The following is a 57,671-nucleotide window of genomic DNA, read 5'->3' on the forward strand; positions in this document are numbered from 1 at the left end:
CTATCAAATGAGATAAGAGATTCAGCGAATGATAGACAGGTCAGAATAAAATCAATTACGATTTTATTCGGAGATGTTGCGGGTACATGGTTGTACGTCGCAATGTTTGCTTTTCAATTCATTCTGTTGTTTTACATGATCCTGATTCAAAAAATTTCTTTGCTGGGATTGGTTTCTTTACTTTCGATACCTTTTTATTCGATGATTATAGTGAAACTTTTCTCAAAATCTTATGGTAAAATAGACGGTAAAGCGATCATGAATATAGATATTTCAAGTTCTAATGCAATGCTCATCTTTGGAATCGGTTTGATAATCGGGCTTATAGGCAGAACTTAGAGATTGGGGAAAAAATAGTGACGCGTGATCGGTGATCGGCAAATAGCACATGGCAAATAGCATATGGCAAATAGCATATGGCAAAAACAAAACAGTGACGCGTTGAAAAAGACGGACGGAGGCGGAGAGTACAGGATGCCCTCTCGATGATTAGGAATTTAAAGTTGATGTGGAGGTGTTTTATGGCCAAAAGCGTAATAGTCGTTGGAGGCGGGTTTGCGGGAGTTGAATTTGTCCAAAGATTGTCTAAAAAACTATCTTCGAAAGATGTTGAAATTAGACTCTTTGAAAAAGAAGGCGATCAAACTTTCAGAACTGAAATACATAAATTTGCCTGCGAAAGGATAACTTTAGATGCTATCAAAATACCTTTGAAACGGATATTACCCTCTACCGTAAAATTTGAAAATGCCGAAGTTAAGAAAATCGATTTGCAAAACAAGAAAGTTTTCACGGATAAATCATACGATTACGATTTTTTGGTCGTTGCCGTTGGCAGCGATCCCAATTTCTTCGGAATTCCTGGCATGAAAGAAAATGCCCTATCTTTCTGGACTTTAGAGGATGCACAAAGGATAAACGATCATGTGAAAAAAATCTTTGAAAATGTCAAAAACATCAAAGATCCAAATGAAAGGCAAAAGATGCTAACGTTTGTCGTCGGCGGTGGCGGGTTTACAGGTGTTGAACTCATGGGAGAATTGATGGAGTGGATCGACAAACTTTCCAAAATAAACGGAGTTGACAGAAAATCCGTGAAATTAATGATAGTCGAAGCCTTGCCGAGAATTCTTCCAAACATAGAAAAAGTTGAAGTTGTGAATAAGGCCATCGAATATATGAAAGAATATGGTGTTGATGTTAGAACGAATTCAATGATAACAAACGTTTCGGCGGATGGACTGACTCTTAAAGCCGGTGAATTTATACCGACGAAAACGCTTATATGGTCAGGTGGAGTTCAAGGCTGTGCCTTTACCAACCAACTTGATCTCAAAAAGGATAAAAGGGGAAGAATCATCGTAAACGAATATATGGAAACATCTGATCCAAATGTTTACGCGATAGGCGATGTGGCTTCTTACGTCGATAAATCTAACAAGCCTATGCCAGGACTCGTTGAATCTGCCATGCAATCTGCCGATGTTGCCGCAAACAACATCATCGTTTCGATAAAAGGCGGAGCAAAGCAAGCACTTGACCTGAAATTGCACGGGAACATAGTTTACGTTGGGAAAAGATACGGGGTTGCAAACATAAAATCTCTTGGGACTTTTGCCGGATATAGAGCCATCCCGATGAAACATCTTGTGAACATGCAGCACATGTTTCATGTCGGAGGTTTTGGCCTTGTCATGAAATATCTTAAGGATCAGGTTTTTTGAATTTGTGGTATGATCTTTCCGTCTGACAACGGGAGGTAAATATAACTTGAAAAAAATTATTGTGCCGGTGATTTTTTTGGTTGTTTTTTCGATTTCGATTTCTTTTGCGTCTTCTACAACTTCTACTGCCACTTTCATGAATGTACTTGCCGGGAAAATCATAGTTCTTGACCCCGGTCATGGAGGGGTAGATACGGGAGCCATAGGGCCAACCGGATTGCTTGAAAAAACCATAAATCTCCAGGTTGCCCTCGATCTTGCAAGCATACTAAAGGTTCAGGGTGCAAGTGTTTACCTTACAAGGGCAACTGACGTGTACGTTTCTCTTCAAGCAAGAATAGCGCTTGCCAACAACCTTCATGCTGATCTTTTCTTATGCATGCACCACAATTCGATAGAAGGTGCTCCCGATATAGACAGGCCTCAGGCTTTTTACTGGAGCACAACGGACACTTCCGAACTTGCGGCAAAAATTTTTCTTGAAGCATTTGAGAATTTCACCGGAGTTCAGGGTGATCTTATTCAGGAAGAATATTACGTGCTCCAATATGCACAGGTACCCGCCGTTTTGATAGAACCGTTCTTTATGTCAAACCCCGCAAGAGAAAAATGGCTTGAGAATCCGATCAACATATGGAAAGAAGCGCTTGTATACGATAACGGCGTTTTGAAATATTTCAAAACGATATCGAATGGCTCATGATATGATATAATATCGAAAAACGATCTAAGAAGGTGGATCTTTTGGCGAAGTTGATTTTTGAAGGAAAATCTTACGATGTAAATGAAGGGGTATTAAAAGAACTTTTAAGAGAAAATCATCTTGATTCAAAGATAGTCGGAGGTTCTGTCGGGAAAACACTTGTGGATCTTTTTCATACGGTTGAAAAAGATGAAGTGATCGATCTTTTCACGATGGAAGATCCGAAATCTGCTGAACTTTACAGGCACACTATGAGCCACATAATGGCTCAGGCGATAAAACGCCTTTACAAAGATGCGAAATTTGCCATAGGCCCAACGATAGAGAACGGTTTTTACTACGATATCGATGTTGATGTGCCTTTAAACGAAGAGGAACTAAAAAAAATAGAGACAGAGATGAAGCAAATCATCAAAGAAAACCTTCCTCTCGAAAAAATTACCATGAGTTCGGATGAGGCTATCAAATATTTCGAGTCTCAAAAGCAACCTTACAAAGTTGAGATAATAAAAGACATCGGTGATTCTTCCGTTACACTTTACAAACAGGGAGAATTTGTGGATCTTTGTCGCGGTCCTCATATTCCGTCCACCGGAATGGTTAAAAACTTCAAATTGCTCAACGTTGCAGGTGCATACTGGCGCGGAGACGAAAAGAACAAGATGCTTCAAAGGATCTATGGAACGGCCTTTTACAAAAAAGAAGACCTTGAAGGTTATCTCAAAATGCTTGAAGAGGCCGAAAAACGTGATCACAGAAAGTTGGGACCTCAACTTGACCTTTTCTCGATTCATTCCGATGTTGCACCCGGCATGGTTTTTTTCCATCCAAAGGGCACAACGATAAGGCGCGAACTTGAGAAATATTGGAGAGAGGAACACAAAAAGGCCAATTACGTTGAAGTTGTTACTCCGATGGTCATGAATGAAACGTTGTGGAGACAATCAGGCCACTGGGATCATTACAGAGAAAACATGTATTTCACGGAAAAAGAAAATCAAATGTATGCCATAAAGCCGATGAATTGCCCCGGCCATATAATGATATACAAATCTCAAACGAAAAGTTATAAAGATCTGCCGCTGAGAATGTGCGAACTTGGTACGGTTCATCGTTACGAAAGGAGCGGCGTTGTTCATGGTCTCTTCAGAACGCGTGCTTTTACTCAGGATGATGCGCATATATTTTGTACTCAAGAACAAATTGAAGATGAGATAAAGGGTGTCATATCACTTGTTGATAAAACTTACAAACTTTTCGGATTTCCTTACAAGGTCGAACTTTCAACAAGGCCCGAAAATTCTATGGGTTCAGACGAAATATGGGAGATTTCCACGAGTGCCCTTAAAAACGCGCTTGATCATGTTGGCCTTGATTACCAGATAAACGAAGGAGATGGCGCTTTTTACGGGCCAAAGATAGATTTTCATGTTAGAGATTCGATAGGAAGAACATGGCAATGTGCAACGATACAACTTGATTTTCTGATGCCAGAGAGATTTGAAATTTCTTACGTCGGTCCCGATAATCTTGAGCATAGACCTGTCATGATTCACAGGGTAATATACGGATCGATAGAAAGATTCATAGGAATTCTCATAGAACATTACGCAGGAGCCTTTCCGACGTGGATTGCCCCGATTCAAGTTATGCTTTTACCGATATCTGACAAACACCTCGAATATTCCAGAAACATTTTAAGAATGCTTGACGAAAATGGAATAAGAGTCGAGATTGACGATAAACCGAGAAAGATAAGTTACAAGATAAGAGAGGCACAACTTCAAAAGATACCTTACATGCTCGTTATAGGAGATAAAGAAGTCGAAAATGAAAGTGTGGCTGTAAGACTGAGAAGTGGCAAAGACCTTGGCGATCTTAAAGTTGATGAATTCATATCCAAAATTTCTGAAGAAATAAAAAGCAGAAGTCAAAATTCGATTTATGGGGAATGAAATGGCATACGAGGATTGGGATAAACCTTCTATAAGGATAAGAATCTCTGAATCAGATGTGCATTACGCAGGAGGGCTTGTTGATGGTGCCAAGATGATGCAACTTTTCGGGGATGTTGCAACTGAACTTTTGATAATTTCGGATGGAGACGAAGGACTTTTCAGAGCATACGATGCCGTTGAATTTTTGGCGCCTGTTCATGCCGGAGATTACATAGAAGTTTATGGCAAGATAAAAGAATTGGGAAAGACATCAAGAAAAATGTATTTTGAAGCGTACAAAGTTATTGCACCTGTTGAGGGACAGGCAGGAGCGTGCGATGTGCTTGCAAATCCTTTACTTGTTGCAAAAGCAAGCGGAACATGTGTTGTGCCTTTTGAAAGGCAAAGGAAAAGTCAAAGCGTATGAGTGCCGATAAGTTGATCGTTACCGCAGCCATTTGTGGCGCAGAAGTTACGAGAGAACAAACGCCTTACATTCCTTTAACGCCTGAAGAAATAGCAAATGAGGCTTTTTTGTCTTACAAAGCGGGTGCTTCAATAGTTCATCTTCACGTAAGGGACAAAGCAGGAAAGCCCACGCAAGATGTTGAGGTTTTCAAAAAAGTCGTTGACCTTGTAAGGACTAAATGTCCTGAGTTGATAATTCAGGTTTCGACGGGCGGAGCCGTCGGCATGACACCGGAAGAAAGGCTTCAATCGATATATGCGGGGCCGGAAATGGCATCTTTAGATACAGGAACAACGAATTTTGGAGATGAAATTTTCGTAAACGATATGCCTCTTATACGGCATTTTGCATCCAAAATGGCTGAAATTAACGTGATGCCTGAATTCGAATGTTTTGAATTAGGCCATGTTTCAAATGCGTTAAGAGTCGTGAAAGAAGGTATAATAAAAGGTCATCTGCATTTTGACTTTGTTCTGGGCGTCCCGGGCTCATGTCCCGCAGATGTGAGAAATTTGATACGTATGGTTGATTCAATTCCTGAAGATGCCACATGGACTGTTTCTGGCATTGGCAGGCACGAGTTTGAAATGGCTATGCTTGCCATTTCGATGGGTGGTAATGTCAGGGTTGGACTGGAAGATAACATTTACCTGTCAAAAGGAGTTCTTGCGAAATCGAACGCTGAACTTGTTGAAAAAGTTGTAAGAATCGCAAAAGAATTAGGTCGTGAAATTGCCACTCCAATGGATGCAAGAAAAATTTTGGGTATAAAAGATTCTTAATTGAAAGGAGGAATAATTCAAGTGCTTGACAAAATCGTATTGGCCGCAGCTCCAACTTCATCTGCTCCTCAATCAACTACACCAACAACGGGTGGGGGAGATACAGGGATATTGACAATGATAATTTGGCTTGTGGTTATCGTTGCGATCTTCTATTTTCTGCTGATTTTCCCACAGAGAAGACAGAAAAAGAGTTTTGAGAATTTAATGAACAATCTTAAAAAAGGAGACACAGTTGTTACAGTTGGAGGAGTTATTGGGAAGGTAACGGATATAAAGAACAACACGGTAAAAGTGAGAACCGGAAATACCGAAATGGAAGTCACAAAAAGGGCAATTTCATCCGTTATCAAAAGCGATAGTTCTGACTCTTCTGAAACTAAAAATAACGGAGATTCAAAAGATATCGATCAGTCAGAACCAAAAGATCCAACTGAAAAATGAGTGGAGGTGAATGGGCCTTAGGCCTTTTTGATGAGATACGGTAGAATAAGGGCGGTAGTAGTACTTGGTGTTTTATTCGTTGTAATGTTCTTTCTGTTCTATCCAATGAATCCTTCCAACACAGGCTTATTTGCCAACATACCTCTGGGACTGGACATAAAGGGTGGATCTTTGCTTGAATACACTTTTTCAGGTAATGTTACTCCAGATACCGCAAATCAGGTTGTGACGATTCTCAGACGAAGGCTTGATGATGCCAATTTCACGGAAGCAAATGTTGCCAGTCTTGGAAATAACGGTATAAGGGTTGAAATTCCTGGTATAGACAATCCACAACAGGCTGAATCTTTGATAGGTCAAAGAGGAGAACTTTATTTTGCTCAGGTACTCGACACAGTTCAGTCGTCTGTTCAGCCGGCTCCAAAGATAGGTCTTCAATATGCGGGCGCTCAATGGCTTAAAACATCAGATCCGAGCGCACCTCCAAACACATGGTATCTTGTGAACAAAAACATTCAGGTGGGTGCCGGAACGCTTCAATTAAGCGGAAGTGATGTTTCAAATGCTGCCGCGGCCATGAACACGTCAAATGGCGGATGGGAAATAGACCTTTCTTTTGGTACAAAAGGATCACAGAATTTTTATCAGATAACTCAGGCTCTTGTGGGAAAACCACTTGCCATAGTGCTTGATAATTCTGTTTTAAGCGCCCCAGTCGTCCAGCAGGCAATACAAGGTGGTCATGCCCAGATAACGGGAAATTTCACCTATCAGCAAGCGCAGGAACTTGCTGCTCTTATACGCAGCGGTAATTTACCTGTAACTTTGAATCTAAGTGAGGAACAGACAGTTGGGCCAACCCTTGGTGCAGATGTCGTACGAACGAGCATAATCGTGGGATTGATAGGAATGGCAATAGTCCTTGCATATATGCTTGTGTATTACGGACCGTTGATGGGTATGGTGGCAGATCTTGCACTTGTTTATAACGCATTCTTTGTGCTTGGCATGCTTGCACTTACCCACGGAATTCTCACTCTTCCGGGTATGGCAGGTATCATTCTTACCATAGGAACAACGGTAGATGGTAACGTCATAATTTTTGAGAGAATAAAAGAAGAGATGAGAACAGGCAAAACCTCTAAAGCATCTATAACAGCTGGCTTTACAAGATCAACGGCAGTTATACTTGATGCAAACATAACAACCTTGATAGTTGCCTTTGTGCTTTATTATTTCGGTACAGGATCTATAAGAGGTTTCGCAGTTACCCTTACGATAGGTATAATCGGAACGATCTTCACATCTTTGGTCTTTTCAAGGGTTTTGATGGATCTCATTGCTCCTGTCGTTAAAAACAAATACCTCCCATTAACATCAAATGCCGGACAGGTTAAACCTGTCGAGTCCAATCAAAAAAACATAACTTCTAATAACAAAAATAAAAAGGGAGGTAATCAACGATGAGAAAGATGATAAATTTCGTCGGACCAAGGTATATATTCATCGGTATATCTTTGGCTGCCATAGCGCTTTCTATCGTTTTTATACTCGTAAAGGGATTTGATTTCGGAGTTGATTTTGCAGGTGGCACTATGATAACGGCCTCTTTCAGCAAGCCTGATCTGTCGATTGCCGATGTTAGAAGCATTTTTTCCAAAGCAGATCCTGCCTTTACGAATGCGAGCATAATTAAACTTACGTCTATGACCGCAAATGGCACGACTACCCAAAAATCGCTTTTTGATCTCACGGTAAAACAATTTTACAGTGCAACCGCAAGGGCAAAATTAAACGCAGATGTTCAAAGCGTTGCAAATAAACAAGGGTTGCAAACTAATTTTGAATCTTTTGAAACGGTTAGCGGTTACGCGGCGGCAGGTTTGAGACAGTCGGCGATATGGGCATCTGTGATCGTTATGATAATTTTGCTTATATACATAGCCATAAGATATCAGTTTATCTTCGGTGTCGGTGCACTGGCCTCTCTTGCTCACGATTTGATAATTACGGCCGGACTTTACTCGATGTTCTGGATAACCTTCGATAGCACAGTCGTTGCCGCATTGTTGACCTTACTTGGATATTCGTTGAATGATACAGTCGTTGTCTATTCAAGGATAAGGGAAAATTTGAAAAAGATGCATGGCAAACCAATCGATGAGATAATAAATGTCTCCATAAACGAAACGCTTTCAAGGACTATAAACACATCTTTAACAACTTTCATAGTGGTCTTCACCTTGTTCCTCTTTGCGAGTTCAACTTTGAGACCATTTGCCTTTGGAATGAGTTTTGGAGTCATAACCGGTACATATTCTTCTATATACATAGCAAGTCCTGTTCTGATAGGATGGCTTTCAAGAAGAAGAAAGGCTGTGGCAAAAAGATAAATACAATTTTACAAACAAAAAAAGCCCCTTTCGGGGCTTTTTTGATTTTCAATTCAATCATTGACCAAGCAGATCTTTTGTAACTTCTTGCTGGGCAAGTTGCAAGGCCTCCTGTGGAGTTTTCTTGAAGAACATTGCGTCTGAAACGAGAGTCCCAACATCATTTCTTATCTGGCTCCATGCGGCAATTCCCGGATCAGAGGAACCATAAGGAATTTGAGATACAAGTATGTTGGCCATAGGATTGGATGCCGCGTAATCCTTCCATGCCTGAGTTTCTACCGCGCTCTTGGTAACGGGGAGATATCCGGTCTTTATTGCCCAGAATGCCTGAATTTGAGGACTCAGCAAAAATTTTACGAATTCCCATGCGGCTTGTTGCTCTTCTGTTGTTGCGGTGTTAAAGATGGCGAGGTCTGTTCCTGCAAATGGTGGAGCCTGCGTCTTCCAGGCCGGAACTGGTGCTATAGTCCATGAGAATTTACCTCCGACGCTGTTTGCCGTGTAGGAAAGTCCTGCCGATGTGTCTATGTACATCGCTATTTGACCATTTCCAAATGGACCGTCCAAATATCCACCCTGTCCAAGTACATCACCGCTTTTTATCATGTTTACAAGTGTTTGAAGTGTTTCAAGCGCAACAGGCGTATCCAAAGTGGCTTTTGTGTAATCCGAATTTATAAAATCGGCTCCATTTTGTCTTAAGAAAATTTCGTAGGTATCTACAGTGGTTCTCAGGCCAAGGGCATATTGGATAACCTTTCCGGATGAATCCTTTATAGTCAGGAGCGGAAGATCGTTTATAAGTTCTGGGACGGTTTTCGGAATACTCACGCCCGCAAGGGCCAGAGCATCTTGGTTGACAAACATTATGTATATTGATTTGTTAAAAGGCAAAGTGTAAATTTTTCCGTTCCACGTGTTAGCCTTTAAAAATGGTTCCCAGATATCATTTAATTGACTCTGAGAAAGTCCAATTTGTGGGTTATCTATGAAGGTTTGCATTGGTTGAATGACGTTTGATTTCATCAAAGCAGCGGTCCAGTTTGAGTAAACCTGACTGATGGTGGGTAGTCCGCCACCGACGGCACTTGCAAGCAGTTTTTCCTGTAACGTTGAATAACTTCCAACGTATATGGCCTTTACTTCTATGTTTGCGTGCTGGGAATTGAAGGTATCAACTATCTGAGTTAGCGTTTTACCAAGGTCTCCACCCATTGATTCCCAGAAAGTTACAACCGTCTTTGAAAAGATCATGCCGGTCATCAACACAGATATAGCCAGCATCACTACGAGAACCCTTTTCATCGGTGATCCCTCCTTTTTTGATATGTTCCAGCCTTAGCCTTATATTTTACCACACCAAGGTTTCTTATTCAACATTTCAAAGATCTGATCAAAAGTTCGGTTGATATCACCGGAGGTATCAACAATCAAATCTGCCCTTTTTAAATACTCTTCTCTTTGCATTTGAGAATGTATTCTTTTAAGTGCTTCTTGATAATTAAGGTGATCTCTTAAGATCATTCTTTGAATTCTCATTTCGTCGGGGCAGTCTGCAACTATTACAAAATCGACGCATTTATCCAGTCCCATCTCGAACAAAACTGCAGCCTCTACGAATATTTCGTCATTTACAATTGCGAGTTCTTTAGCCTGATTCAAAATTTCATCTGTTATTTTTTGATGTGTTATTTCATTAAGTTCTCTTAACTTATCTTTATCCGAGAAAACAATTAAACCGAGTTTTTTTCTGTCAACGTTTCCATCTAAATCTAAAACATCGCCAAAATGTGCAATGATTTGCGCTTTAACATCTTCGCGATCAAGTACTTCATGACCAATCACATCTGCGTCTATAACTGGATAGCCAAGACTTCTTAGATACCTTGAAATAACACTCTTACCTGTTGCAATTCCTCCGGTTATCGCTATCAATTTCACATGAAAATTATACCACAAACAAAAATGGCCTTAAAAGGCCATTTTTGTGAATTGCGTTTTAATCAAACTTTTGTTTTTGACTTTACTTTTTCAAATTCACAAACACCGACAGGGCATGCACTTGAACCTATGTGAGCCAAGAATTCATCTTTGAAATTATCGTACAAACTCAAAATTGGCATGTTAACGGATTGACCAAGGCCGCAGAAAGAAGAATCGGATATTTCCTGTGCAAGATTTTTTATCCTGTCAATGTATTCTAACTTTCCCCGTCCTTTGGATATCTCATCCAAAAGTGTGTACAATTCTCTTGTACCCTCGCGACATGGTGTGCATTTTCCGCAAGACTCATGCATGTAAAATCTTGCAACCTTTTTTGCTATATCCACAGCACAATTTCTATCGTCTATGACAAGCACTGCTCCGGATCCAAGTGATATTCCATCTTTTATCGATTCGTAATCAACTGGAATATCAAGTTTGTCGGGAGTAACGAAGGTGCCCGCTGTACCGCCCGTTTGAATCGTCTTGATATTTCTTCCGTTTGCAACTCCGCCGCCAAAACCGTATATCACTTCTCTAAGCGTCGAACCCATCGGAAGTTCGGCAACGCCTTTGCTGTTTATGTTGCCTATCAAAGAGAAAACTTTCGTTCCTTTTGATCTTTGAGTTCCATACGCTTTGAAAGCATCAGATCCGTTCAAAATTATCCATGGAACGTTTGCAAAAGTTTCAACGTTGTTTATAAGAGTCGGCTTGCCGTAAAGTCCGTGTTCTGTTGGATAAGGAGGCTTTAGCCTTGGTCTTCCAACCTTTCCTTCGAGAGATTCCATGAGAGCCGTTTCGTCACCGACGACGTATGCTCCCGCTCCCGGCCTTATACTTATTTTAAATGAAAAATCACTTCCGAAAATGTTTTCTCCGAGTAATCCGGCATTTTCGGCATCATCTATGGCTTTTTGAACTTTTTGAATGGAATTGTAATATTCTCCCCTGATGTAAATATATCCAAGTTGTGATCCTACGGCATATCCCGCTATGGCCATGGCTTCTAAGACGGAATGAGGATCTCCTTCGAGTATAAGCCTATCTTTGAATGTGCCCGGTTCTCCTTCATCCGCATTGCAAAGGATGTATTTTTTATCATTTTGTGATTTTAAAGTCATTTCCCATTTAAGGCCTGTTGGAAATCCGGCACCGCCTCTGCCTCTAAGGCCAGAATCCTTTATGATATCTATTATCTCCGTTTTTTTCATCTTCAATGCACGATAAAGTGCAACGTACCCATCACGACCTATGTATTCCTCAATGCTGTTTGGATCTATCAATCCTACATTTCGAAGTACTATTCTCGTTTCTTTCAATTTAGAAGTATCGGCGGGTGTAAGTTTTTCTCTGTCAACCAAAAATTTTGGCACACTTCTTCCCTTTAAAAGATGTTCTTCAAAGATTTCTTTGAGATCATCAATTGAATTGACGATGTAATAGACATCATCGGGAAGAATTTGAAAAACAGATCCTTTTCCGTAAAATCCGAAACTACCGGTTTCAATTATTTCGATTATATCTGAAAGGTTATACTCGTTAACGAGGTTCTTCATAGCATCTTCGTAAGACTTAGCGCCATTAAGCAAACTGTTTGAATCCATTGAAAAAAGTATCGTCATCGCTTTCATGATTTTTCACCTCTGTATTTTTGCACGATATCTTCTATCTTCTCGACCGTTAAATTGCCATAAGTATCACCGTCGATCATCATGACAGGTCCGACTCCGCATATTCCAAGGCACGAAGTGGTTTCAAGCGTGAAAAGACCGTCTTTTGTCGTTTGCCCAAAATCGATATTCAAAACTTCTTTGAGTTTTTTTGCTATTTTAGGACCCTCAATGACATGACATGGTAAACTTTCACACAGTCTTATAAGATGTTTTCCTCTCGGTTTTGTCGAATACATGCTGTAAAAAGTCGCAAGTTCGTATATTCTTTCAACTTTAACGTCTAATTCGTCAGAGATCACTTTTGCCGCTTCAAGAGGTATTGAATTGTCGAAAAGTTCCTGTGTAGCATGAAGAGAACTCAAGATCATATCGCCTTTTTCAAGTTGATGCGATTCCATCTCTTTAATTCTTTCCTTGAGAATCTGAACTTTGTCCATTTTTCACCCTCCGCTCGTGATTTTTTTAACATGATGATTTTAAGTAATGGCGGAGGTGCTGGGACTCGAACCCAGAAGGCACGTAGTGCCACCGGTTTTCAAGACCGGCCCCTTAGCCGATTCGGGCACACCTCCGTCTTACAAGTAATTTTAACATTTTTTATGGTACTTAATCAAGTTTACGAATAACTTACGATCTTGCCCTCACTCGTATGATATACTAAAATTCTTTTAAAAGTGAAGTACAAAACTCACTTCAGGGCGGAGGGCAGGGTATCCTTGAGGTGGCCGACGCTGTAAAGCGAGGACCAGACACCGAGGAGATACCTGCCGGAGCCCACACTTCACAATCAAAGTTGAATCGTATACATGCAAGTGTGTGATTTTCATTATTTACTTCTGCTCGGCAACCTGATTTTTCCCGTTGTCTACTTTGGCTGCTTTGCTCTGGGTCATTCCGTGTACAAGTTTTTCTTTTGTTATTATGGCTTTTTGTGTTTGTGGATCAAATGCCCTCATCATCGACATGTCAAAGACAAGGTCCATTGATTGATCGATTTGGGCTTCCGTTTTTGGATCTACGGATGCGACTATTAAATCGTTTCCAACTCTTGCGTGGAGCATTGTCTGATTTCCGAGAGGTTCTATTATATCCACTTTGACGCTAACGGTGTTTTCTGGTTTAGCGGCAACGGCAAACATCTTATCGTAAATGTCTTCTGGCCTTATTCCGAAGATGATCTCTTTGTCTTTGTAATCTCCAAGTTCTTCTTCATAAATCGTTGGAACTTTTACAACGGCGTTGTTGGGTAATTTAACCCACATGGCATTGTCTTTCCACAGAACGGTCGCTTTTAAAAAGTTCATCGAAGGAGAACCTATGAAACCGGCAACAAAAACATTGTCCGGATAATGATATATATCAAATGGTGTACCTATTTGCTGAACGACTCCGGTACTCATAACGACTATTTTGTCAGCCATCGTCATGGCTTCTACCTGGTCGTGAGTAACGTAAATCATCGTGGCATTGAGTCTTACGTGAAGTTTTTTAAGTTCGGATCTCATCTGAACTCTAAGTTTAGCATCTAAGTTTGAAAGAGGTTCATCGAACAAGAAAACCTTTGGGTTTCTGACTATGGCACGGCCAACGGCAACACGCTGTCTTTGACCTCCTGAAAGTTGCTTTGGCTTTCTATCGAGGAACTCTTCTATGCCAAGAATTCTGGCGGCTTCTTTGACTCTTCTGTCTATCTCGTCTTTTGGGAAATGTCTTAATTTCAGCCCGAAAGACATATTTTGGTAAACGTTCATGTGAGGATAAAGCGCATAGTTCTGAAAGACCATCGCTATATCTCTATCCTTTGGTTCGACATCGTTTACAACTTTGTCCGCAATTTTAACCGTTCCTTTGGTAATTTCCTCAAGGCCCGCTATCATTCTAAGCGTTGTAGTTTTTCCACAACCTGAAGGACCAACCAAAACACAGAATTCCTTGTCCGCGATGTTCAAATTAGCATCTTTCACCGCTTCAACTTTCTTCTCGTAAACCTTCCAGACGTGCTCAAGAATCACATCTGCCATTTCTACACCTCCTGATCATCTTCAAGCATTTTTTCAACAGGATCTTCAGGTATGCCTTCTCCCACGTCAAGCGTGTATATGTCTTTGACTTGCTCTAAAAAATCCATGATCTTGACATACCTTTCGTAATTCAAAACACTTGCTTCCGGTACTCCGTTTTTCGTTATGATAACATCTTGATGCTTCGCCTCAGAGAGCAATTTCGAAAGTTCTGCTTTTGCTTCCGCAACATTGTAAAATTTGAGTTTGTTAAGCATGATATCACCTTGACTATGATTATAGTCATATTTTGGATCAAAGTCAAGTGCTATTTACTTTCTTTCAAGTTTTAAAATTTCCATTCCACCAAAGAAGATCATTGCAAGACCACCGGCGATAAAAACAGCCGTTAAGATCACAAAATCTTGATAATGCATCGCTTCTATTCCCAGCGTGTATCTAAGGCCTTGAGAAAAATAGGATATCGGAAGCATTTCCGAAATTATCCTCATGTAAGGGGGCATTATAGAGTAAGGGAAAAACACGTCGGAAAAAAGCATCATCGTTATCGAAAGAATCGTCGAGATGTTCAATATGGTCCATAGGTCTCTTGAAAGTAAAGCAAAGATCACGCCTATTCCAAGAGAAAGTATCACACCGCCTGAAATGAAAATAAGAAAAGCGGGCCAATTTATGCTGTACGAAGTTGAAAATATGATTTCAGAAAGCACAACCGTCACGGATGCGGCTATCAAAGATGCTATGAACCTAACAATTGCAAGAGAAAAGAAGAAAAGGCCTCCGTTTAAGGGTGTTACCTCCAATCTTTTTAAAACCATGTTTTGTCTGTAATTGCCTGCAATTATTGCCATACCAAAGATTCCCGCTATGGTTATGGCTATGGCGACAACACCCGGAACTATGAAACCAATCACGGTTAAGTTGCCACTTTTAACGGATAACGATTTTATCTGGATGTAAGGTTTAACATTTGAAAGTGCATTTACAACGCTGCTTGATATCACATCCTGAAGAATTTTCAAATAATTGTTGTACTGTCCAAAAGATTGGTTGTAAACGAAGGTAAAGACGTCTTTGTCAAAAATTATACCCATTTGAACTTTTCCGCTATTCAAAAGATCGTTAAGATCGTCAACGCTTTTTGCAAAAACAAATTCGATTCCCGTACCTGAAGAAGCCTTGGTCATAGCATTCTGAATGGCGGATGAAGAGGAGAAAGCAGCGATTTTAACGTTAACTCCCGTTGTGCTTCCAGACAATCCCTCTATTACGAAACCGAGGATCAACATAAGAAGAATCGGAAGTACGAAAAACATCAAAACAGCCTGGCGATCTCGAATGAACATTCTAAAAGATTTACCGATGAAAGTTTTCAACAAATCACTTTCTTTCGGCTGCCCTTTTTGTAAGGGCAAAACCCATCGATATGATAAACCACAATCCCGGAATAAAGATGTTCATCCACATCGGAGACGGTGATTGAGAAACTCTCAAAAATTCACGCATGGCATTTGTCGCATACCAAAGGGGGTTAGCGTAGACAAATATCTTTATGTACCATGGGAGGTTGAAAAGCGGAAAATATATACCGGCAAGAAATTCAAGTGGTAAATTTATAACGCTTGAAAGCGCACTTACAGCAACTGCACTCGAAACAGCCACCCCAACTGCAAATCCGATTGCCGTGTAAACGGCGCAGGAGAAAAGATAATAAAAGAAAGCATCTAAAGAAAAAATATCAACACTTGCCTGCATAACAAAAATCGCAAAAAGTGCAAGACCTATGTATTGAATCACCATTACCGCTATTCTCGAAAAAGTGAAGCCAAAGAAAAAACTCGCTGGATTCATGGGAGTCGATGAGTATCTTCTCATCACCCTGTTGCTTCTTAAAAAAGACAATTTTGGAGCAACTAAAAGCAATCCCGTTGTAAATGGTGCTATAACAAGGATACCTGGGGTGACAAAATCGGTGTAAGATGGAGCACTCATGATTCCTCCGAGAATTTCATCTTTTACAACAACCGACGAGATTTTTTGTCCAAGTGTGCCTGCAAAGAAAGCGTTTATTTTTCCCGCAAGGCCTTCAATCATTCCTTCCGCAAGGCTTGAAGAGGCCCTATTTGGAACGTAAAAAACATCAAGTGTTGCAGGCGGAAAGTTCATGTTAAGTTTTGAAAGTAAAACAGACCTTGCGATGGAAGAATCGAAGTCTTTGGGTATAACGATCAAAATATCGGCATCCGAATAAAGTACTTTTTTGATCGCCGAATTTTCTTGATCGGGGCTCATTTCTGTGAGTGTGAAGACCGCATTTTTGCTCGGAGATGACATTGACTTTACTATATCCACGATTCTGTTGGAAAAGTCAAAACCAGATGTTCCCGCCTCATTTATAAGTATTATTCTGAAATTAAGCGCCCCATTTGTTCCGAGATTTGAAAAAGCCAGAATAAGTAAGACAAGCAAAAGCACCGGAAATATGACAACCCAGAAGATGGACCTTCTATTTCTTACATCTGAAAGTAGATGAAGTTTGAAAAATTTCCAGAATGCTTTCAATCTCTTAGACCCCTTCCGGTCAAAGATAAAAAAACATCCTCAAGGGTGGGTTCAACGAGCGAAATGTCTGTTATGTTGAGATTGAATTTTTTTGACCATTCTACGATTTCTTCAAGAGTTTTTGTTATGTTATCCGTTTCGATCCTGAAATGATCATCGACGACACCAACGTGTAAATTTAAGTCATCAATTATCGATTGAGATGGACTGTGATCGCATCTGAAATCTATTTCGCTTTTCCCACCGTAATTTTTTACAAGATTTTTGGGTGTGTCCGAAACTATTATTTTTCCTCTGTCTATGATCGATATTCTATCGCAAAGTACCTGTGCTTCTTCCATGTAATGGGTCGTGAGGAAGATCGTTTTTTCTTCTTTTTTAAGCATCTTTATGAGTTCCCAGACAGATTCTCTTGATTGGGGGTCAAGACCAACTGTCGGTTCATCAAGGAATATTATCTCAGGATCGTTTACCAGAGCGGTTGCTATCGCAAGACGCTGACGCTGACCACCTGACAAATTATCCGTGTAGTCATCGGCTTTTTCCTCTATTCGAACCATTTTGATTATTTCTTCCGGAGACTTGGCGTTTTTAAAAAAAGAGGCAAAAAGTTCGATTATTTCTTTAACTTTAAGATGATCGAGAAAGCGCGTTTCTTGAAGCACAACACCTATTTTTTCTTTTACATGAGGTGGAATAGCACCACTTATCTTTTCCGAAAAGAAGGTTATTTCACCTTCGCCCGGCTTTCTAAGCCCTTCCAGTATCTCAACGGTAGTCGTTTTGCCTGCGCCATTAGGCCCTAAAAAACCAAAAACTTCGCCCTTGTAAAGCGTTATGTCTATTCCTTTTAAAGCCTCAAAATGACCGTATTTTTTTCTAAGTCCTTTTACCTCGACTATCTTTTCCATATCCTCACCGCAAAATAAATTATATACTAAATTGTCTTTAAAGTGAAGGGTAAAAAACGGCGTATGGCGAGTAATCGGTAATGATTAAGCAGTCAAAGGCAAAAGGTGATCCTTGACGAACTCGAGGATGACAAGCGGGGCGGAGAGGATGATGCGTGAAAAATGGTATAATTGAATTGTTTCTATCGAAAGGAGCAATGAGTTTGAAGAAGCACCTGCCGGATGTGCAAAGTCAAAAAGACTTAAGGAATGTGTACATAGACAAAGTGGGAATAAGTGACATAGTCTACCCGATAGTCGTTTTGGACAGAGAAAATTCATATCAAAGTACAGTTGGCAAGATAAACATGTATGTCGATCTACCGGAGGATTTTAGGGGCACTCACATGAGCAGATTCGTTGAAGTACTTAACAACCATAAAGGGAAAATGACTATTCAGAATATGGAAAAAATCCTTGACGACATGAGAGAACACCTAAAGTCTGTAACAGCGCATTTCGAAGTCGAATTTGATTACTTTGTCATGCGTAAAGCACCTGTTTCCAAAATAGAGAGTTATACTCCTTACAAAGCCAAGTTTATATGTGAAAAAAATGATAATTTCGATTTTATACTTGAGGTTATTGTGCCTATTCAAACACTCTGTCCTTGTTCAAAGGAGATAAGCGCGCGTGGTGCACATAATCAAAGGGCAAAGGCCGATGTCTCCGTCAGAATGAGGCACATCGTTTGGATAGAAGATCTCATAGATGTGGCTGAAAGTTCGGCATCTACCCCTCTTTTCACGCTTTTAAAACGTGAAGATGAAAAATACGTGACTGAAAATGCTTACGACAATCCTAAATTCGTCGAAGATGTCGTTAGAGATATTTCTTTAAAACTCGAAGATGACGATCGTGTTGTCTGGTACAACGTAAAGGTCACAAGTTACGAGTCGATTCACACGCATAATGCTTATGCATGTCATGAGAAATGGAAGGATCTGAAAAAATGAGGGAAGCCCTTTTTTTCGAGATTCTGAAGGACGATAAAGTAAGATGCGATCTGTGTCCTCACCATTGTGTGCTGAAAAATGGTCAGGTTGGAATATGTGGCGTGAGAAAAAACATAGAAGGAGCACTTTATTCTCTTAATTACGGTCAAATTTCAGCCATTTCGGTAGATCCCATCGAAAAGAAACCCCTTTTTCATTTTCATCCAGGAAGTGAGATACTCTCGGTAGGCAGTTGGGGATGCAACATGTCATGTCCATTTTGTCAAAATTGGGAAATATCTCATGCCATTCCGCATGTCAGAGACTTTTCTCCAGAACAACTGGCTTCTCTGGCCAAAGATCATAACTCTTTTGGAATAGCCTACACCTATTCCGAGCCGGTTGTATGGTTTGAATATGTGCTTGACTGCGCACGTGCCGCCATGAAAGACGGACTTAACAACGTGCTTGTAACAAATGGCTTTATAGAAGAAAAGCCTTTCAAACTTTTGACTCAGTACTTTTCTGCCATGAACATCGATGTCAAATCATTTAATCCTGAATATTACAGAAAGGTGCTCGGAGGTCAGCGTGATGTTGTCATGAAAAATGTTGAAACTGCTCAAAAAGCGGGCATTCATGTTGAGATAACGACATTAGTCGTACCGGAAGATAACGATTCTGAAGAAGAGATAAAAGGTATTGCCGAATGGTTAGGATCGATAGACAGATCAATTCCTCTTCACCTTTCACGGTACTTTCCCAATTACAAATATGATAGGCCACCAACGGATTTGGATGATCTTGAGAAATTGTGGCATGCTGCTAAAGCATATCTTGATTACGTTTATGTTGGTAACGTACTGGGCATGCACGAAGATACGATTTGTCCCAAATGTGGTAAGACCGTTATCGAGAGAAACGGATATAACGTGAATATCGTAGGGCTTGATGAAGAAGGGAGTTGTACAAATTGCGGCTACCCGATAGCGATAAGAAAATGAATTTTTTATCCATAAGAGTTACAATTATAACTCTTTCCATTTTACTCATAATCGCAATCGTGATCTTTGTGGTTTTTTGGAAAAAGCCCCCACAATACTACGTCCAATATGGTGTCGCTTTAGGAACCAACGTTACCATCTCTTACGCAACCGGAAGAGGGAATGCACAGCAGGTAGTCGAAACGATGTTCAAAGAGTTAGACAACATAAACAACATTTTCAATCCATGGCTCCCGAATTCCGAACTTTACAATTTGAATCATTCAAATGGTCAGTGGACTCAGGTTAGTCCTGAACTACTTGATGTTTTGGAATATTCAATTCAGATCGCGCAAAAAACAGACGGCAATTTTGATCCGTCTATAGGAAGACTTGTGAATCTTTGGGGATTTAACTCAACCGATTCTCGAAACTGGCACTTGCCTTCATCGAGCGAGATCGCCAACATTTTACCTCACGTGGGTTATCAAAACGTTCAATTTGACGGGAACAAGGTAAGACTTTTAAACGGCGTATGGATAGATCTTGGGGGCATAGCGAAAGGTTATGCGGTTCAATTGCTTGTTGAAATGGCAAAGGAAAACGATCCGAATTCCACGGGATATGTGGATATAGGCGGGGATATAGGAATAATAGGACCGAAATACGGCAATCAGCCATGGGTCATAGGTGTCAGAAATCCACGCGGAACTTCCAACGATGCCTTAACGTACGTCAATCTTTACAGAGGATACATAGCGACATCGGGAGATTATGAACGCTATATAACCGTCGGTGGAAAGAGATATTATCACATTATCAATCCCAAAACAGGATATTCAGATAATTATTTTCAATCTGTAACAAGCATATCGGATAACGGAATGCTTTCAGATGCTTTTGGAACTGCAGCCATGGTGGCAGGGCCGAATGATATCAGTCAGTGGGCAGAAGAGTTGGGTATTGGTTACTTTTTAATTTACGAAAACGGTCAAATTCAAAACAACACACTCTGGAATGAATATGCGAAATGACGAATACCAAAAGATAAGCAAGAAAATAACAACCTACGGCATGCTCATAGCGGTAGGGGCAGCGATATATATTCTTGAGAGTTATGCTCCTTTTCCTGTACCTATTCCGGGAGCCCGGTGGGGATTTTCTAACATGGTGGTGGTCTATGCCCTGTCAGATACTCCGCTTTCTTGGCTTATCGTGCTTACAATCGGAAAATCGCTTATAGGAAGTTTACTCGGGGGAACTTTTCTTGCGCCCACCTTTTTGATGGGATTTGTCGGATCGATAGGATCGACCTTTGTGATGTATCTTTCTTTTTGGTCATTCAAAAAAGCCGGATTGATTTTTCACAGCACGGTAGGTGCTTTGTTAAACAACCTTATCCAGGTTTTGATAGGAGTTCAAATAGTTGGAACGTGGGCCATCATGTCTTATCTGCCTTACATGGAAATAATAGGAATTTTTTCAGGAATAGCCAACGCAATCGTCGCCGGCGTGCTTATCAAAAGAATAAAGTCTTGAAAATGAAAGGAAGATTCTAATGAGAAAACGCAACATCATAATACTTATTTTCACGGTGGTAATCGTGGGAAGTGTTATAGCATCTATCTTTCTTACGAAAGTTCCGCCAAAATATTACACCCGTTACGGCGTTGAACTTGGTACCAACGTTGAAATATCTTACGCCACGAGAAAAGGAAATGCTAAAGAAATTGTCGATAAAATGTTCAGTGAGTTTGATGAATACGATCGCATTTTCGATCCCTGGATTGCCGGATCCGAACTTTACAACCTCAACCACTCAAATGGAAAATGGGTCAAAGTTTCTCCGGATTTACTTTATGTTATAAAGGCATCGATGAATTTCGCCCAACTTACAGATGGCACCTTCGATCCCACCATAGGAAGGCTTGTTCCTTTATGGGGTTTCAACACAGACAACACAAAATCCTGGCATTTACCGACTTCTGATGAAATACAGGAATCTTTAAAACATGTTGGCTACAAAAACGTTGAGATAAACGGAAATGAAGTAAGACTTTTGAACGGCGTATGGCTTGATCTTAACGGAATGATGGAAGGATACATAGATCAGATGCTGATAGACATGGCTAAACAAAATGATCCAGAATCTTCAGGATTTGTAGATGTTGGCGGTACGGTTGGAATAATAGGGCCAAAATACGGTAATCAACCGTGGATAATTGGAATTCAAAATCCAAGGGGAAATTCGAATGATTCTATAGCTTACGTTAAACTTTACAGCGGCTATGTTGGAACGTCCGGAGACTACGAAAGATACATAATTGTCGATGGCAAAAGATATTACCACATATTCGATCCAAAAACCGGTTATTCCAACGACTATTTTGAATCTGTAACCACCGTCTCGACCAGATCGATATTTTCGGATGGCTTTGGGGTATTTTCCATGGTTGCGGGACAATCCGCGATGGAGAAAATGGCTTCTAAATTGGGAGTCGCGTATTACGCGATAAACGAACAGGGCCAGGTAATTAAAAATGAAGAATGGCAAAAATACGAATACAAACCGTAAAATATTTTCAAAATGGGATCTCATCCTGCTTATTTTCTTAATAGCGGGTTTCGGATTGTGGATTGGCTTCAGACAATTTGCCCCGGCGGCCGCAAAAGCAGTTGTTTTGCTTGATGGAAAACTGTATGAAGTCATACCATTGAATAAAAATGCATACTACAAAGTTTACAGAGGAGATACGTATCTCATGACACTTGAAACAAAGCCGGGATCCATAAGAGCGACCTATTCAACAAACTGGATCTTTCCGGAGACCGAGACAAATCAGGTGAGTGTTGCGACGGGATGGATATCCAAAGAAGGTGAAACTATAATAAGCATTCCAAACAAGATAGTCGTATACACGGAAGGCACGAAAGAAAAAACCACCTACGATGCAATGACTTTCCAAAATTGAAGGTGATAAGATGATAACTTTAGCATCCTCTTCTCCAAGAAGAAAAGCATTGATTCAAAAAATTTTCAAAGAAATCGAAGTTGTACATCCCAACGCAGATGAATCGATTTTAGAAGGTGAATCAGCACGCGAAATGGTGCTAAGACTTTCGAGAATAAAGGCTGATTCAATACAACGTGATAACATCGTGCTTGCGGCAGACACAACCGTCGAAATTGACGGGATTATTCTCGGAAAACCGGAAAATCCGGATGATGCGGTTAGAATGCTTAAAATGCTGTCGGGTAAATGGCACACGGTTTACACAGGCGTTTGCATAAAATACAAAGAAGAAAAAATCAATTTCATCGAATCAACAGATGTGAAGTTTTACGATCTTGACGATGAAACAATAAGAGCATACGTCAAAACAGGTTTGCCTCTTGACAAAGCCGGTGCATATGGCGTTCAGGAAGAAATGGGAATGATACTCGTCGAAAGAATAGAAGGAGATTTTTTCAACGTTGTGGGATTGCCGATTTCAAGGATATGGTGGGAGATGAAGAAAAGAAGGATGTTTGACATTTAAATCCCTCTATGATAGAATCTTATTGAGATTGATTCTCAATAAGGAGATGGTCGGAATAATATCCCTTGATATATGTCCCGAAAATACACGTTGCATTTTGATCGAATCTGATCTTTCTGATTCTTTAAAATCAAAACTCATGAGTTTGGGATGGCTCCCCGGTCGTGAAATAAAAGTTATAAGAAGGGCTCCATTCGGAGATCCAACCATTTATCTTGTTGACTCAACGGAAATATCTCTCAGGCAAGACGAAAGTAAGATGATAAAGGTTGAACCACTTTATCCCGCACCGCTTTCTGTCGTACCGAAAGGCACTTACGTAGTTTTGAATTTCACGGCAGGAAAATTTTTCTCCGATAAGGTTAGAAATTTGGGAATTGAAATCGGAAAAGAAATCCAGGTGCTTTCCGATCCTTCTAATTGTAAAATTTTGATCATGGCAAACGGGAAAAAACTTTTAATAGGTCATGGAATGGGGCAAAAAATCCTGGTGAAGGTGCGATGAAAGAAATAACCATTGCTCTAATGGGAAATCCCAATGTGGGGAAAACATCGCTTTTCAACGCACTTACAGGTGCTCATCAATATGTGGCAAACTGGCCGGGTGTTACGGTTGAAAAAAAGACGGGCATTTTAAAATGGAAGGATTACAACGTGAATGTTGTGGACCTTCCGGGCATATACACGCTGAACGCAAAAAGCATCGATGAACAGGTTGCCCGTGATTACCTCGTTAATGAAAAACCGGATGTCATCTTCAACATCATTGACGGTACGAATTTAAGGAGAAACCTCTATCTTACGATTCAGATAATAGAAACAGGCATAAAGACAGTTCTTATTGTGAACCAAATGGACGAGGTTAAAAATCTTGATATAAAAATAGATACGCGTGAACTTTCAAAAAGGCTTGGCATACAAGTCGTTGAAACGATCGCCACAAAGGGAATAAACGTTGACGATTTAATGAAGTTTGTCTTTGTTCAGAATGAAAAGACAAAATACATGATATATCCCGATGACCTTGAAAATAAGTTTTCATCTATTCAAGATTTGATTTCGAAGAATCAAAATCTGCGATCTTTTCCTTCACGATGGCTTTCAATCGCTTTAGAAGAAAAAGACTCGTACGCGATGTCGATTGCCCAGAAAGCGGGAATAAACTTAGTCAACTTTTCAGATAAAGATATACCTTTGAAAATAGCAAAAGCGAGGTATGACTTCATCGATTCGATAGTAAAACAGATTGAGGTCAGGCCAAAAGAAATGTGGACTCTGACAGATGCGCTTGATCACGTTTTTACGCACAAAGTTCTCGGTATACCCATCTTCATTTCCGTGATGTGGATGATCTTCGAATTCACCTTTTCAGTTTCCATGCCGCTTAGCGATCTTTTAAGCAAAGGGTTCGATACACTTGGGAGTTACGCACATTCTATACCGGGCTGGTTTGGATCTTTCATAGGAGACGGACTTATATCGGGAGTCGGATCTGTGCTTACCTTCGTTCCGTTGATCTTTTTTCTCTTTTTCTCTATGGGAATTCTCGAAGATTCCGGTTACATGTCGAGAGCGGCCTTTTTGATCGACAGGATAATGCACAGGTTCAAGTTAAGCGGAAGAGCCTTTATTCCTTTGCTTTTGGGTTTTGGTTGCAACGCTTCGGCCATAATGACAACCAGAACTCTTGAAGGAGAAAAAGAAAGGCTTGTTTCGGTACTTATAAATCCATTTGCCACGTGCAGCGCGCGTCTTCCGATTTACGTTGTTTTATCGGCGGCCTTTTTCGGATCGCTTGGAGGTTTTGCGATCTTTTCTATTTATTTGATAAGCATATTTGTTGCTCTTACGATGGCAGTTGTGTTCAATTTCATACTTAAAAACAAAGAAAATTCTCCATTCATAATAGAGATGCCGAGATACAAATTGCCAACCGCCAGAGGTCTTGGAATATACACATGGTCAAGAGGAAAACATTTTTTAAAAAAGGCGGGAGGTATAATTCTCGGAGCCACCGCGGTTGTCTGGCTCCTTTCAAATCTCCCTCCGAATTCATCAATTGGAAATTCTTTTGCCGCACAAATAGGAAAAACTATCTCTCCGATTTTAGCACCTCTTGGCTTTGACTGGCACGTGACTTTATCTTTGATCTTTGGAGGCGTTGCAAAGGAGGTCACGGTTACCACTCTTGGAACTTTTGCAAATGGAAATATTGAATCCTTCTTACCGACGATTTTAAATCCGGTTACCGCTTACGCACTTATGCTTTTTGCTTTGCTTTACATCCCGTGTGCCGCAACTCAGGCAACGATGAAAATGGAAACGGGCAGTTACAAATGGCCTATTTTTTCGGTCATTTGGAGTCTTTCCCTTGCTTACGCCACCGCTTTTGTCTTTGAAAAAATAGCCTATCTGGTGATTTGATATGTTCAAATTGATGATTTTAGCATCCTTCGGATATGCGGTCTTGACCATTTTTATGGTACTTTCTCGGGATTACATGGATGCTTTTGTCGCTTTAACGATAACCCTCATCTTCATTTTCGGGCTTTCCGATGTGCTTAACAACAAAAAAAGTGGAACCGCCCATGCGATAACAGGCAGCATCATAGGACTTATTTTTGAAACTTACTACGTAATAGCACTTTTGGCAGCGGCCTTTGATGACCTTATAAACAACGGCACTTTTGAATTCAAACCGTTGTCGAATTTTTTTATAGCCATGGTGCTTTTCGTTTTTAATTTGTACCTTTTCTTTCATCTGAGAGTTGAATTTAAAAATAAAAAGTGAATTTGTTTTGACGCAATTTGAGGGGTTGATTTTCCTTGATTTGAAATGATAATATATGATATGTGTTAGGGCGACGTAGCCAAGAGGTCAAAGGCGAGGGTCTGCAAAATCCTTATTCATGGGTTCAAATCCCATCGTCGCCTCCAGAGTTAGCCACTGTTTTAGTGGTTCACATCGAACAAAAGTCATATTCTTTTTTCGATACAGGAACAAATTATCTCCCTCATTTTGAGGGGGAATTTTTTTAATTCGGCATATATGGTTAAATTTTTGGAGTGAAAAATTTTTTCTTTAAAATCCACAAAACAAATGCTATTGCAGATATGACGATTAAAAAAATTATCCTGTCAAAATCTATTGTGTGGACGATTTTTTCTCCCGGAATGATTTTAACTATTTTCGAAACGTCAAATTCCATGTCTCCGTCGTGTTTCAAAGACATGGCAACAAAAGTTCCCTCGACTGTCAAAAGATCGCCTTTAAAATCATAACTTGCCGTGTATTTTATCTGCCTTGCAAGAGAATAAGGCATCCAAAAGCCCAAAGTTTGAGTGCCGTCTGTCATGTTGACCCACGCGTAGTCTCCCCTTCTCATAACGCTACCGACGGCCTGACCCTGGACTGTTAAAAATTTTCCATCGTACGCAGATGGATTGTTTATCATATCGGATATAGTCGGCATGGCAAAAATCACAGACACAAAAAAGATCATAAATATAAGAAAGACAAAATGCTTCATCTTCTTTTTGCTCCCATAAAGGGATAGGCAACAAAGGCTATAACGGCCATGAATTCAAGTCTGCCAACCCACATCAAAATTATGAAAAGCACTTTCAGCACGTCCGGCATCGATGGCGATGTTATCCCCGTTGACAGTCCAACATTTCCAAGAGCCGATGCAACTTCAAATGCGGCCTTTTCTATCGGATATTTGTAAATGAGCGTTATTATAAGCCCTACAACGAATGAAAGAATGTACATCATCGTTATGACCATGGCATTTTTGATGACTTCGTTATCGAGATCGATATCTTCCTGATTATGAAATTTCTGCACTTTGATGGTTTTTGACGACATGAAAAGTTTTTTTGTCTCGAAAACAAATGATTTGGCGATTATGCCGATTCTCATTCCCTTTATTCCTCCGGCAGTCGAACTTGTACTTCCACCTATAAGCATTGCGATCGTTATGCCGACCATGGCAAGTGTTCCCCATGATCCGAACTGTGAAGGGTATATGTTCATAAAGCCGGTCGTCGTGTGCGCGGAAATCAACTGATAAAATCCTTTCGTAAAGAGAATGACTGCATTTGGATAGACGTTATTCCTCACAAGGCCAACTGCAACTATGGTAAAGGTTATAAGAACGGTTATGAAAAAAGACTGTGTTTCTATGTTTTTATATATCTCTTTTCTGTTTTTGTTCATTACAGCGTAGTGAAGTGCGAAATTGAAAGAACCTATTATGAAGATCACCATAGTTATAAGCATGTAAAGCATGCTGTGATAATAAAGAATGTTTTGTGAATGCGGGGCAAAACCTCCCGTACTCCATGCTGACATGAAGATCCATATACCGTTCAAAAGTGCGCTTACAGGTTTTAGCCCTATAACAAGGCCTGCGATGAAGAGGGCGATAGTTCCGACGGCAAGATATATAAGACTGATATCCCATATTGCCCTTGCAGTTTTTGTAAAACTCGGAAGAAGTTTCTCGCTTTTTCCTTCTCCTATGTACATCATATACCCGCCACGCATGCCTATGAGAAAACTTAACGAAAGAACGATCATACCCTGACCGCCGACAAACGTAAGAAGTGCCCTCCACATGTTCATTCCTATCGAAAGATCGTACATCCTTTGAATCAGCACGAGACCCGTCGTTGTAAAGCCACTCATGACATCAAAGACGGCATCCAAAAATGAAAGGTAATGACCGGAAAGATATCCGGGAATCGCATCGATGATAATAAGAATTATCCATGCGTACGCCGCTATGAACATTCCATGAAGCCAATCCATTTCCTTTTGATGATCCCGACACAAAATCTCAAGCGTGAATCCGAAAACGAAAGAGATGGCCATTCCTATTCCAAAATCTATGGCCGTGTTCCATTCTTCGAAGATCAAAGCCGTAACAAGCGGGATTGTCATTACCCATCCCATCGTCTCGACTATCTTTGCGGTGTAGTAATTTATTATTTTTAAATCCGAATAAACCGTCTTTTTGCTCATATCAGCGGGTGATCAAATATCCTATCAAAAGAGCGACTCCGATGAGGACGGCAGAATATCCTACTTCTATTAAAATTCCTATCGAGGTATCTTTAAACTTTTCAATTTTTTGCCTCATTTTCATCACCTGCCCCGACAAGAACGGCTTTTATCTCGTCAATTTTGTCTTTCCTCGACATTATTATGACAAGGTCATTTTCATCGATTTGCGTATCACCTCTTGGTACTATTGGCTTGTCTGCTTTTATAACAGTTATGATTATGCTGTCTCTCGGCAATTTGATTTCCATTATTTTTTTGCCATCGGATGGAGAATTGTGCGGTATTTTTATCTCCAAAATATTGAGATCGCCATGGTAAAAGGTCAAAAGTGATCTTATCGCTCCAAGCACAACTTCCTGCTCGATGACATTTGCAATGAATGCCGTCGAACAAACGACGTTGTCAACACCCAAAGATTTGAGCACACCTTCATTCTTTGGGTTGTTAACTCTTGCTATCGTTTTGGGGATGTTGAAATTTTTCTTTGCGATCTGACAAGAGATGAGATTTACTTCGTCTTTTCCGGTAACTGCAGCAATAACATCCGCCTCTTCGACGCCTGCTTCTTTAAGGTCGTTAATTTCCGTTCCATCACCGTTTATGACATTTACGCTGTCCATCTCTTCTGCAATTGCCGCACATTTGACAGGATCCTTTTCCACAACCGAGATCTTGTGCTTTTTCCCGTAAAGTGTCTTGAGAAGATAGTACCCTACCTTACCTCCACCAACGATTATTATCTTCACTCCACATCACCAAAGTATTTTGAAACCTTCTTTGCCCTTTCAAGATCGGACAAAATAATTACCACATCATCTTTTTGTAAATTGAGATCTTCAGATGCGATCTCGAAATTACCTCTTTTTACGGCACAAATTCTGATATCGAATTTGGATTCTACATCTTCCACTTTGAAATTTTTGTCTTTACGCACAACAACTTCAAAGACAGAAAGATTGTCTCCGATATTTGCGCGCAATTTGGTACCATCGGAAAACAGCATGTTGTACATCTCTTCCACGCCTATCGTTGTAGGGCATACAAAATCAACGTTGAAATCCTTGTAAGTCCCAATTTTTGATTGAAGATAAACCCTTGCCATGACCTTTGGAACTTTGTAAATCGTTTTGGCAATTTCGGCTATCATGATATTCGTGTTGTCGTCACGTGTTGCCGCAATAACGGCGCCGGACTTTTCAATGCCGGCTTTTTTGAGAATATCTTCGTCAATGCCAACTCCTATGATCGTAAGTCCGTTAAAAGCCATTCCGAGTTTGGAAAATGACGTTTTATCTTTATCGATAACGACAACATCATGACCTTCATCTGCGAGTTTTAGGGCCAGCGATGCTCCGAAATATCCACATCCAACTATTATAACGTACATATGTATCGCCTCATTGGGTTAATTATATCACCTCTTTACGAACCTTTCTATGCCCTTGAGGATGTATTCGGAAGAAAGATGCGCCTCATCTATGACCTCATCTAACGTACCACCGGTGCGCCAGCGATTGTCCCAGTCCGACGACATGCAATATTGAACGTATTTCTTCGTCGCTATCCAGTCATCGACGGCCTTCAAAGATTCATTCGTTATGACCATCGACTCCTCCCAATCTTCCCATGGCAATAATATCTTTTCTCTGTACTCTTTGGGCTGCATATCGAAGAGTTCTTTTGAAGGGATTGATACGATCTTCAAATTGTATTTTTCATCTAAAATATCAAGAATTTTTAAAAGATTATATGTTGTCATGGTGCCCCTTACAAGGATAGTACCATCGCGCTTTCCTGATTTGAAATCTCTTATCAGGTAAGCGCCTTTTGCGGCGTCTAAGTAAGAAGGGAGTTTCATCTTTTCTCTGTCCGGTATCTCGATTGGAGGCCTTGTCAGATGAATTGCGACGATCGGTACATCTTTCGAAAGCGCTGCACCTAACAAAACGGGCACCTCATTTGCCTCCCACGGATATACGTTGATTATATGACCTTTTGGAAATAATTGTGTGACAACCGTCGAAAAAATTCCAAAATGGGTTCTCGAATCGTCTGCCGTCTCGGGACCCGAATGGCCCACAACCCACAAAATTTTACCAAGTTTTATCGGGCAATCTTGTGCCATCTGAGAAAATAACCTGTAAGGTCCGTATTTCAAATACGCGAAGGCTCCGTACGTGGAGGTTGCCATCCAAAAACCATCGAATTTCTCGTAAGGCTTATCCGACAAATTCACACTCGCAACGCCTGCGGAAATGCCGGCATTTGCAAATTCTGTAATCTCTTGAGGCAAAAGCACACCTTCCAAATTCGAATCTCTATCGTACCAGCCATATCCTTTGAAATCTCCAAATCCTTCCCCAAATCCTGAGAGATTCGTGGATTCGGTCAGATCGGCAGAGGCCGCCAAAAATAATGGCCTTCCGTATTTTTTCGCACTTACGGAATTTATCCATGCCCCCCAGGACTTAAGTGCCTGTCTGTTCGCAACCTTAGATCCCGGGTTAAAAAAGATCTCTTTAGGATATGAATTGTAATCGAAAAGAGATTCATCATCGAAAATTCGCGAGTCCAAAACAAAGGATCTTTTTGAAATTACGGCTCTTTTTTGGATGAGTTCGTCGGTAATCTTCTCAACAAGACCATCATTTTTGAGGATCACATCGATGGCCTTTTTCAAATTCGCCCTCGTTTGTTTTACAAATTCATCTCCATCCGGTGCGGGTTTACCGTATCCTTCAAAATCAACGTTGTATTTCTTCATGAACTCCTCTCTCGTCCGCCAGAAGATCTCCGAATTTGCCTTGTGAGGGCTCCCATGGGATTTGTTGTCGTAGAGGCCGTAGCCGTAACCTTTTTTGGTCTTGAACCAGATCGCGTTGGGAAGATCTTTTTGCTTTTGCGCATCAACTTTGTCGAAAGCATCGAAGACCTTTTGCCAGTTATGACCCTCCCAGCATCCGGCTACATTCCATCCGTAAGGCTTAAACCAATCATCCGGCGTACCGTGGATGACTTTGCTTACAGGATGATCGTCTATTCCGAAATCATTCCAGTCTATAAGCCAGTACAAATTGCCGAGCCCCAACCCGTAGGCGGAATTTTTGGATTCGTGAGATGCGCCGGCGCTCAGTGCTCCTTCCCCTTCGATTAACCATACTTTCGCGTCTAATCCCACATGTTTGAGAGCAAGAGCCTCTCCAACTGAGGCGGGGAGGCCGTGGCCGGCAGGGCCCGTATTGAATTTCAAAAATAAAGTCTTTCCCGAAAACTCGGCATGACCCGAAAGACCATCTCTGTGTCTGAATTTCAAGAGATCGTCCAAAAGCACGATCCTGGACGGATCTATAAAGAACCTTTCATCTTTTGTTTCTTCGAATCTTTTCTTGAAAGATTCTCCGATCACAGTTAACGCGGCGTAGATCAAAGGGACTGTATGGCCGGCAGAAAGAATAAACCTGTCCGAGAGGGGATTTTCGGGATGGATAAAATCAAAGTTGGAATAATTCGAAAAGACCATAGACCAAAACGCGTGCATCTTCGATCTCGATCCTCCCGGATGACCGCTCTGCCTCAAGTTTAACGTGAAGTCTATCAACTGGCCCGTTACATCCTTTATAATTTCAAGTTCCTCAAAATTCAATTCAAATCACCTCGATATCATTTTTTGCGAATTATCCCAGGACGAAGCCCAAAGAAGATATCGTATCGCCAAGACCAACCGTTATTTTTGGAGATGGAACGACCTTCGTCGGAAAGAGAATGAAATGAACCCCTTCCTTTTCCCATTCTTTGTAATCGTACTTTTCGGAAATATTCAACATGTATTTGAATCTTTCCAAATTTATCTCCCCATCCATTGCCCTCTGGGCCGCCGCAAGAGCCGCAAAGGCAAGAGCCTTTTTTTGAGATTCAAGATCGTAATCTCCCTTTAGTGCAAGTAGATAAAAACCAAGCGCATGAAAATGTACCCTCGAAAGATTTCCTCTCATGACTTCGGATATTATCTGCGATATCCTTTCAACGTCCAAATTCAAAATATCTTTCTCATCGTACCCCATATCCCTTGCAACCCATGAAAGTTCGACCTCGTTAAGGCCAAGACTATCGAATCTTGAAAATAATTTCTCCTCCACAGCATTTCTTACCCTATCCCGCCTTATCGAGGCGAATTCGAGATGAAATTTCATCTCCGAATTTTTTTCTCTCACGGTCTTTACGAATTCCAAAAGTTTATCGATCCTGTCCTCAACGGTCTCTCCGTTTGGATAAACCTCTTGCATGATGTGAAAGCCCGAGACAAGAAAATGAGAAATTTCTTCCGCACGATCGATGACGTAAGATTTGAATGGATCTCTTACCTCTAACTTTGAATTGATGGGATTCCATGAGGCTATGAATCTGTTGGATCTCGGACAGGTGTAAACTTTGCCGTTAATCGTCATAGATTGACCCTGAGAAAATTCAAAAATCCAGTGTATGGCATCGACTCCCTCTCCGTCATACGCGTTGATGGGATGATCAAGACCATTTTTTCCAACGACAAAAAGGTTTTTAGAATTTGGAAAAAGATTCGCAATCTCCTTTTTTAAAGGATACACGTAGACTAAAATCTTTTCAAAGGGAAAGGGCACAAGGCCTTTTGCCATGTTAGCCGATGTCCCGCCCAGCCTTAAAGTACCCGTTCCGAAGGTTTTCATTATCCATTCGTAAACTTCCTTCGAATCGATCATCAACTGAAGAGCACTTCCATTGACGAAAGAAAAAATTAGACCTTTCCAAAAATCATCGATACACTTTATCGAATCAGGAAGCGCTGAAAGTTCCTGTGGAATTGTGAGATCTAAATTGTCAATCTTTTGCGGATCGACCTTCACAAGGCCATCTATGACCGAGTGAAAGCCAAGGGCTATCATCTTTGAATCACGCGCCCTTTTGATTCCCCAGTCTATAACACCATCGTATATCTTCATACAATACCTCCAAAGATCAAAAGAAATATCGAACTTACGATAACGGTCGTCGTTACCGTACCGCCGGCAAGTTCAGGATCGAGTTTTTTGTCTATCGAGTACAAAAGCGTCAAAAGCGGCGCAGGCATAAGGGCACTCAAGAGCACGACGTTTGCCATCAGCGCATTTGATGGCTCAAATATCCTTAGCACAAAGTAAAATGTCGCGCCTAACGCGGCACCGATGAGGTATTTCAAAGAAATTGCCTTTGCCATATTTTTGAATTCAACCTTTAACCTTTCAAAGTTCAAAAAGATGCCTATCGTCAAAAGAGACAAAAATGCATTTGCCCCGCTGAATATTCCAAGAAATTCAGAAAGTATATCTGGCATACTCGATAAAGAAAGGTTCAAAATTATGGCGGCAAATATCGCAAGCAAAGGCGGAAAGGTCGAGACCTTTTTGATAACCTCTTTTGTGCTGAATGCGTCTGCAGAAAAAAGTATCGCTATCGCATATCCTACCGTGTATATCATAAGGCCATTTCCCATGTCGAATATCGACATGTAAGCAAGGCCTTTCCCTCCCCACAATAACTGGGCAAAAGGATACGCAAACAAACCTAAATTTAAACCGTTAAAGGTCAAGATCAAAGATCCTTTTGTACCGCGGGCGGTATTCGATCTTCGAAAGATCAAAAAGCCCGCGATCATAAGTGTGAGTGTCGTCAAAATTCCGAAGGCCGTCAACGAGAAAAGCGGAAGGGTAAGTTTTACACTTGTGACAGCCTGAATTATGACGGCAGGCAGAGTTATGTATATGACGATCTTCGAAAAGGCCCGCCCTTCTGTCTCATCTAAAAATTTCAGCGATTTAAGCAGATATCCTATTGCTATTATTGCAAGATAAGCAAGAATTTTGTATATCACGATCTGTAATGTTTTTTCATCTCAGAATTGAAAGGCAAATTCATTATCTCATCCAAAACATCCTTTGCCTGTTTCTCAGACTTCGTCCTCGGATCCCTTATTAGAATCTCGTCGAGTACCCGCCTGTCTCCTGTTATAAACGCCTCGAGCGCCATCTCGGCTCTCATTATCCTCGGCGTAAGATACATCTTCTTTATTCTATCCGTCAAATCAGGATCTATCTTTTCCGGATGAATCCCTTTTTTGTCTACCCTGACCGGTACCTCAACAACAACATCGTCGGGAATTCCTTTTATCGTACCTTTGTTCAAAATGTTAAGATACAGCCTTGCCTCTTTACCATTTGAAATCGCGTTTATGAATGGTATTTGTTGCTCGCCGCTTAACTTATCCTTTGGAAATTCTTCGGGCCACGATTGCGTTAACTTAAGGGACGGATCTTTTGAAATGTCTATTATCTTTTCTCTTATCTGTCTTAACTCTTCATAAAACTTCGGTCTCTCGATCTCGTTGTCTATCCCTCCGAATTTTCCAAACCATCTTTTCTTGGTCTCGAGATTATAATGATACTTCCACGTTCCATTCCTTACGGTGTCGCCTATCGGTAAATATCCGTAAAATTCGTACATGTCCATCGCCGCGGGACTCATCTGCATGTCCCACGGACTCGTCGATTCCCATTTTGGCAATTTTTCTTTTATCCATTCGTCCAAAATGGGATATCCGTCCTTTCCTTTGTATATAAATCTATTCAAGAATATCCCGTGGTTGACTCCGGCTATCTGCCAGTCTATCTCCTTCTCATCAAGGCCCAAAGTTTTGAAAACCTCATGAACGCCTCCGAATCCATGACAGAATCCTATTATCTTTGCTTTTGTCTGCCTCAATACCAATTGTGTTATCTCAAAGACCGGGTTCGCAGTTTGGATAAGGTATGCGTCCGGACATATCCTCTCGACTGCTTTTGCGATATCCAAATGGAGTTTGAGTTGATTGTAATTCGAAAGCGTGTAATAATCGGAGACCATGTTGAATTCCTGCGAATCTATCCCGCGGTAATATCCGTGCTTTTGACCGATATCCCTCATCGTCTCGTACTGGACATATCCGTCCTGATGACCTTCTCCACGTGCGAGGGCCGTGTTTATGACAAAGTTCGCACCATCGAGGGCCTTCTCTAAATTCGTCGTCTTTTCAAACTTCAAATTCCCGCCTACCTCGGATGTGTATCTTTGAGAAAGACTGTATATGGCATCAAGCCTGCGCTCATCGATATCCATCAAAGAAATGACCGTTCCGGCTAACTCCTTTGTCTTTGCCAGATCGCCGACTAATTTTAGTGTATACCTTACGCTTCCCGCTCCTACGAATGTGATCTTCATACCATTACCTCCTCCATAATCTTTTTAAAGTATGTGCAGCCATCTTGGGATTTCTGTCCCTTGTAAAGACCCCTTTGTAATTGAAAAGCGGTCTGTGAACATTTTGGGCCGTTTTGAAATCGGCAAAGGCCCAGACATGTATGCCAGTTACAAAATCCTTTTCATTTGCGACTTTAAACAATTTCTCGATGTATTCAGACTGGTACTCTTCCGAAAACATCTGCGCCGGATTTGCGTGAAATCCGGATATCGCATCGGCACCGAACTCCGTCAAAATCACGGGCCTTTTGTAAGTTTTGTAAAGCGAGTCCAGATCGTCCGAGAGCAACTTCTCGGCCTCCTCTATCTTTCCTTGATGGTTGTACCAGCCATAATAGCGATTCACGCTTATGACGTCGAAATGCTTCATCGCCACATCCGGCCCTCCGGATTTTTCGCAAAATGGCACACAACTTACCATCGTTGTCGGCCTTGTCGGATCGCACTCTTTGGCCGTCTCGTACAATTTTTTGAAAAATCCGTCCGATTTCTGATGTGCAGAATCAGGCTCATTCGCAACGCTCCACATGATCACAGACGGATGGTTTTTGTCCCTGTCGATGAGCCTTTTGATATCCTCCACGCACAAATCAACGGTCTTTTCATTTTCGTAATGGTACTTCTCAAGCCCGACGTGTGGCGCTTCGTCTATGACAAGAAAGCCAAGTTCGTCCGCCATGTCGAGCCATTCTTCGGAATAAGGATAATGTGAGGTTCTGAAAGAGTTTGCGCCTATCCACCTCAGAAGATCGTAATCTTTGACGATCAAAGGCTTGAAGGTGCCCTGCCCTTCGACGGGAAATTCTTCATGCTTTCCGAAGCCAAGCAATTTGACGGATTTACCGTTTAAAAGTATGTGTTTGTCATCTAACGTAATAGTTCTTATTCCGACCTTCAATTTGTACTCGTCGATAGGATTATTACCGGACGTGATTTTTGCTTTCAAATCGTAAAGATAAGGATCATCCAATTCCCAAAAACGGGCATTCTTGATCTCGAAATGAAAATTTTCCTTTGCAGATGTTATCTTTTTTGTGTTTGTTAGATCACCAATCGACACCTCTATATTCTTCCCGATGCACTCATCGGTCATTTCTATTGTGATCTCTGCAAGACCCAACTTTTGGGATGGAACGGATTTATCGCATCTGAAGTTAATGTTCAAAACAGAGGCCCTTGACGAAATTTCTACGTATGGCATCCTTATGATTCCGCCGTACGGGAAAAAGTCGAAATTTGCCGGAGGAAAGTTGCCGGCCCTCTCAAAGCCCGGCATTTGACCGGCTGGCAGATCATCCTTTGACAGTTTATTCTCAACCTCGACGCGGATTTTGTTCGTAGATCCGTATTTCAATTTTGGATGGCACTCAAAAGGGAGATATCCAACGTTATTGAATATTGCCAGATCATCGTTTACGTATACCCTGCTTTTTGTATTCACAGCGCTAAAATAAAATCTAACACGTTTATCCTTCCATTCATACGGTACATCCAAATCGTAGATGTACCCGACCGGTCCTTCTTCAAAGAAAAGATCTTCGTATTGATCGTTCCAACTGGCAGAAACCGCTATTGGCCTTTCCTTGCCGTGAGCGCGTATTTTCCACATATTCGAAAGTTCGACTGTCGATCTGCAAAGATTCATCTGTGGCCTTAACAATTCAAACATCTCCTTAAAAATTCCCTTTCGGGTTATTTCAAATACCTTCCTTCCAGCCTGTTAAATGATCCGTACGCAACTCTTTCGAATTTCATTGAGTCTATTTTGTAGATGAAGATCTCATTCGTTATGTTTACTTTCGCTCCAAAAAGATGGCCACCGACCAATTTCTTATCCGGGCCCGCGAGGGCAACGTGGATGTGGGCAAAGGGTTTTCCGTCCTTTCTCGCGATATTTCCCGTCAACGCGACAAGTTCATGGGGCGTGTCTATTTTTATCTTTTCGTATTGATCCTTTTCCATGTTGAACCATCCTATTTCAAAATCTTTAAGCATGCCCATTCCGGAAAGAATAACGCCGGCATTCATGGAATACTTTTCGACGACCGAATACAAAGACTCAAAAAAATCATCGTTTGTGTCAAATCTTACAAAGATCAGATTTTCCTCTTTCATGTCGAATATCATTTCAACCACCTCATTCTAAAGTCTCTTCGAATACTTTTTTCAATTCGTCGAAGTTGTCACTTCTGCGCTTTATCAAATCTTCCAAAGCCTCCGCCGCACTCAGCCCGTCATGGACGGTCCTGAAGACGCCGTAGGATACGGCCGCGGGATCGTCATCGCCCGGGAAAAGCACATTTCGTCCGATAAGCGCGCCTCTCACGTTCGGACCGCTTTCGAGTGCTTTCGAGAGATTTTCCATTGTGTAGGTCGGATCTTCTTTTGATTCTCCGCCGAGGATAAGAATCGGCAACGTCGTCGATCTCGCGACCCTTTCGAAATTCGGAACGTAAGGAATCTTTATCCACATCTTTGCGCTGCTTCCGCCTATCGCCGAAACGACTCCGACGATCTTTATGAGTTCATTGGCGTCTAAAATCGTTTCGTAAGCTGAATCTTCATTTTCTCTTTTTACGGGCAACGGTTCCATGAAGATCGGAAGGCCGAGTTCGTTGCACTCTCTTACCGCCGCGGCGCACTCTTCGAGTGTTTTCAAAGACCATCTCGAATATTTTCCGGTATCGAGTCTGAAGAGCAATTTTCCGGCGTCAAGGTTAAATCTCACGAGATCTTTCGGCCAGTACGCGGTTATGACGTCTTCCATCTCGTATTCAATGCCTGCAAGGCCCGATCTGTTCATGCTGCCCATTATTATTTTGTTATCCAAGAAACTCTTTCTTCCCGACCTTTTGTAAAGGTAATCTATCATGGCAAGTTCATCTATCAAATCGGGCGTGGCCATAACACCGTCAACGTATCCGTATGCCAGAACTCTTACAATCCTCCCGAGATATTCGAGCCTGTCGCCTATTAAAGTGGGATTGTCTCCCACACCGGTAACCCGCCTTGCCGGATGATCTGCCGCGAGGATGACAAGGTAACCGTCTTCGGTCAAGGATTTTCTTCTTTTTCTTGCTTTCAGATTTTCTTCTATTATTTCCGGATTTTTAACCCTCATATCCGTGAGTTTGTAAAATGCCCATTCGGGAAAGTAATCGCGCGTCACGAATCTGTACTTGCCGGCGCTGTAAATGACATCCTGCCACGTTCTCGCATCGTCGTAGAATGATTTGGAATGCTGCAATACGGGCACGCTTCCTTCGCGCCCTCTTGGCATTACCTCAAATCCGATTGGCCCCGTGTAATCCATTTCGTGAAGCGCTTTGACGAAGTCGGCGACTTCTCTCAATTTAATCGCACCATTGGGATACGCAAAGGATATGTGGGCATCGCCGTAATTCGGATCGTTGGGATCGAGCACGCAATTTCCTATGTGAACATGGAAAAGGTAAGGTTTGAGATATTGCAAAACCTCTGCAAATTCAGGTTCCTGGACATCTTCCGATTTTACCAGATTGTCGTACTTTTTTGTTTGATCTCCGGATTGTATTTCAAGATTTATATGCTCTATTATCGATTTGGTATTTCTTATGAGCAGCATGTGGGTAAGATCGTACAAAAGTCCGAATTCATCGTGATGGTACTCGTCTCTTACGCGCCTTGCTATCTCTATCGCCTCAAGTGTAGGCCCTATGAGTTGATCATGAAAGCGTCCTCGCGGATCGTTGATTCTGTCAAACATTACGAGAATCAATTTCATCGGTTTTCTTTTCAATGTTTTTGCCGCGTGATCCGAATACTCGCAAAGTTCGTGAATGGATCTTACCAAAGAAAGTTTTGCCGTGTCGCGCAATTCTATTCCGGGATCGCGTCCGGATCTGAATGTAAAACCTTGAGCGTTGAATTCGTATGCCTGATCGATCAAGCCTTTGAGACGATTCACACCATTTACCCTGTCAAGTTCGTTTATCGAGGAGATATCAGTGGGAGCGTATCCTTCTTCGTTCAAAGATTGGACAAATTGGGCTCCGAAGAAGATGTGAAGTTTTGTCGTTTTGAGAAAATCTATCGCTTTTTTTCTCAAAGCAGGATCTTTTATGCGCGTTATCTCTATTCCGCCGAAGTAATCATCATCGGCCAGCGTTTTGAGCGATTCCGTAAGATATTTTTCACTCGGCTCTCCTCTTTGCATTGAATTCGTGTTCTGTCGTCCCGGGAAGGCCATCGGCTGGACAACTGTCATAAGGTTATCTTTGAGAATCATTTTTTTCCTCCTTTTGCGCAACGATCAAATCCAATCCCGCATTCGCGAGTATCGATTTGTCTTCATCCGGTACTTTCCAATCGGTTATGACGTGATCTATTTGATCGAAGGTTGCGTATATCGAAAATGACGGTCTTTCGAACTTTGAAGAATCAACGATGACAAAAGATTCGCTCGATTGTGAGATCATCAAAGACTTTATCTTCGCCTCGTTGATGTTCGGCGTCATGAACCCGTCTTTCGAAAAGCCCGTCGCACCGACAAAGGATTTGTCGGCGTATATCTTTTTTATGTTCTCTTCCGCAAATGCGCCTATCAAAGAGAAACTGTTTTCTCTTACAACTCCGCCGAGCACTATGAGATCGATACCCGTCCCGACGAGTTCGGTTGCTATGAAAAAGTTGTTCGTGACGATCGTCAACGGAAACAATTTCATTCTTTTTATCTCTCTTGCCATCGCCAGCGTTGTCGTGCCGCTGTCCAAAATTATGCTGTCTCCGGGTTTTACAAACTCGAGCGCTTTTTTGGCTATGGCATACTTTTCTTCAACGTGCTGCTGTGACTTTTGAATAAAACTCCACTCTACTTTTGTATGAGACGGCAGCAATGCCCCTCCGTGTGTACGAACTACCATACCAAGATTTTCAAGGTCTGAAAGATCCTTTCTTATGGTTGTACCCGTTACACCGAGTACCCTTGACAGTTCGTTCACGGTTATTTCGCCTTTTTCTTTTATAAGATCGATCAATTTTGCCTTTCGTGTTTCTTCTAACATCAAAATCTCCTCTTCAAAAACGCTTCGAACTCTCCACCGAAGAGTTTTTCAACGTCTCTTTTCACTTCTTCTTCGGTGATTACCCATCCATCTTCCAAAATATCCGAATATTTATCCGTCAAAACTTTCTCTATGACTTTCTTTGAATGATCCCATTTGTATATAAGTTGATCAAGCACGCGTGCGTCGGAGTGCTGAGGGGTAAAACTCAATCCCAACATTTCCATTCTTTCACGGGTGATCTCATCGACTACAGATGGATTGTTCAAAAACCACCAGCAACCGAAGACATGAATGTTTCTGAACTTCCTCGCGGCAACGACGAGTTCGTGCTGATTTTCGCGGGATAGCATTGTAATTAAAAATTTGTTGTGAGGGTACATTCTCGCAAGATATTCAACCGTGTTTATATCTGCCTTTCCGACCGAATCTCCGGCAAGTTTTAATTGAGGATTTGAAAGTTTTTTGGCACCTATCATCATGGCAAACGGCACGTTATGCTCGTAAGAGACCGGAATTATGGCATTCTCTATTATCAAGGCCGTTTCGGTATCTGAAGGAATTTTGAATTCTGGCGGAAGTGATGCGGCCATATAAACGGGATTCATGCGATCTATCCAATCAGAAAGAAATCTCTTGATCTCAGAAAAGGCCTTTTCCGTCAATTTCTCTTCGACATCGTATCCCCATTCTTTGAGTTTAAGATAAGAAGATGGCCATTTCACAAGGAGCGGATCTATTCGCAGGGCGCTTTTGAACCGGGCATCTCCTTTTTCATTTTTGATCCAGATTTTTCGTTCATCTTCGACGAATGGATCATTTGTCATGACAACGTATTTTATATGGGCCGTTTTGAAAACCAGATCGATGTATTCGTCAACCTTTTTAGATGCAAAGAACTTTCTGTATCCTTCGAGATCCCGCTTAGAAGGATCGAGTCCGACGGATTTCAAAACCGTTATAACGCCTCTTGTGGCTTCGCTTACTGGCGAATTTTCGATGAACAGTTTTTTCCATATCAAATTAGATTGATCCTTAACACTCATCTTCCATAATTCATCGTAAGGCATGTCGGACAATCTCATAACTTCGGCTATTAAATAATGGTAAGTCAGAAGATCGTCGACTCCCCACAACAATAAATCTTTGAATCTCAAATCGAAGATATGTGTATGAAGATCAACTATCTGAACTTCTTCGACTGCTTTCTTGACAACTTTACTTATTTCTTCTTTCTTTATGTTCATTTTCACGCCTCCAAACAAAACAAAATACAACTAAATGAAACAATATAAAAGGAGGTGAATGCAAATGCCAAATTCGGCCTTTTTCGGTCAATTTTGGTAAAATATTCAGATTATTTGAAATTTAATCTTAAAATCGTAAAATTAAATTGATTATCTTTGTTTTTTGATGATTGTTGTGGAAAACTTTTGTTATACCTGATCATGTGTAAAATACCATTTTGGCTCCGGCAGGTGCCCCACTCGATGTCCTCGCTTCGCTGCGAAGGCCATCGAGAGGGCATCCTGCCCTTCGCTCGGTAAATAAGCATTCGGCTTTATTAGAGTATCTGGATCTTTAAAAGATAGCCGGCGCAGTGATTCAAGATTGATCTTTCGTGTTATGATAAAATATATTGAATTGATTTTAAAATAACCTTTTAAAGGGGGGCTCAGAAGTTAGCGGTGAATCTAAGAAAGAAAGGAAAAAGCTTTACAGAAGTCTCTTCATAGCTTTATTATCAACTGCCTCTGTTTTTGCGGTGTTTTTGATCTTTGCAAAAGACAGCACACAGATATTAAGGATTTTATTTTTATCTCCGATTGACATAATGATAGGTTTTGCACTTTTCATGGGCATAATATTCATAGATACTGTTAGAACGATGGTAATGACACATTTTCTCGGTGAACGTGTGAAGTGGCGGGTAGCACTTTCAAATTCAATTTTAGGATATTTTTACACCTACATAACACCTTCTTCTGCCGGAGGCCAACCTTTTCAGATATACCATCTTTCAAAATGGAAAGTAAAGCCCGAAATCTCATCGGCCATCATTTTGACCCGCTGGAGCACGATGATGATCTTTCTTTCGATCTCATCTATTTTGTTGTTGAAAAGATATCTTTTCTACATTCAAATAGGAATCCCCGTCTTAAGTCAGATCATATGGGTAATAATTTTACTTGGAGTTCTTGTTTCCTTTGCCATATTTTTAATTTTGCTTATTCCTCGTGTTGGAATCGGCCTTGTGAATTTCTTGAAAAAAAGTCGCATTTTGAAATGGATCTTTAAACTTTTCAAAAAAGACGATGTTGAGGTTTTAACAAAGTTTGAAGACAATGTCAAACAATTTTACGATGCAATGCACATGATATGGATGAAAAAACCGCTTTTGATAATTTTCGATGCCATAACGGGAATTTTGGATTTAGGAATTCTTTATTACATACTTTACAGATCTATAATGGCTGCCTCTTACGAAAATGAAGCACAATTTTTTCTTTCTTTTTGGTCTTTAAGTGCGATTTTCATATTGCTCTCTTTCGTTGTTTATTATTTTCCAACTCCCGGATCTTCAGGCGGCATAGAGGGAGCCTTTTATCTTGTGTTTTCGATGTATGGAAGTCCTCCGGCCGTTATGGCTGGAATTTTGATATGGAGAATATCAACATACTATCTTCCTATTTTGCTTGGCATTGTAACGATGTTCTTTGAGTTCAAAGCCAAAAGCAAGGAGGTTGAAAGTGCGGAAAAAACTTAACAGAACACTTGGCCTTTATTCCGCAACGATGGTAAGTGTCGGTTCTATGATAGGCGGAGCCATCTTTGTGCTTGCCGGCACAACGTTCAAAATTGCCGGTCCATCTGCGACTCTTGCAATTCTGCTGGCAGGCATAGCAACGTTGTTGACCTCGTTTTCTTTTGCGGAATTTTCTACCTTTGTCCCCGAAGCCGGCGGAGGATATTCTTACGTGAGAGCGACCTTCGGAAATAACTTTACAGGTTTTTTCACCGGCTGGATTCTGTGGATTGGATATGCTTTATCTGCATCTTTGTTTGCGATAGGATTTGGAAATTTTCTTCACTACTTCATTCCCTTTTTGCCCGGAATCATAGGATCTTTGATTTTGATAGTCTATGTAGCATCGAACCAGATAAGCGGTATTAAAAATTCCGCTCTGCTTCAAAATACGATAGTAACGATTTTTGTGGGTATTCTAATAGGGTACATAATCTACGGATTTAAATTCGCCGACGTGAAAAATGTAACTCCGTTTTTTTCTAACGGATTTGTCCCGATGTTTCAAACCATGAGCATTCTTTATATGACTTACATAGGATTTGACGCCGTGACGACGCTTGGAGAAGAGGTTAAAAACCCAAAGAGAACTATTCCTCTTGCCATAATGATCTCCATGGCCGTTGTGCTTATAGTTAAAACTCTGGCTTTTTTTATAGGAAGTGCCGTCTTAAATGTTAACACCATCACGGCACAAAATGCTGGCAATTTCATGATAAATACGGCCAAAATAATTGGAGGGCCACTGGGAGGGTACATCTTTGCCGGAGCGGGTATTTTAGCCACCCTATCTTGTATGAATACCGCTTTACTTGCGTCGTCGAGAACTTCTTTTGCGCTATCGAGAGACAAAAGGATGCCATATTTTTTTCAATCTGTAAATCCTAAAACTCAATCTCCGATCTTCAGCATCGTGGTGGCATCGGTTATCATCCTTGTGGCGACGATAACGCAAAATATCGAAGAAATTTCAATAATAGCAAGTTCTCTTACACTTACAGGATATGCTTTCATAAATCTCTCTCTTTTATATTCAAGGAAAAGAAATTTGAATACCGAAAAAGGATTTAAAGTACCATTTTATCCTTACATTCCGATCTTCGCCATAGTGTTTAACGTCGTGATGATCTTGATTTTGCTTTACACGGATAGACTTGCTTTGGGTTTTGTAATTGCGCTTTCGGCAATTGGGATTGTCTATTATCTTCTCAGTCCAAAGTTGAAAACGGCTCCAAAGGGTATCTCAAATGAGCCTTTGCCATTTTTGAAGGTCAAAAACGTAAGCGACAATTTCAAAGTACTCTGCGTGGTGGAAGATGAAGCGGGAATTCAGTCTTTGTTGAATTTTGCCTTCGACATCTCGAATGGGAATGTTATCCCAATAGGGATAGTAGATGTACCGGATATCGTAAAGGATAAAGATAATTACGAAATTTTAAGGAAATCCGTTGAAAAATTTGAAAGAATAAGAAAACATGTCTCTGATTTTGGAAATGAAAAAAACACAAAGATCGATCTAAATGTCATCTTGTCAAAAGACAGAGAAAAGATAGTTGACAAGTTTGCCATCGAAAACAAAATCGACATGATCTTCATGGGATGGAAAGAGGAAGGCGCGAAGACCTTCAGCAAGTGGGAAAGAAAGATCTTAGAAAAGTCTCCCGTTGATGTCGGTATAATGAAATTCACAGGCAATCAATTCAAACGCATTCTCTTTCCGTACAGTGGAAGTATTTACTCTCAAATGGCCGCCAATACGATCAAAAGGATCGCAAATGCTTATCCCGATGCAAAGATCACGATTCTTAAAATAACTTACGAAGACGATGAAAAAGAAATTGAAGAATACAAAAAGGTGCTTTTCAATGTGCTTGACTCGTTGAAAATAAATGGTGAGATCTTGATAGAATACAGCCCTTCCGCATGGCAGAAGATAGTCGAACTTTCAAAAGATTACGATCTGATAGTTATAGGCATTTCGACCGATTGGAACATAGGAGACAGCCTGTTAGGCTTAAAGACAGATCTCATCTTCGAACAAGCACAATCTTCTGTGCTTGTAGTCAGAGCATTCCATGGTGCCTTTCACAATCAAAATGTAAGAAAGATATTTGAATTCATAAAAAAATTTTCACCGTGACTATTTTATCCCAGTTCTCGCAATGCCTTCGATGAAATATCTTTGGGCAAAGAGGAACAATATGACGATCGGAAGCATTGTGAATGTCGAGGCGGCCATCAATTGATTGTAAATCGTTCCGGCGTTGCTGCTGAAATTTTGGAGACCAACGGGTAATGTCCTCATCGAAGGTTCATTCGTGACTATAAGTACCCACAAAAAGGCATTCCAACTTCCGACGAAATTCAAAAGTGCGCCGGTTATTATAACGGGTCTTGAGAGCGGAACCATTATAGTCCACAAAAATCTCCATCTCGATGCGCCGTCTATTTTTGCCGCATCTAACAGTTCATCTGGCACTCCCATGAAATTCTGTCTTATCAAAAATATCGTAAAGGCACTGACAGCCCATGGAATTATGAGGGCATAGTAGGTGTTAAGCCAGCCGAAGTGCACGATAGTTATGAAATTAGGAACGAGCAAAACCTCTCCGGGAATCATCATGGTCGCTATGAAGAGCATGAAGAAGAAATTTCTTCCCGCGAAATGCAATTTTGAAAAGGCAAAAGCGGCCATAACTCCAAAGACGATGTTCAAAAATGTCGTTACCACAGCGACGAAGACCGTATTTATGTAGTACCTTGCAAATGGAGAGGCGTTCCATGCCTGAACGTAAGCCTCAAAAAGATTCGCGAAAATCTGAGAAAAGTTGAAATGTGCTTCCACTTTGACCGGCAACGTTAAAAACCATACGCTGTTTACGGCGTTCAGAAATATCTTGACACTTCCATTTGAAGGGAAATATTGAATGCTTGAAACTATTGAAGGTGCTTTGATGATCTTCATGGTGTAATACGTGTTGTTGTAAATATCCGTGACATTTGTGACGGCCAAGTAGTTTGACCAACTGACGGAAAGCAATCTTTCTATTTCCGTCTGATTTTTATATGATGAAAAACCGCTTCCGATATAAGCAAGTTGGCCCGACCTTCCCGTAAGCACGCCGGTGCTGTTTGGATGTTCGGCGCCGAAAGCATCTGCTATCTTTTGTGAAAGTTCATTCCAGTTACCGGCATACTCCGAGATCATCCTGTTTAATTCCGATTGTTCGGATGAATTCAACACCCCATATAGAATTTTCATGTTTGTTACAACACTCGAGATGCCCCTGAAAGCGTTATCTGCTTCCGATTGATTTAAACCGATCGAGAGTAAATCTGTTTTAACCATCGCATCTGTTTCGTTTATGAAATCGTCTATGAAGTGAGAAGTATGACCTGCTTTTATGATGCCAAGCGCTGTGTTCATGTAAGTCGAAGGAAGAGTTGAATTTTTTATCGCGCTTTCAAGCCTTACCATTTGTTCGGCAGGTGTGAAAAAAGTGAAGATCATCTGAGGATCTTCAACGGTAAGTTGTTTTGAATCGTTGTAAAAGTTAACAACAAGATCGTAAGATTTAAGCAGATCGTAGTAACCGATTATGGGATTCATGATCCTTTGTTCATAAAAATTGACAAGCACATTTAGCGATGGATCGATCTTTCCAAATTTTGAGATGAGGATCGTTTTTAAATCAAAATTGTTCAGGAAATTTTGCATTATCCCTTCAACGGCCGGTATATCAGATGAAAGAGTGCCAACACCTTTTTTGTAATTCAAAACACTTGCAAGCATGGAATCGGATTCCGTAAAAAAATCATTTGAAGACAAAAATGATTTCACAAAATCTTTCTGTGCAACAACCGAAGACGCATCATTATCACTCACATTTAAGGCTTGATTTCTCAAGAGTGCCGGCATGAACATTTTCGCCGTTGTTGTGGCAGAATTTACAGCCTGAGCAAAATTTTTTGTGAAATCTATTCTTGATAATATGGGACTGGATCCGTATCTGAAAATATTCAAGAATGCTTTCATGTATTCATCCGGATTAGCGGAAAGAGATTTGAGTTCACTTATCTGGTTTTGGTAATCGGCAGGATAAATCATCGAATCAACGTTCGTTATGAGATCTTCAACTTTGGACATATTAACTTCCGTTGCGTATTTGATGGGATTGCCATTTCCAAGCGTAAGATATATCGTGCCCCTTAAAGGAGGCGTACCGGCGAAATTGACGGTTAAAACATTTGAAGCGCTTGAAGTTCTGCCCTGCCCGACATTCAAAAATTGTTGAAGACTCAAAGCCGAATAGTTGACGGCCGAATAAGTTGAATGGTCTATTGAAGCATTTATGTCTCTTATCGACAACGCATTCACGGTTCCCCACGTCGGTGGAAAGATCTGAACTTCTTCCGGTAATTTCAAAGATGTGACGATCATCCATATGAATGGCATAAGCATTATCGCCGCTCCGGCAAAGGCGATGATGTAAAGTATGATTTCAAAAACTGTTCCTTTGATTTTCATAGGTACTCAACTCTTTTCTGGCCTGCTCTGAATTGTACGAGTGTGAAGACCAAAATTATGGCAAAGAGTATGTACGCGGCAGCCGAAGCAAGTCCCATCTGCTGGTTGGTGTAGAAGGTCTGGAAAATGTAATAAACTATCGTCAATCCGGAATTGTTGTAAGGACCCGGAACTGCCTGGTAGAGCACGTAAACTTCTGTGAAGACCTTAAATGCACCTATGACAGAGACTATAAGCACGAAGAATGTCATCGGTGAAAGCAAAGGCCAGGTTATGTACGTCAATTTTTGAGAATTGGTGGCACCGTCTATATCGGCCGCTTCGTAGTAAGATTTGTCTATCGATTGAAGTCCGGCAAGAAAAATTATCGCGTTGTACCCTATCGTTTTCCAGATAGACATTATGGCAATCGTCGGAATTGTCCAGACATCGCTTTTAAGCCATGCAACTGGAGAGATGCCTATAAAGGAAAGAAAGTAATTTATAAGTCCGTATTGATCGTTGTAAAGCCACTGCCAGACAAGACTTATGGCAACTATGGATGTTACAAAAGGCATGAAATAAGAAGTTCTTAAAAATGCTTTAAATAACTTCAACCTATTCAAAAACAGTGCAACCAAAAGTGCCAAAATTATATCTGCCGGCACGTAAAGAATGACGTAATAGGCCGTATTCCATATGGATTTGATGAAATCACTGCTTTCTTTGATGGCATCTAACCATTGATAAATTCCGTAATTGCTTGGAAAGGCAAATCTCAATGTCAGATAAATGGCACCGCTTATCAAAAAGAGTGTAAAGAAATGACCTGCCATTCTTGAAACGAATTCATGCTTTTTGAAAATGACAAGACCTACTGCGGCTGCTATGAAAATAAAAGTTAAGTAAGGAAGTGTGTTCATGGCTGAAAGCGTGGCTTTAAAGAAGATTAAACCGAAGATCGTGATTCCGAAAATATAAATTGCGTCTAAAATTTTAACGTGCCTTGAAATCACGATATCCACGAGAAGGTAGATGGCAAAAAGCGTTAAGATCGAAATTGATATGTAAAAGCCATCGTAAACGAGTGCTTTCAGAAACGAATAGGGCGGAGGCGTGTTTAACTCAAAAAGTTGGATGTAATTTTGAAGGCCTATGAAACTTGGATTTTTGAGATGGGCGTAATCCCAGTTAAAGAAGGACAGATAAAAAGAATATCCGACCGGCCAAAAAACGAATACCGACATTATAACAAGTGCTGGAAGAATGAAAAGATAACCGCTGATGTTTTCCCATAGACGCATCTTGTTACGCATAAGATCACTCCACCTTCACAAAATTTTGAATAAGTAGAAGATTATATCACAAATTCATTTCGTTCTGTAAAGTCTATCCCCGGCATCCCCAAGACCTGGCAAGATGTAAGCGTGATCGTTCAATTCTCTGTCAACGGAACAGGTCAAAATTTTAACGTCATCATGTTTTGATTCCACAACTTTTAAACCTTCCGGAGCTGAGACTATAGAAAGTAGGGTGATATGTTTTCCATTCCTTTCTTTTACAAGTTCTATGGCTTTAACCGCTGAATTTCCAGTTGCGAGCATGGGATCGAGTATGAAAACTTCCGTGTCGTCAAAAAACGCTGGAAATTTTGCGTAATATTCAATAGGCATTTTCGTTTCGGGATCTCTGTACATACCGGCGTAACCAACGGAAGCATTTGGAACGAGTTGAAGTACTCCGTCTAACATGCCAAGACCGGCCCTTAATATGGGAACAACCACTATATTTTTGTCGTTTATCTCGTATCCTTCGCACTCTTCAAGCGGTGTTTGAACTATCTTTTTTTTGAGTGTAAGATGACGCATTGCCTCGTAAGTCATAAGCGTGGCTATTTCTTTTATGAGTTCTCTGAATTCCTTCGGTCCTGTGGATTTATCACGTAAAATGGTCAATTTGTGAAGTATCAAAGGGTGATTGACAACCAAATGCATGTTTATACCTCCGATTCGTTGTATTTTACAATTCTGTTTTTACCTGCCAACTTCGCACGGTAAAGCGCTATATCGGCGCACTTTACAAGTTGCTCTACGTTGTTGCACTCGGGCGTCATTTCGGCAACGCCGAGAGACAGCGTGAGTTTCATCCATTTGAAGTTTTCTCTTACATTTTTTAGCATTCTTTGCGCACTTTTTATAGACTGATCAAGAGGAGTATGCGGGAAAATTGCCAGAAATTCTTCTCCGCCGTATCTGCCGATTACGTCTATCTTTCTTGTGCTCGACCTAAGGGTTTCGGCAACTTTCCTCAGAACTTCGTCACCGACATCATGACCGTATGTGTCATTGATTCTTTTGAAATCATCGATGTCGATCATCGCAACGCTCAAAAATTCTTTATACCTTCTTGATCTTTCAACTTCCTCGTACAACCTTTCGAATATGTAACGACGCGTGTAGAGGTTTGTAAGTTGATCGAGATCGGATATTTTAGATGCGATAACTTTTTCAAGTTTTAACTTGTATATTGGAACAAGAGTATCCAAAACTGCTATGATTTTATCCATATCGATCTTTGCTTTGTCGATCTGAATGAAAACCTTCCCTCCCCGTATTGAAAAATCATAAACGAATTTTTCATCGTCGGTGATCCACGAATCAATTTTCACACTTTCGTCTGTTTGATAAGATATGCCATCTTTGCCACAAACGTAACCTATTTCTTCTATTCCGGATATTCTGCAAAGTACTTTGCTCTCGACGTGCTTCGATACCTCAATTGCAAGAGATTCGATTACCTCGCCTGTTGACTCAAGATTTATCGAATAAAGGCATGAATTGGAAATATTGAGAAATTCAAGAATTCCTTCTGGATCTTTTAAACGTTTTCTTATCTCATTTGCACGATTCCTAAGGCCTAAATTTTGAGCCATGTTTGAGGCAATTTCAAGGTGAAGATCGGCGCTTTTTTGCCATCCGAACAGTTTGTAAATTTTCGCAAGTTGCTCTTCGTAAAATATGGCATTTGTGAGAAAGCCGTCTCTGTAAAGTTTTTCTCCATATTTTTTCATCATCTTCAGGACTCGCATGGATTTCAATTTTGAAAGAAAATATATGGCAAAAGGATTCTGCGGGAGTGTTATCGTCTCGACGATTTTCAAAGGATCGCTGGCAACGGCTTTTAAATACTCGCTATCATTAGATTTTGTCATTTTCAAAAATTCAAGCGCGCTTTTTTCATCGTCCATGTAAAGTGCTTTTATGAATTTCAGCATTGTCATCTCGTCGTTAGCCTTTGAATTTGAAATGTTGAGCGTGAGATCTTCGACCGTTATCCTTGATCTCAGCAGTTCAACTTCTGACTCGAAATCTACCTGCAAAGATTCTACCAGATCAAGATTTTCACGTGCCTTGCTGAAATTTCCCATCTCCACGAAATTCTGGGCCATTGCAAGGTTGATGATTTGAAAGGTCTTCCAAAGGCCTTCTTCGATGGTTGTTTTAAGAGCGGCATTAAGCCTTTCTTGTGAAGCATGTGGAGACATGTTTGAAAGTGCATATCCTATGTTCATCTCAACCAACGGAACGAGATCCTTGAAATTCTCTTCGCGTGCCATTGAAAGCGCGGTTTCAAGTTCATCTATGGCTTCTTCATTTTCATTTTTTTCGAGGTGCAAAATTCCCAAGTAATTTCTTGCCATAACCTCGACTCTTCTTGCCATCTTTTCTTTAAAATTTTCAAGAGGCCTGAGCACCTGATCGTATATCTTATCGTAATTTTCGCCGTTTTTAACGAATTGTACGTATTTTCTGCATACTTCGATGAATGATGATGTTGATTCTTCGGATAAAACCGGATCGAAGCCGTTCATCGCCATGACGATTCCAAAGTAAGCGTTTCTAAAGGCTCTTCTTCCGAGTGCGTCAGCCCTTTTGAGATCGTTCACCATGAAATCGTAATCGCCGAGCACCTTATGAAAAAAGGCCCTTGCGGATTCGAATGATTCAACGTTTCTGTCGGCTATTTTCGAAGACGTGTTGATAAACTCAAGACCCAAATATGGTTTTTCGCCTGTTTCCATAAGTGCGTGTGCTTTTAAAAGATAAAAAGCAGGTGAGGGCTTTGCCGGGATTTTCGGTGCCACATGCCATTTATCGTTTTCAAACTTCCATTTGCCTTCTCTGACGAACTTCGATATGGTAAAATTTTCGCCCTTTGAAATCTCAAAAAGTGATTTTGCGTCGCCCTCAAAAACGAAATCAGAAGTGAAAAAAGTGTTGAAGAACCAATCAAGTTCTTTTGGGGATATAACCGGAAATTCTATCTTTTTCCCGTCTTCAAAATCGAAGATCGGATCGTGAATTGCTATTACATTCAAACTTTTTTTGAATTTAACGAATGCTTTGACAAAGGTCACCATCTCAACTGAATCGCCACAATTGAAGATGTAAGTTGTATTTTCGTCGGTTTTGAAAAAAAACGCAAGGGCACTCGGATCAACAGATTCAAGATTCAGTCCTTGAATTTTGGAATTTTCTTTCAGATGATCGATTATTTCATTGATAGACGAAAAAACCCGGCCATTCAAGAATTTCGAAAAAATACCTCCATCTGATATCGGAACTTGGACAAATCCTTTTTCGGATTGCACCTTTTCAAGAAGCGGTCCGTGTCTCCAAACGCCGATTGACGGTAAAAAAATGGGAGTTGACGGCACGTCCAATTTCAGATTTTTCATGATATCGAGGATTGCAGGTATGCCTTCTTTGAAAACTTTCATGAGAAATGGAGAGGCACTTTTGAACTCCTGCGAAAATGTTCTGATTGTCGTGAAGAAAGATGATGGATTCTCTATTCTTCCGTTTACGATGTTCAATTCTTCTTTGAAAGAAGGAATGACGATGATCCTATCTTTGTTGATAAAAACATTTTCTTGTTCGACCGGACCTATTGAAATACCTTTGGTGGCACATTCGTAAACGTCCTTAAAAAACTGGAGAAATGCTTTTTCCGTTATGTGGGCCGGACGGTTTTCAAGATCTTCAAATGATAATTCTATATACCCGTCACAAAATTTGAACCCTTCAAATTTTGGAAGAGCACCGCAGTAAGAAAACTTTGCAAGCATATCTCTGTTTTCAGGCCGATCTTTTATTCTGACGGTTGCCACGTTACCGCCCCCTTAATTCAATTTATCTTCCAGTGATCGTAAAGCGCTGGGGGAATCTTTTCCACAAAATCGTGCTTGTTGCCATTTATCTCAATTCTATTACCATAATAAGGCGTCCTCGATCCGGACATCTGTCTGCATATGAAAAGATATTTCTTTGCCCTCGTTATGGCCACGTAGAAAACACGTTCCTCTTCATCTATTTTACCCTCAGTTATGGCAAAAGAAGAAGGAAAATCGCCGGGATTGACGGAGATGATAAAGACAACATCCCATTCAAGTCCTTTTGCCCTGTGAATCGTCGTAAGCGTAACGCTTTCTTCTTTGTCTCTCTCTTTTCTATCTATATCTATCTGTTCCGTTATCGCGAGATCAGTAAGGAAGTCATTTATATCGTTGTATCTGCCGGCTATTTCGATGACTCTTTTTATGTCCATTTGCCTTTCGATTCTGTCTTCAAACGTAAATGCTATGTAATCGGAGTAAAAATTTTCGAAAACATGATTCAGCACATCGTTAGGTTTATCGTCCGGTGAAACTTTTTTGAATATCTCCTCTATTTTTTCATATTTATCACCGAAACGCGATATGTGTTTTACGAAATCGATGGGATCTTTTTTAAACTCTTCATCTGATACCACCTTTTCCACGCTTTTCTTTCCGATGCCGTAAAAAAGTTGAAAGATTCTCATCCATGACAACGAATCTTTTGGATTGACAAGCACTCTCAAAAACGAAAGTGCATCTTTGACGTGCTTCGAATCTGTGAATTTAACACCGGATCGGACCGTAAAAGGTATCTTCGATTTTGAAAGTTCCATTTGGAGATCCATCGATTGACTGTGATTTCTGTAAAGGACGGCGATCTGAAAGGGAGATATGCCGGCGTTCACCAATTCATTTATCTTTTTGGAAACGAAAGCAGATTCTTCAAGAGAATCCCATGTGCTCACGACGACAGGCCTTTCAAAATTCGCCTTCACCGGCTTTAAGGTTTTTGAAAAGATGTTGTTGGGTATCATGGCGTTGACAAGATTGACTATTTCAGGCGTGCTTCTGTAATTGGTTTGGATTTTGTAGACTTTCACGTCTTTTTCTTTTGACATTTCGATTATATTTTCGTATCTGGCACCTCTGAAAGAATAAATACTCTGCGCGTCGTCTCCCACAACCATAAGGTTACCGTTAACGGAAGAGAGTTTTTTGATTATTTCGTATTGTATTTTGTTTGTGTCCTGAAATTCATCGACAAGTACCCATAGGTAATTCGATGCTTCTCTTTTTCTGACAGACTGTATATCGAGAAGGTCATTGGCGTATACGAGTAAATCATCGTAGTCCAAAGATGACTGCTCGACCTTGAGTGCTTCATATTTGTCTTTTATCTTGTTTATTCTGTCCGCGAAGGCATAGAAATAGGTAAAATCCTCATCGATCGTTTTTTCGATCGATCTTTGAGTGTTCGCGGCCATCGAGATTATCTTCAAGACAACTGAAGGAGATGGAAACTTCTCGTTTCTTTCGACATATTCGTTTATGGCATGTTTGACGATCGTCAAACTGTCTTCTTCGTCTAAAATAGAAAAATTTGGATCAAGTTTAAGTTCCGTCGCATATTTTCTCAAAAGATGATTGCAAACGTGATGAAACGTGCCTGCCATCATACCGCTAAGAGGATCTTTGGACACCTGCTGTGCCCTGTGAATCATCTCATTTGCGGCAGCCTTCGTGAAGGTTACAAGCAAAACGCGTTTGGGATCAACTCCTTTTGATATCAAATAGGCTATCTTGTGGGTTATAACCTTCGTTTTTCCAGAGCCGGGCCCCGCGATGACGATAGAAAACCCTCCTTCATCCAAGACGGCCACGCGTTGCTCGTCATCAAGACCCACGAGTGTTTCATTTGATTTTTCGATTCCATCGTAGTTTACATTGTAAATGGAGTCAAATTTTTTCAATTCTTTCGACAACTCTTTTCTTTCCAAGTACGTAAATAGACTCGAACAACCCAGGGGTTACCTTTTGACCCAAAAGTGCGATCCTTAAAATTTGGAATAACTCCTTACGAGATAAATTATTCAGCGATATATCGCGAAGAAGTTTTTCCACATTTTCCGCAGACCAATCGTCAAGAGATTGGATTTTATCTTTGAAACTCAAAAGAAATTTTTCAACTTCCTCTCCTTTTAAAATCTCTTTTGACTCTTCGTCTGCCGGAATTTCTTCAAAAAAAGGCCTTGCAAATTCTCCAAGTACCTTCAGCGTGTTTACTTTTTGCCTGCATATGTCAAAAACTGCTTTTGAATAATCAAAATCATCAAACCATTTAAGTGCACTTGGATTTTGAAGGGAAGCCCATGCTTTGAAATTGTCTATCAACTCTTCGACGCTCATCTTTCTCATATGCTGACCGTTTATCCATTCTATCTTTTTGTAATCAAAGACGGCAGGTTTGTTTGACAACGAATACAGATCGAAACTTTCGATTTTTTCAAGCGGGTTGAAGACCTCTTCGTTAACGCTCCAGCCAAGCAGTGAAAGATAATTTATGAATGCCACGTTGATTATTCCATAAGACCTGAAATAATTCACCGATGTCGCTCCATGCCTTTTGCTCAGAGGTGTTCTGTCCGGTCCTAAAATAAGCGGTATATGCATGAATTCAGGTAATTCCCATCCCAGAGATTTGTACATCATGATCTGCTTTGGCGTGTTGGTAAGATGATCCTCGCCTCTGACGACATAAGAGATTTTCATAAGGTGATCATCGACTACAACGGCAAAGTTGTAAGTCGGAAAGCCGTTTGATTTGACTATGACCATATCTTCAAAAGTAGAGTTGTCGAATTCCATATCACCCTTTGCTATATCGTGAAAATAAGTTTTTCCTGCCGGTATTTTGAAATTAACCGTTACGCTTCTTCCGTTTAATCTGTGATCATTTGCTTCATCATGTGAGTTGAACTTTTTAACGATTTCTTTGGCATTGCCTTCGTCATAAAGCGCATAATAGGCACTGCCGTTATCTATAAGTTCGCGAACGTAGATGTCATAAATGCCTTTCTCGATCCTTTCGGTTTGTCTGTAAGGGCCGTACGGACCGCCTATATCCGGACCTTCATCCCAATCGAGTTTGCACCATTTCAAATCTTCAATTATGCTGTCTTCCGATTCTTTAGAGGACCTCTCCGTATCCGTATCCTCTATTCTGAGTACGAATTTCCCCTTTGCCTTTCTTGCAAATAGCCAGCCGAAAAGTGCCGTTCTTGCACCGCCAACATGCAAAAAGCCCGTCGGACTCGGGGCAAACCTGACTCTTACTTCCATCTTTTCACCTTTTTTCACCTTTTGTACTTTATGATCTGCCTTAAAAGCATTTTCCTCTTCGAGATATCTTCATCTCTTTCAACACCTTTTGGAGGAAATCCGTCTATCACTCCCATAACGCCACGACCCTGATCCGTGATCCCGACAACAACCTGAAGAGGATTCGCGGTTGCAGCGTAAACGTTGCATACTTCTTGAAGAGATTTTATCGCGTTCATAACGCTTATCGGATAAATGCCACGCATGATGACGACAAAGATATGTCCTGCCCCTATACGTTGCGCATTTTCTATGGCAATTCCTTCAAGTTCCTCATCGTTACCATCATGACGTATGAGACAAACACCGGAGGCTTCGTTGAATGCTATTCCAAATTTTGAACTTGGAGAAACCGTCATCATAACTTCGTACAGATCTTCGATTGTCTTTATGAAATGCGTTTGTCCGACTATGATGTTGGACTCATCCGGGATGGTAAGATTTACAACTTCAAAATTGACCATACTTTACCTCCATGGTATGAAAATCGCTATCGATACTCCCAGCGCAAGGAACGGTCCGAATGGAACACGCGTTTTTCTGTTTGCCTTTCGGGTTATCAACATCGGCAAAGCAAAAATTATCGCCGCTATCGATGCTATTAAAATAGCCCAAACAAGAGAAAACGGCACAAGATAAAGGGCTAAAGCCGCAATGTATTCAACATCTCCAAATCCCATTCCCTGTTTTGAAACGAAATGAATGATCAAAAAGATACCGAAACCGATACCTGCGCTTATCAAAGACAAAAGCACCTGACCGTTGGCAATTGCCCACAAAACCCCGCCAACTGCCGTCATTATAACCGCAAAATCGGGAATCATCATTGTTTGGAGATCTATGGCAGTTACAATTATACCACCAGAGAAAAGAATCCACAAAGCAAGCATGTTCCAGATGTTTGATGTGAGAAAAACTGCCAGCAGGAACAAAGCAGCGGTACTTCCTTCAATCACAGGATATATCGGGGAAATTTTGGATCCACAATATCTGCATTTTCCACCGAGTATTAGATAACTCAAAATTGGAATGTTGTCTTTCCACGCCAATTGGTGATTACACACGGGACAAAAAGACCTTTTAGGATTGACCAAAGAAATTCCCTTTGGAACTCTGTAAATCAAAACGTTGTAAAAACTTCCGAGCACAAGTCCAAAGATGATGCCTATGGCACTGAATATCAGTGTATTCCACACAGATTAAGTTCCTCTGGGCTCAGATTCGTCTCAAAAAGTTCTTTTTTGCCATAAAAATACCAGTCTTTTTGATTTTTAAATTCGTTCAATATCCTTTTGGCTTCATCGT

The 57,671-nt window shown here is 40.8% G+C and carries 52 protein-coding genes and 2 tRNA genes (1 of these 54 running past the window's edge); 22 read left to right on the plus strand and 32 right to left on the minus strand.

Annotated elements, in window-relative coordinates; genetic code table 11:
* The 9 genes from ACP5NR_RS03220 to secF all read left to right on the plus strand — a co-directional run.
* On the plus strand, positions 1-339 hold a 339-nt coding region (locus ACP5NR_RS03220), incomplete at its 5' end, for a hypothetical protein (protein ID WP_428005964.1).
* A 182-nt stretch (positions 340-521) separates the two neighbouring features.
* Positions 522-1,724: an NAD(P)/FAD-dependent oxidoreductase gene (locus ACP5NR_RS03225; protein ID WP_428005077.1), complete on the plus strand. Its 1,203-nt coding sequence runs from the start codon at positions 522-524 to the stop codon at positions 1,722-1,724.
* Positions 1,725-1,770: 46 nt separating this feature from the next.
* Positions 1,771-2,427 carry an N-acetylmuramoyl-L-alanine amidase family protein gene (locus tag ACP5NR_RS03230; RefSeq protein WP_428005076.1) on the plus strand — a complete coding sequence of 219 codons (657 nt, stop codon included), beginning with the start codon at positions 1,771-1,773 and terminating at the stop codon, positions 2,425-2,427.
* Between the two features lie 41 nt (positions 2,428-2,468).
* On the plus strand, positions 2,469-4,382 hold the full coding sequence (thrS, locus tag ACP5NR_RS03235) for a threonine--tRNA ligase (protein ID WP_428005075.1): 1,914 nt from the start codon (positions 2,469-2,471) through the stop codon (positions 4,380-4,382).
* 1 nt (position 4,383) lies between these two features.
* Complete coding sequence (locus tag ACP5NR_RS03240; RefSeq protein ID WP_428005074.1) at positions 4,384-4,791, plus strand: hotdog domain-containing protein; 408 nt, start codon at positions 4,384-4,386, stop codon at positions 4,789-4,791.
* Positions 4,788-5,615, plus strand: a complete 828-nt coding sequence (locus ACP5NR_RS03245) for a 3-keto-5-aminohexanoate cleavage protein (RefSeq protein ID WP_428005073.1) — start codon at positions 4,788-4,790, stop codon at positions 5,613-5,615. Before ACP5NR_RS03240 ends, ACP5NR_RS03245 begins: the two co-directional genes overlap by 4 nt.
* 21 nt (positions 5,616-5,636) lie before the next feature.
* On the plus strand, positions 5,637-6,059 hold the full coding sequence (gene yajC, locus ACP5NR_RS03250; RefSeq protein WP_428005072.1) for a preprotein translocase subunit YajC: 423 nt from the start codon (positions 5,637-5,639) through the stop codon (positions 6,057-6,059).
* A 30-nt stretch (positions 6,060-6,089) separates the two neighbouring features.
* Complete coding sequence (gene secD, locus ACP5NR_RS03255) at positions 6,090-7,526, plus strand: protein translocase subunit SecD (protein WP_428005071.1); 1,437 nt, start codon at positions 6,090-6,092, stop codon at positions 7,524-7,526.
* A complete protein-coding gene (gene secF / locus ACP5NR_RS03260) occupies positions 7,523-8,452 on the plus strand; it encodes a protein translocase subunit SecF (protein WP_428005965.1) in 930 nt (309 codons plus the stop codon). The genes secD and secF overlap by 4 nt, the downstream gene beginning before the upstream one ends.
* 57 nt (positions 8,453-8,509) lie before the next feature.
* Here the strand turns inward: secF and ACP5NR_RS03265 are convergent, their stop codons facing one another.
* From ACP5NR_RS03265 to ACP5NR_RS03310, 10 genes are all read right to left on the minus strand, one after another.
* The gene (locus ACP5NR_RS03265) at positions 8,510-9,760 is read right to left on the minus strand and encodes an ABC transporter substrate-binding protein (RefSeq protein WP_428005069.1); all 1,251 of its coding nucleotides are present in this window, start codon (positions 9,758-9,760) and stop codon (positions 8,510-8,512) included.
* 39 nt (positions 9,761-9,799) lie between these two features.
* A complete protein-coding gene (coaE, locus tag ACP5NR_RS03270; RefSeq protein WP_428005966.1) occupies positions 9,800-10,396 on the minus strand; it encodes a dephospho-CoA kinase in 597 nt (198 codons plus the stop codon).
* A 62-nt stretch (positions 10,397-10,458) separates the two neighbouring features.
* The gene (gene nuoF, locus ACP5NR_RS03275) at positions 10,459-12,072 is read right to left on the minus strand and encodes an NADH-quinone oxidoreductase subunit NuoF (RefSeq protein WP_428005067.1); all 1,614 of its coding nucleotides are present in this window, start codon (positions 12,070-12,072) and stop codon (positions 10,459-10,461) included.
* Positions 12,069-12,551, minus strand: coding sequence for an NAD(P)H-dependent oxidoreductase subunit E (locus ACP5NR_RS03280; protein WP_428005066.1), 483 nt, complete (start codon positions 12,549-12,551; stop codon positions 12,069-12,071). Before ACP5NR_RS03280 ends, nuoF begins: the two co-directional genes overlap by 4 nt.
* 47 nt (positions 12,552-12,598) lie before the next feature.
* Positions 12,599-12,686 (minus strand) — tRNA-Ser (locus ACP5NR_RS03285).
* Between the two features lie 258 nt (positions 12,687-12,944).
* Positions 12,945-14,135 carry an ABC transporter ATP-binding protein gene (locus ACP5NR_RS03290; protein WP_428005065.1) on the minus strand — a complete coding sequence of 397 codons (1,191 nt, stop codon included), beginning with the start codon at positions 14,133-14,135 and terminating at the stop codon, positions 12,945-12,947.
* Positions 14,136-14,137: 2 nt separating this feature from the next.
* Complete coding sequence (locus ACP5NR_RS03295) at positions 14,138-14,392, minus strand: type II toxin-antitoxin system Phd/YefM family antitoxin (protein WP_428005064.1); 255 nt, start codon at positions 14,390-14,392, stop codon at positions 14,138-14,140.
* Positions 14,393-14,446: 54 nt separating this feature from the next.
* On the minus strand, positions 14,447-15,511 hold the full coding sequence (locus tag ACP5NR_RS03300) for an ABC transporter permease (RefSeq protein ID WP_428005063.1): 1,065 nt from the start codon (positions 15,509-15,511) through the stop codon (positions 14,447-14,449).
* Between the two features lie 4 nt (positions 15,512-15,515).
* Positions 15,516-16,697 carry an ABC transporter permease gene (locus tag ACP5NR_RS03305; RefSeq protein ID WP_428005062.1) on the minus strand — a complete coding sequence of 394 codons (1,182 nt, stop codon included), beginning with the start codon at positions 16,695-16,697 and terminating at the stop codon, positions 15,516-15,518.
* Positions 16,694-17,608 carry an ABC transporter ATP-binding protein gene (locus tag ACP5NR_RS03310; protein WP_428005061.1) on the minus strand — a complete coding sequence of 305 codons (915 nt, stop codon included), beginning with the start codon at positions 17,606-17,608 and terminating at the stop codon, positions 16,694-16,696. The genes ACP5NR_RS03305 and ACP5NR_RS03310 overlap by 4 nt, the downstream gene beginning before the upstream one ends.
* A 215-nt stretch (positions 17,609-17,823) precedes the next feature.
* On the opposite strand from ACP5NR_RS03310, the gene folE2 reads away from it, so the two are divergent.
* The 11 genes from folE2 (at position 17,824) to ACP5NR_RS03365 (ending at position 26,042) form a co-directional block, all read left to right on the plus strand.
* Positions 17,824-18,603, plus strand: coding sequence for a GTP cyclohydrolase FolE2 (gene folE2 / locus ACP5NR_RS03315; RefSeq protein WP_428005990.1), 780 nt, complete (start codon positions 17,824-17,826; stop codon positions 18,601-18,603).
* Positions 18,600-19,586, plus strand: a complete 987-nt coding sequence (gene amrS / locus ACP5NR_RS03320; RefSeq protein WP_428005060.1) for an AmmeMemoRadiSam system radical SAM enzyme — start codon at positions 18,600-18,602, stop codon at positions 19,584-19,586. The genes folE2 and amrS overlap by 4 nt, the downstream gene beginning before the upstream one ends.
* On the plus strand, positions 19,556-20,599 hold the full coding sequence (locus tag ACP5NR_RS03325; protein ID WP_428005967.1) for an FAD:protein FMN transferase: 1,044 nt from the start codon (positions 19,556-19,558) through the stop codon (positions 20,597-20,599). The genes amrS and ACP5NR_RS03325 overlap by 31 nt, the downstream gene beginning before the upstream one ends.
* Positions 20,589-21,104 carry a Gx transporter family protein gene (locus ACP5NR_RS03330; protein ID WP_428005058.1) on the plus strand — a complete coding sequence of 172 codons (516 nt, stop codon included), beginning with the start codon at positions 20,589-20,591 and terminating at the stop codon, positions 21,102-21,104. The genes ACP5NR_RS03325 and ACP5NR_RS03330 overlap by 11 nt, the downstream gene beginning before the upstream one ends.
* Before the next feature lie 19 nt (positions 21,105-21,123).
* Positions 21,124-22,140 (plus strand): FAD:protein FMN transferase, encoded by a 1,017-nt coding sequence (locus ACP5NR_RS03335; protein ID WP_428005057.1) that lies wholly within the window; start codon positions 21,124-21,126, stop codon positions 22,138-22,140.
* Entirely contained in the window at positions 22,106-22,537 is a 432-nt protein-coding gene (locus ACP5NR_RS03340; protein WP_428005056.1) for a NusG domain II-containing protein, read from the plus strand. The genes ACP5NR_RS03335 and ACP5NR_RS03340 overlap by 35 nt, the downstream gene beginning before the upstream one ends.
* A 10-nt stretch (positions 22,538-22,547) precedes the next feature.
* Positions 22,548-23,105 carry a Maf family protein gene (locus ACP5NR_RS03345; protein WP_428005055.1) on the plus strand — a complete coding sequence of 186 codons (558 nt, stop codon included), beginning with the start codon at positions 22,548-22,550 and terminating at the stop codon, positions 23,103-23,105.
* Between the two features lie 28 nt (positions 23,106-23,133).
* On the plus strand, positions 23,134-23,610 hold the full coding sequence (locus ACP5NR_RS03350) for a FeoA domain-containing protein (protein ID WP_428005054.1): 477 nt from the start codon (positions 23,134-23,136) through the stop codon (positions 23,608-23,610).
* A complete protein-coding gene (feoB, locus tag ACP5NR_RS03355) occupies positions 23,607-25,529 on the plus strand; it encodes a ferrous iron transport protein B (RefSeq protein ID WP_428005053.1) in 1,923 nt (640 codons plus the stop codon). Before ACP5NR_RS03350 ends, feoB begins: the two co-directional genes overlap by 4 nt.
* 1 nt (position 25,530) lies before the next feature.
* Positions 25,531-25,896, plus strand: coding sequence for a hypothetical protein (locus ACP5NR_RS03360; protein ID WP_428005052.1), 366 nt, complete (start codon positions 25,531-25,533; stop codon positions 25,894-25,896).
* A gap of 69 nt (positions 25,897-25,965) precedes the next feature.
* Positions 25,966-26,042, plus strand: a tRNA-Cys gene (locus tag ACP5NR_RS03365).
* Between the two features lie 116 nt (positions 26,043-26,158).
* Here the strand turns inward: ACP5NR_RS03365 and ACP5NR_RS03370 are convergent.
* The 13 genes from ACP5NR_RS03370 to ACP5NR_RS03430 all read right to left on the minus strand — a co-directional run bounded on the left by ACP5NR_RS03370 (position 26,159) and on the right by ACP5NR_RS03430 (position 41,764).
* On the minus strand, positions 26,159-26,635 hold the full coding sequence (locus ACP5NR_RS03370; RefSeq protein ID WP_428005968.1) for a DNA-binding protein: 477 nt from the start codon (positions 26,633-26,635) through the stop codon (positions 26,159-26,161).
* Entirely contained in the window at positions 26,632-28,131 is a 1,500-nt protein-coding gene (locus ACP5NR_RS03375) for a TrkH family potassium uptake protein (protein ID WP_428005050.1), read from the minus strand. Before ACP5NR_RS03375 ends, ACP5NR_RS03370 begins: the two co-directional genes overlap by 4 nt.
* A gap of 101 nt (positions 28,132-28,232) precedes the next feature.
* On the minus strand, positions 28,233-28,919 hold the full coding sequence (locus ACP5NR_RS03380) for a potassium channel family protein (protein ID WP_428005049.1): 687 nt from the start codon (positions 28,917-28,919) through the stop codon (positions 28,233-28,235).
* Positions 28,916-29,560: a potassium channel family protein gene (locus ACP5NR_RS03385; RefSeq protein WP_428005048.1), complete on the minus strand. Its 645-nt coding sequence runs from the start codon at positions 29,558-29,560 to the stop codon at positions 28,916-28,918. The genes ACP5NR_RS03380 and ACP5NR_RS03385 overlap by 4 nt, the downstream gene beginning before the upstream one ends.
* A 27-nt stretch (positions 29,561-29,587) precedes the next feature.
* Complete coding sequence (locus ACP5NR_RS03390; protein ID WP_428005047.1) at positions 29,588-31,816, minus strand: transketolase-like TK C-terminal-containing protein; 2,229 nt, start codon at positions 31,814-31,816, stop codon at positions 29,588-29,590.
* Between the two features lie 31 nt (positions 31,817-31,847).
* Positions 31,848-33,146 carry an ADP-dependent glucokinase/phosphofructokinase gene (locus ACP5NR_RS03395; RefSeq protein ID WP_428005969.1) on the minus strand — a complete coding sequence of 433 codons (1,299 nt, stop codon included), beginning with the start codon at positions 33,144-33,146 and terminating at the stop codon, positions 31,848-31,850.
* Positions 33,143-34,054, minus strand: coding sequence for an AEC family transporter (locus ACP5NR_RS03400; RefSeq protein WP_428005970.1), 912 nt, complete (start codon positions 34,052-34,054; stop codon positions 33,143-33,145). Before ACP5NR_RS03400 ends, ACP5NR_RS03395 begins: the two co-directional genes overlap by 4 nt.
* The gene (gene aglA / locus ACP5NR_RS03405; RefSeq protein WP_428005971.1) at positions 34,051-35,436 is read right to left on the minus strand and encodes an alpha-glucosidase AglA; all 1,386 of its coding nucleotides are present in this window, start codon (positions 35,434-35,436) and stop codon (positions 34,051-34,053) included. The genes ACP5NR_RS03400 and aglA overlap by 4 nt, the downstream gene beginning before the upstream one ends.
* Before the next feature lie 4 nt (positions 35,437-35,440).
* Entirely contained in the window at positions 35,441-37,135 is a 1,695-nt protein-coding gene (locus ACP5NR_RS03410; RefSeq protein WP_428005972.1) for a glycoside hydrolase family 2 TIM barrel-domain containing protein, read from the minus strand.
* Between the two features lie 32 nt (positions 37,136-37,167).
* On the minus strand, positions 37,168-37,602 hold the full coding sequence (locus ACP5NR_RS03415) for a PPC domain-containing DNA-binding protein (protein WP_428005609.1): 435 nt from the start codon (positions 37,600-37,602) through the stop codon (positions 37,168-37,170).
* 10 nt (positions 37,603-37,612) lie between these two features.
* Positions 37,613-39,742, minus strand: coding sequence for a Cgl0159 family (beta/alpha)8-fold protein (locus tag ACP5NR_RS03420; protein ID WP_428005608.1), 2,130 nt, complete (start codon positions 39,740-39,742; stop codon positions 37,613-37,615).
* Entirely contained in the window at positions 39,726-40,517 is a 792-nt protein-coding gene (locus ACP5NR_RS03425; protein ID WP_428005607.1) for a DeoR/GlpR family DNA-binding transcription regulator, read from the minus strand. Before ACP5NR_RS03425 ends, ACP5NR_RS03420 begins: the two co-directional genes overlap by 17 nt.
* Entirely contained in the window at positions 40,517-41,764 is a 1,248-nt protein-coding gene (locus ACP5NR_RS03430) for a glucuronate isomerase (protein ID WP_428005606.1), read from the minus strand. Before ACP5NR_RS03430 ends, ACP5NR_RS03425 begins: the two co-directional genes overlap by 1 nt.
* Positions 41,765-42,249: 485 nt before the next feature.
* Here ACP5NR_RS03430 and ACP5NR_RS03435 point away from each other — a divergent pair, with 485 nt between their 5' ends.
* Together ACP5NR_RS03435 and ACP5NR_RS03440 are read left to right on the plus strand one after the other, a co-directional pair.
* Positions 42,250-43,284, plus strand: coding sequence for a lysylphosphatidylglycerol synthase transmembrane domain-containing protein (locus tag ACP5NR_RS03435; RefSeq protein ID WP_428005611.1), 1,035 nt, complete (start codon positions 42,250-42,252; stop codon positions 43,282-43,284).
* Complete coding sequence (locus ACP5NR_RS03440; protein WP_428005973.1) at positions 43,268-45,463, plus strand: amino acid permease; 2,196 nt, start codon at positions 43,268-43,270, stop codon at positions 45,461-45,463. Before ACP5NR_RS03435 ends, ACP5NR_RS03440 begins: the two co-directional genes overlap by 17 nt.
* On the opposite strand, the gene ACP5NR_RS03445 is transcribed toward ACP5NR_RS03440, so the two are convergent.
* The 9 genes in view from ACP5NR_RS03445 to ACP5NR_RS03485 are tightly spaced (at most 54 nt apart) and all read right to left on the minus strand, a layout consistent with a single transcriptional unit that may run on beyond the window.
* Positions 45,464-47,851, minus strand: a complete 2,388-nt coding sequence (locus ACP5NR_RS03445) for an ABC transporter permease subunit (protein ID WP_428005974.1) — start codon at positions 47,849-47,851, stop codon at positions 45,464-45,466.
* Positions 47,848-49,146, minus strand: a complete 1,299-nt coding sequence (locus ACP5NR_RS03450; protein WP_428005975.1) for a carbohydrate ABC transporter permease — start codon at positions 49,144-49,146, stop codon at positions 47,848-47,850. The genes ACP5NR_RS03445 and ACP5NR_RS03450 overlap by 4 nt, the downstream gene beginning before the upstream one ends.
* 54 nt (positions 49,147-49,200) lie before the next feature.
* On the minus strand, positions 49,201-49,824 hold the full coding sequence (upp, locus tag ACP5NR_RS03455) for a uracil phosphoribosyltransferase (protein ID WP_428005274.1): 624 nt from the start codon (positions 49,822-49,824) through the stop codon (positions 49,201-49,203).
* Positions 49,825-49,826: 2 nt separating this feature from the next.
* Positions 49,827-53,000: a diguanylate cyclase gene (locus ACP5NR_RS03460; protein WP_428005273.1), complete on the minus strand. Its 3,174-nt coding sequence runs from the start codon at positions 52,998-53,000 to the stop codon at positions 49,827-49,829.
* 17 nt (positions 53,001-53,017) lie between these two features.
* Positions 53,018-54,970, minus strand: coding sequence for an ATP-dependent helicase (locus ACP5NR_RS03465; RefSeq protein ID WP_428005976.1), 1,953 nt, complete (start codon positions 54,968-54,970; stop codon positions 53,018-53,020).
* Positions 54,945-56,327, minus strand: a complete 1,383-nt coding sequence (gene gltX, locus ACP5NR_RS03470) for a glutamate--tRNA ligase (RefSeq protein WP_428005276.1) — start codon at positions 56,325-56,327, stop codon at positions 54,945-54,947. The genes ACP5NR_RS03465 and gltX overlap by 26 nt, the downstream gene beginning before the upstream one ends.
* A 14-nt stretch (positions 56,328-56,341) precedes the next feature.
* The gene (locus ACP5NR_RS03475; protein WP_428005271.1) at positions 56,342-56,830 is read right to left on the minus strand and encodes an adenosine-specific kinase; all 489 of its coding nucleotides are present in this window, start codon (positions 56,828-56,830) and stop codon (positions 56,342-56,344) included.
* Between the two features lie 3 nt (positions 56,831-56,833).
* Positions 56,834-57,562, minus strand: a complete 729-nt coding sequence (locus tag ACP5NR_RS03480; protein ID WP_428005977.1) for a prepilin peptidase — start codon at positions 57,560-57,562, stop codon at positions 56,834-56,836.
* Positions 57,547-57,671, minus strand: the 3' end of a protein-coding gene (locus tag ACP5NR_RS03485) for a tetratricopeptide repeat protein (protein WP_428005269.1). It continues 952 nt past the right edge of the window; 125 of the gene's 1,077 nt are visible here — the last part of the coding sequence; the start codon falls outside the window, past its right edge; the stop codon is at positions 57,547-57,549. The genes ACP5NR_RS03480 and ACP5NR_RS03485 overlap by 16 nt, the downstream gene beginning before the upstream one ends.

The organism is Athalassotoga sp. (genome assembly GCF_049965695.1).
In the GTDB taxonomy this organism is placed as follows: domain Bacteria; phylum Thermotogota; class Thermotogae; order Mesoaciditogales; family Mesoaciditogaceae; genus Athalassotoga.

Excerpts from the sequence above, each read along its gene's own strand:
- ACP5NR_RS03225 (WP_428005077.1), top strand. The coding sequence starts at position 522 with ATGGCCAAAAGCGTAATAGTCGTTGGAGGCGGGTTTGCGGGAGTTGAA.
- ACP5NR_RS03240 (WP_428005074.1), top strand. The coding sequence starts at position 4,384 with ATGGCATACGAGGATTGGGATAAACCTTCTATAAGGATAAGAATCTCT.
- ACP5NR_RS03245 (WP_428005073.1), top strand. The coding sequence starts at position 4,788 with ATGAGTGCCGATAAGTTGATCGTTACCGCAGCCATTTGTGGCGCAGAA.
- secD (WP_428005071.1), top strand. The coding sequence starts at position 6,090 with ATGAGATACGGTAGAATAAGGGCGGTAGTAGTACTTGGTGTTTTATTC.
- secF (WP_428005965.1), top strand. The coding sequence starts at position 7,523 with ATGAGAAAGATGATAAATTTCGTCGGACCAAGGTATATATTCATCGGT.
- ACP5NR_RS03265 (WP_428005069.1), bottom strand. The coding sequence starts at position 9,760 with ATGAAAAGGGTTCTCGTAGTGATGCTGGCTATATCTGTGTTGATGACC.
- nuoF (WP_428005067.1), bottom strand. The coding sequence starts at position 12,072 with ATGAAAGCGATGACGATACTTTTTTCAATGGATTCAAACAGTTTGCTT.
- ACP5NR_RS03280 (WP_428005066.1), bottom strand. The coding sequence starts at position 12,551 with ATGGACAAAGTTCAGATTCTCAAGGAAAGAATTAAAGAGATGGAATCG.
- ACP5NR_RS03290 (WP_428005065.1), bottom strand. The coding sequence starts at position 14,135 with ATGGCAGATGTGATTCTTGAGCACGTCTGGAAGGTTTACGAGAAGAAA.
- ACP5NR_RS03295 (WP_428005064.1), bottom strand. The coding sequence starts at position 14,392 with ATGCTTAACAAACTCAAATTTTACAATGTTGCGGAAGCAAAAGCAGAA.
- ACP5NR_RS03310 (WP_428005061.1), bottom strand. The coding sequence starts at position 17,608 with ATGGAAAAGATAGTCGAGGTAAAAGGACTTAGAAAAAAATACGGTCAT.
- amrS (WP_428005060.1), top strand. The coding sequence starts at position 18,600 with ATGAGGGAAGCCCTTTTTTTCGAGATTCTGAAGGACGATAAAGTAAGA.
- ACP5NR_RS03330 (WP_428005058.1), top strand. The coding sequence starts at position 20,589 with ATGCGAAATGACGAATACCAAAAGATAAGCAAGAAAATAACAACCTAC.
- ACP5NR_RS03335 (WP_428005057.1), top strand. The coding sequence starts at position 21,124 with ATGAGAAAACGCAACATCATAATACTTATTTTCACGGTGGTAATCGTG.
- ACP5NR_RS03340 (WP_428005056.1), top strand. The coding sequence starts at position 22,106 with ATGAAGAATGGCAAAAATACGAATACAAACCGTAAAATATTTTCAAAA.
- ACP5NR_RS03345 (WP_428005055.1), top strand. The coding sequence starts at position 22,548 with ATGATAACTTTAGCATCCTCTTCTCCAAGAAGAAAAGCATTGATTCAA.
- feoB (WP_428005053.1), top strand. The coding sequence starts at position 23,607 with ATGAAAGAAATAACCATTGCTCTAATGGGAAATCCCAATGTGGGGAAA.
- ACP5NR_RS03360 (WP_428005052.1), top strand. The coding sequence starts at position 25,531 with ATGTTCAAATTGATGATTTTAGCATCCTTCGGATATGCGGTCTTGACC.
- ACP5NR_RS03370 (WP_428005968.1), bottom strand. The coding sequence starts at position 26,635 with ATGAAGCATTTTGTCTTTCTTATATTTATGATCTTTTTTGTGTCTGTG.
- ACP5NR_RS03375 (WP_428005050.1), bottom strand. The coding sequence starts at position 28,131 with ATGAGCAAAAAGACGGTTTATTCGGATTTAAAAATAATAAATTACTAC.
- ACP5NR_RS03385 (WP_428005048.1), bottom strand. The coding sequence starts at position 29,560 with ATGTACGTTATAATAGTTGGATGTGGATATTTCGGAGCATCGCTGGCC.
- ACP5NR_RS03395 (WP_428005969.1), bottom strand. The coding sequence starts at position 33,146 with ATGAAGATATACGATGGTGTTATAGACTGGGGAATCAAAAGGGCGCGT.
- aglA (WP_428005971.1), bottom strand. The coding sequence starts at position 35,436 with ATGAAGATCACATTCGTAGGAGCGGGAAGCGTAAGGTATACACTAAAA.
- ACP5NR_RS03415 (WP_428005609.1), bottom strand. The coding sequence starts at position 37,602 with ATGATATTCGACATGAAAGAGGAAAATCTGATCTTTGTAAGATTTGAC.
- ACP5NR_RS03420 (WP_428005608.1), bottom strand. The coding sequence starts at position 39,742 with ATGATTCTCAAAGATAACCTTATGACAGTTGTCCAGCCGATGGCCTTC.
- ACP5NR_RS03425 (WP_428005607.1), bottom strand. The coding sequence starts at position 40,517 with ATGTTAGAAGAAACACGAAAGGCAAAATTGATCGATCTTATAAAAGAA.
- ACP5NR_RS03430 (WP_428005606.1), bottom strand. The coding sequence starts at position 41,764 with ATGAACATAAAGAAAGAAGAAATAAGTAAAGTTGTCAAGAAAGCAGTC.
- ACP5NR_RS03445 (WP_428005974.1), bottom strand. The coding sequence starts at position 47,851 with ATGAAAATCAAAGGAACAGTTTTTGAAATCATACTTTACATCATCGCC.
- ACP5NR_RS03450 (WP_428005975.1), bottom strand. The coding sequence starts at position 49,146 with ATGCGTAACAAGATGCGTCTATGGGAAAACATCAGCGGTTATCTTTTC.
- upp (WP_428005274.1), bottom strand. The coding sequence starts at position 49,824 with ATGCATTTGGTTGTCAATCACCCTTTGATACTTCACAAATTGACCATT.
- gltX (WP_428005276.1), bottom strand. The coding sequence starts at position 56,327 with ATGGAAGTAAGAGTCAGGTTTGCCCCGAGTCCGACGGGCTTTTTGCAT.
- ACP5NR_RS03475 (WP_428005271.1), bottom strand. The coding sequence starts at position 56,830 with ATGGTCAATTTTGAAGTTGTAAATCTTACCATCCCGGATGAGTCCAAC.